Source organism: Desulfobulbus oralis, from assembly GCF_002952055.1.
Classification (GTDB): Bacteria; Desulfobacterota; Desulfobulbia; order Desulfobulbales; family Desulfobulbaceae; genus Desulfobulbus; species Desulfobulbus oralis.
Genome location: NZ_CP021255.1, coordinates 1,489,779 through 1,546,563 on the forward strand (window position 1 = coordinate 1,489,779; position 56,785 = coordinate 1,546,563).

52 protein-coding genes, 3 tRNA genes, 1 other RNA gene and 5 pseudogenes (3 of these 61 cut by a window edge) are annotated in these 56,785 nt (G+C 56.9%); 16 read left to right on the forward strand and 45 right to left on the reverse strand.

Annotated features, from left to right (window positions below; genetic code table 11):
* The 7 genes from pheT to CAY53_RS06580 form a co-directional block, all read right to left on the reverse strand.
* Positions 1–1,186, reverse strand: the beginning of a protein-coding gene (pheT, locus tag CAY53_RS06550) for a phenylalanine--tRNA ligase subunit beta (protein WP_104936453.1). 1,271 nt of this gene lie to the left of the window's left edge; only the first 1,186 of its 2,457 coding nucleotides appear in the window; the start codon lies at positions 1,184–1,186; its stop codon lies beyond the left edge, outside the window.
* 96 nt (positions 1,187–1,282) lie between these two features.
* Entirely contained in the window at positions 1,283–2,293 is a 1,011-nt protein-coding gene (pheS, locus tag CAY53_RS06555) for a phenylalanine--tRNA ligase subunit alpha (protein ID WP_104936454.1), read from the reverse strand.
* Positions 2,294–2,298: 5 nt separating this feature from the next.
* On the reverse strand, positions 2,299–2,652 hold the full coding sequence (gene rplT / locus CAY53_RS06560; protein ID WP_104936455.1) for a 50S ribosomal protein L20: 354 nt from the start codon (positions 2,650–2,652) through the stop codon (positions 2,299–2,301).
* A 66-nt stretch (positions 2,653–2,718) separates the two neighbouring features.
* Positions 2,719–2,916, reverse strand: coding sequence for a 50S ribosomal protein L35 (gene rpmI, locus CAY53_RS06565; protein ID WP_104936456.1), 198 nt, complete (start codon positions 2,914–2,916; stop codon positions 2,719–2,721).
* A 55-nt stretch (positions 2,917–2,971) separates the two neighbouring features.
* Positions 2,972–3,472, reverse strand: coding sequence for a translation initiation factor IF-3 (gene infC, locus CAY53_RS06570; RefSeq protein WP_104936457.1), 501 nt, complete (start codon positions 3,470–3,472; stop codon positions 2,972–2,974).
* Between the two features lie 72 nt (positions 3,473–3,544).
* A complete protein-coding gene (gene thrS, locus CAY53_RS06575; protein WP_104936458.1) occupies positions 3,545–5,473 on the reverse strand; it encodes a threonine--tRNA ligase in 1,929 nt (642 codons plus the stop codon).
* 82 nt (positions 5,474–5,555) lie between these two features.
* Positions 5,556–5,630 (reverse strand) — tRNA-Val (locus CAY53_RS06580).
* A 226-nt stretch (positions 5,631–5,856) separates the two neighbouring features.
* Here CAY53_RS06580 and CAY53_RS06585 point away from each other — a divergent pair.
* From CAY53_RS06585 to CAY53_RS06595, 3 genes are all read left to right on the forward strand, one after another.
* A complete protein-coding gene (locus tag CAY53_RS06585) occupies positions 5,857–6,822 on the forward strand; it encodes a LysR substrate-binding domain-containing protein (RefSeq protein WP_104936459.1) in 966 nt (321 codons plus the stop codon).
* Between the two features lie 185 nt (positions 6,823–7,007).
* On the forward strand, positions 7,008–7,940 hold the full coding sequence (corA, locus tag CAY53_RS06590; protein WP_017866468.1) for a magnesium/cobalt transporter CorA: 933 nt from the start codon (positions 7,008–7,010) through the stop codon (positions 7,938–7,940).
* Positions 7,941–8,267: 327 nt separating this feature from the next.
* Entirely contained in the window at positions 8,268–9,236 is a 969-nt protein-coding gene (locus CAY53_RS06595; protein ID WP_104937473.1) for a DMT family transporter, read from the forward strand.
* Between the two features lie 45 nt (positions 9,237–9,281).
* On the opposite strand, the gene CAY53_RS12625 is transcribed toward CAY53_RS06595, so the two are convergent.
* Positions 9,282–9,566, reverse strand: a complete 285-nt coding sequence (locus tag CAY53_RS12625) for a hypothetical protein (protein WP_181040206.1) — start codon at positions 9,564–9,566, stop codon at positions 9,282–9,284.
* Here CAY53_RS12625 and cfa point away from each other — a divergent pair.
* A complete protein-coding gene (gene cfa, locus CAY53_RS06600; RefSeq protein ID WP_017866471.1) occupies positions 9,565–10,677 on the forward strand; it encodes a cyclopropane fatty acyl phospholipid synthase in 1,113 nt (370 codons plus the stop codon). The two genes, CAY53_RS12625 and cfa, sit on opposite strands and share 2 nt — an antisense overlap.
* A gap of 90 nt (positions 10,678–10,767) precedes the next feature.
* On the opposite strand, the gene CAY53_RS06605 is transcribed toward cfa, so the two are convergent.
* The 4 genes from CAY53_RS06605 to CAY53_RS06620 all read right to left on the reverse strand — a co-directional run bounded on the left by CAY53_RS06605 (position 10,768) and on the right by CAY53_RS06620 (position 14,475).
* Positions 10,768–10,853 (reverse strand) — tRNA-Ser (locus CAY53_RS06605).
* 82 nt (positions 10,854–10,935) lie between these two features.
* Entirely contained in the window at positions 10,936–11,385 is a 450-nt protein-coding gene (locus CAY53_RS06610; protein WP_017866472.1) for an FKBP-type peptidyl-prolyl cis-trans isomerase, read from the reverse strand.
* A gap of 294 nt (positions 11,386–11,679) precedes the next feature.
* A complete protein-coding gene (gene speA / locus CAY53_RS06615) occupies positions 11,680–13,581 on the reverse strand; it encodes a biosynthetic arginine decarboxylase (RefSeq protein WP_104936460.1) in 1,902 nt (633 codons plus the stop codon).
* 420 nt (positions 13,582–14,001) lie between these two features.
* Positions 14,002–14,475, reverse strand: coding sequence for a hypothetical protein (locus tag CAY53_RS06620; RefSeq protein ID WP_146106437.1), 474 nt, complete (start codon positions 14,473–14,475; stop codon positions 14,002–14,004).
* A 177-nt stretch (positions 14,476–14,652) separates the two neighbouring features.
* On the opposite strand from CAY53_RS06620, the pseudogene CAY53_RS06630 reads away from it, so the two are divergent.
* Positions 14,653–15,646 (forward strand): annotated as a pseudogene (locus tag CAY53_RS06630) (IS30 family transposase).
* Between the two features lie 121 nt (positions 15,647–15,767).
* Here CAY53_RS06630 and CAY53_RS06635 read toward each other — a convergent pair.
* Positions 15,768–16,034 (reverse strand): hypothetical protein, encoded by a 267-nt coding sequence (locus tag CAY53_RS06635; protein WP_104936464.1) that lies wholly within the window; start codon positions 16,032–16,034, stop codon positions 15,768–15,770.
* A 109-nt stretch (positions 16,035–16,143) separates the two neighbouring features.
* Between CAY53_RS06635 and CAY53_RS13165 the strand changes: the two genes are divergently transcribed.
* Genes CAY53_RS13165 through CAY53_RS13175 form a run of 3 tightly spaced genes read left to right on the forward strand, consistent with a single transcriptional unit; the run spans position 16,144 to position 17,428 of the window.
* Positions 16,144–16,362: a hypothetical protein gene (locus tag CAY53_RS13165; RefSeq protein ID WP_219842622.1), complete on the forward strand. Its 219-nt coding sequence runs from the start codon at positions 16,144–16,146 to the stop codon at positions 16,360–16,362.
* A complete protein-coding gene (locus CAY53_RS13170; protein ID WP_483863838.1) occupies positions 16,329–17,054 on the forward strand; it encodes a transposase in 726 nt (241 codons plus the stop codon). The genes CAY53_RS13165 and CAY53_RS13170 overlap by 34 nt, the downstream gene beginning before the upstream one ends.
* Positions 17,048–17,428: a transposase gene (locus CAY53_RS13175; protein WP_245874746.1), complete on the forward strand. Its 381-nt coding sequence runs from the start codon at positions 17,048–17,050 to the stop codon at positions 17,426–17,428. Before CAY53_RS13170 ends, CAY53_RS13175 begins: the two co-directional genes overlap by 7 nt.
* 16 nt (positions 17,429–17,444) lie before the next feature.
* On the opposite strand, the gene CAY53_RS06645 is transcribed toward CAY53_RS13175, so the two are convergent.
* From CAY53_RS06645 to CAY53_RS06675, 7 genes and pseudogenes are all read right to left on the reverse strand, one after another.
* Entirely contained in the window at positions 17,445–18,134 is a 690-nt protein-coding gene (locus CAY53_RS06645; protein ID WP_245874747.1) for an RNA ligase family protein, read from the reverse strand.
* Positions 18,131–18,661 (reverse strand): hypothetical protein, encoded by a 531-nt coding sequence (locus tag CAY53_RS06650; RefSeq protein ID WP_104936465.1) that lies wholly within the window; start codon positions 18,659–18,661, stop codon positions 18,131–18,133. Before CAY53_RS06650 ends, CAY53_RS06645 begins: the two co-directional genes overlap by 4 nt.
* A complete protein-coding gene (locus tag CAY53_RS06655) occupies positions 18,658–18,849 on the reverse strand; it encodes a DUF3696 domain-containing protein (RefSeq protein WP_245874748.1) in 192 nt (63 codons plus the stop codon). Before CAY53_RS06655 ends, CAY53_RS06650 begins: the two co-directional genes overlap by 4 nt.
* Positions 18,850–18,984: 135 nt before the next feature.
* Positions 18,985–19,251 (reverse strand): annotated as a pseudogene (tnpA, locus tag CAY53_RS06660) (IS200/IS605 family transposase); the annotation flags it as partial.
* A complete protein-coding gene (locus CAY53_RS06665; RefSeq protein ID WP_245874749.1) occupies positions 19,200–20,426 on the reverse strand; it encodes an AAA family ATPase in 1,227 nt (408 codons plus the stop codon). The pseudogene tnpA and the gene CAY53_RS06665, both read right to left, overlap by 52 nt.
* A gap of 2 nt (positions 20,427–20,428) precedes the next feature.
* Positions 20,429–21,268 (reverse strand): annotated as a pseudogene (locus tag CAY53_RS13915) (DNA methyltransferase); the annotation flags it as partial.
* Between the two features lie 65 nt (positions 21,269–21,333).
* Positions 21,334–22,695: a transposase gene (locus tag CAY53_RS06675; protein ID WP_104936466.1), complete on the reverse strand. Its 1,362-nt coding sequence runs from the start codon at positions 22,693–22,695 to the stop codon at positions 21,334–21,336.
* 29 nt (positions 22,696–22,724) lie between these two features.
* On the opposite strand from CAY53_RS06675, the gene CAY53_RS06680 reads away from it, so the two are divergent.
* On the forward strand, positions 22,725–23,768 hold the full coding sequence (locus tag CAY53_RS06680) for an ISL3 family transposase (RefSeq protein WP_104936467.1): 1,044 nt from the start codon (positions 22,725–22,727) through the stop codon (positions 23,766–23,768).
* 18 nt (positions 23,769–23,786) lie between these two features.
* Here CAY53_RS06680 and CAY53_RS06685 read toward each other — a convergent pair whose 3' ends face one another.
* The 7 genes and pseudogenes from CAY53_RS06685 to CAY53_RS06715 all read right to left on the reverse strand — a co-directional run.
* Entirely contained in the window at positions 23,787–24,602 is an 816-nt protein-coding gene (locus CAY53_RS06685) for a carbohydrate deacetylase (protein WP_104936468.1), read from the reverse strand.
* The gene (locus CAY53_RS06690; RefSeq protein WP_017865553.1) at positions 24,599–25,720 is read right to left on the reverse strand and encodes a GNAT family N-acetyltransferase; all 1,122 of its coding nucleotides are present in this window, start codon (positions 25,718–25,720) and stop codon (positions 24,599–24,601) included. The genes CAY53_RS06685 and CAY53_RS06690 overlap by 4 nt, the downstream gene beginning before the upstream one ends.
* Positions 25,717–26,388 carry a GNAT family N-acetyltransferase gene (locus tag CAY53_RS06695; RefSeq protein ID WP_104936469.1) on the reverse strand — a complete coding sequence of 224 codons (672 nt, stop codon included), beginning with the start codon at positions 26,386–26,388 and terminating at the stop codon, positions 25,717–25,719. The genes CAY53_RS06690 and CAY53_RS06695 overlap by 4 nt, the downstream gene beginning before the upstream one ends.
* Complete coding sequence (locus CAY53_RS06700) at positions 26,375–28,330, reverse strand: hypothetical protein (protein WP_104936470.1); 1,956 nt, start codon at positions 28,328–28,330, stop codon at positions 26,375–26,377. The genes CAY53_RS06695 and CAY53_RS06700 overlap by 14 nt, the downstream gene beginning before the upstream one ends.
* On the reverse strand, positions 28,323–29,621 hold the full coding sequence (locus CAY53_RS06705; RefSeq protein ID WP_104936471.1) for a lipopolysaccharide biosynthesis protein: 1,299 nt from the start codon (positions 29,619–29,621) through the stop codon (positions 28,323–28,325). The genes CAY53_RS06700 and CAY53_RS06705 overlap by 8 nt, the downstream gene beginning before the upstream one ends.
* Positions 29,618–30,604, reverse strand: coding sequence for a polysaccharide deacetylase family protein (locus tag CAY53_RS06710; protein ID WP_146106441.1), 987 nt, complete (start codon positions 30,602–30,604; stop codon positions 29,618–29,620). The genes CAY53_RS06705 and CAY53_RS06710 overlap by 4 nt, the downstream gene beginning before the upstream one ends.
* 40 nt (positions 30,605–30,644) lie before the next feature.
* A pseudogene (locus tag CAY53_RS06715) lies at positions 30,645–31,475 on the reverse strand (glycosyltransferase); the annotation flags it as partial.
* A 65-nt stretch (positions 31,476–31,540) separates the two neighbouring features.
* On the opposite strand from CAY53_RS06715, the gene CAY53_RS06720 reads away from it, so the two are divergent.
* Positions 31,541–32,301, forward strand: a protein-coding gene (locus CAY53_RS06720; protein WP_219842626.1) for an IS5 family transposase whose coding sequence is annotated in 2 segments (ribosomal slippage) — positions 31,541–31,898 and positions 31,898–32,301 — 762 coding nt in all. Because the reading frame shifts where the segments join, the coding sequence is not laid out codon by codon here.
* Here the strand turns inward: CAY53_RS06720 and CAY53_RS06725 are convergent.
* The 8 genes from CAY53_RS06725 to CAY53_RS06760 are packed head-to-tail and all read right to left on the reverse strand — an operon-like array spanning position 32,267 to position 39,976.
* Positions 32,267–32,614, reverse strand: a complete 348-nt coding sequence (locus CAY53_RS06725) for a glycosyltransferase (protein WP_245874751.1) — start codon at positions 32,612–32,614, stop codon at positions 32,267–32,269. The two genes, CAY53_RS06720 and CAY53_RS06725, sit on opposite strands and share 35 nt — an antisense overlap.
* 15 nt (positions 32,615–32,629) lie before the next feature.
* On the reverse strand, positions 32,630–33,562 hold the full coding sequence (locus CAY53_RS06730) for a glycosyltransferase family 2 protein (protein ID WP_104936473.1): 933 nt from the start codon (positions 33,560–33,562) through the stop codon (positions 32,630–32,632).
* Entirely contained in the window at positions 33,559–34,932 is a 1,374-nt protein-coding gene (locus CAY53_RS06735) for an O-antigen ligase family protein (protein ID WP_104936474.1), read from the reverse strand. The genes CAY53_RS06730 and CAY53_RS06735 overlap by 4 nt, the downstream gene beginning before the upstream one ends.
* Positions 34,923–35,987, reverse strand: a complete 1,065-nt coding sequence (locus tag CAY53_RS06740) for a glycosyltransferase family 4 protein (RefSeq protein WP_245874911.1) — start codon at positions 35,985–35,987, stop codon at positions 34,923–34,925. The genes CAY53_RS06735 and CAY53_RS06740 overlap by 10 nt, the downstream gene beginning before the upstream one ends.
* 5 nt (positions 35,988–35,992) lie before the next feature.
* Positions 35,993–37,576: a GumC family protein gene (locus CAY53_RS06745; protein WP_104936476.1), complete on the reverse strand. Its 1,584-nt coding sequence runs from the start codon at positions 37,574–37,576 to the stop codon at positions 35,993–35,995.
* 21 nt (positions 37,577–37,597) lie between these two features.
* Positions 37,598–38,623, reverse strand: coding sequence for a polysaccharide biosynthesis/export family protein (locus CAY53_RS06750; protein ID WP_425430778.1), 1,026 nt, complete (start codon positions 38,621–38,623; stop codon positions 37,598–37,600).
* A 15-nt stretch (positions 38,624–38,638) separates the two neighbouring features.
* Entirely contained in the window at positions 38,639–39,265 is a 627-nt protein-coding gene (locus CAY53_RS06755; protein WP_104936478.1) for a cellulose synthase operon protein YhjQ/BcsQ, read from the reverse strand.
* Positions 39,266–39,976 carry a sugar transferase gene (locus CAY53_RS06760; RefSeq protein WP_104936479.1) on the reverse strand — a complete coding sequence of 237 codons (711 nt, stop codon included), beginning with the start codon at positions 39,974–39,976 and terminating at the stop codon, positions 39,266–39,268. It abuts the gene before it with no gap.
* Positions 39,977–40,117: 141 nt separating this feature from the next.
* On the opposite strand from CAY53_RS06760, the gene CAY53_RS06765 reads away from it, so the two are divergent.
* A complete protein-coding gene (locus CAY53_RS06765; protein ID WP_104936480.1) occupies positions 40,118–41,176 on the forward strand; it encodes an ISL3 family transposase in 1,059 nt (352 codons plus the stop codon).
* A 35-nt stretch (positions 41,177–41,211) separates the two neighbouring features.
* Here the strand turns inward: CAY53_RS06765 and CAY53_RS13465 are convergent.
* Together CAY53_RS13465 and CAY53_RS06775 are read right to left on the reverse strand one after the other, a co-directional pair.
* A pseudogene (locus CAY53_RS13465) lies at positions 41,212–41,550 on the reverse strand (transposase); the annotation flags it as partial.
* A 145-nt stretch (positions 41,551–41,695) separates the two neighbouring features.
* Positions 41,696–43,906: an LPS-assembly protein LptD gene (locus CAY53_RS06775; RefSeq protein WP_181040209.1), complete on the reverse strand. Its 2,211-nt coding sequence runs from the start codon at positions 43,904–43,906 to the stop codon at positions 41,696–41,698.
* A 528-nt stretch (positions 43,907–44,434) separates the two neighbouring features.
* On the opposite strand from CAY53_RS06775, the gene CAY53_RS06780 reads away from it, so the two are divergent.
* Positions 44,435–46,546: an Rne/Rng family ribonuclease gene (locus tag CAY53_RS06780; RefSeq protein WP_104936483.1), complete on the forward strand. Its 2,112-nt coding sequence runs from the start codon at positions 44,435–44,437 to the stop codon at positions 46,544–46,546.
* Between the two features lie 167 nt (positions 46,547–46,713).
* On the opposite strand, the gene purU is transcribed toward CAY53_RS06780, so the two are convergent.
* From purU to CAY53_RS06820, 8 genes are all read right to left on the reverse strand, one after another.
* Positions 46,714–47,583, reverse strand: a complete 870-nt coding sequence (purU, locus tag CAY53_RS06785; protein ID WP_104936484.1) for a formyltetrahydrofolate deformylase — start codon at positions 47,581–47,583, stop codon at positions 46,714–46,716.
* Positions 47,584–47,610: 27 nt separating this feature from the next.
* Positions 47,611–48,756, reverse strand: coding sequence for a M20/M25/M40 family metallo-hydrolase (locus tag CAY53_RS06790; RefSeq protein WP_104936485.1), 1,146 nt, complete (start codon positions 48,754–48,756; stop codon positions 47,611–47,613).
* Complete coding sequence (ispD, locus tag CAY53_RS06795) at positions 48,746–49,957, reverse strand: 2-C-methyl-D-erythritol 4-phosphate cytidylyltransferase (protein ID WP_245874752.1); 1,212 nt, start codon at positions 49,955–49,957, stop codon at positions 48,746–48,748. Before ispD ends, CAY53_RS06790 begins: the two co-directional genes overlap by 11 nt.
* Before the next feature lies 1 nt (position 49,958).
* An RNA gene (gene rnpB, locus CAY53_RS06800) (RNase P RNA component class A) lies at positions 49,959–50,335 on the reverse strand.
* 54 nt (positions 50,336–50,389) lie between these two features.
* Positions 50,390–50,992, reverse strand: coding sequence for a ribonuclease HI family protein (locus tag CAY53_RS06805; protein WP_219842627.1), 603 nt, complete (start codon positions 50,990–50,992; stop codon positions 50,390–50,392).
* Positions 50,982–51,740, reverse strand: a complete 759-nt coding sequence (locus CAY53_RS06810) for a zinc ribbon domain-containing protein (RefSeq protein WP_104936486.1) — start codon at positions 51,738–51,740, stop codon at positions 50,982–50,984. The genes CAY53_RS06805 and CAY53_RS06810 overlap by 11 nt, the downstream gene beginning before the upstream one ends.
* A 39-nt stretch (positions 51,741–51,779) precedes the next feature.
* Positions 51,780–52,598 carry a Nif3-like dinuclear metal center hexameric protein gene (locus CAY53_RS06815; RefSeq protein ID WP_104936487.1) on the reverse strand — a complete coding sequence of 273 codons (819 nt, stop codon included), beginning with the start codon at positions 52,596–52,598 and terminating at the stop codon, positions 51,780–51,782.
* A 171-nt stretch (positions 52,599–52,769) separates the two neighbouring features.
* Positions 52,770–52,846, reverse strand: a tRNA-Ile gene (locus CAY53_RS06820).
* Between the two features lie 531 nt (positions 52,847–53,377).
* Here CAY53_RS06820 and nikA point away from each other — a divergent pair.
* Positions 53,378–54,943 (forward strand): nickel ABC transporter substrate-binding protein, encoded by a 1,566-nt coding sequence (gene nikA, locus CAY53_RS06825; protein WP_104936488.1) that lies wholly within the window; start codon positions 53,378–53,380, stop codon positions 54,941–54,943.
* A 59-nt stretch (positions 54,944–55,002) separates the two neighbouring features.
* Complete coding sequence (opp1B, locus tag CAY53_RS06830; RefSeq protein WP_104936489.1) at positions 55,003–55,944, forward strand: nickel/cobalt ABC transporter permease; 942 nt, start codon at positions 55,003–55,005, stop codon at positions 55,942–55,944.
* Positions 55,941–56,785, forward strand: partial view of a nickel/cobalt ABC transporter permease gene (gene opp1C / locus CAY53_RS06835; protein ID WP_219842628.1) — the 5' portion only. 1 nt of this gene lie beyond the right edge of the window; only the first 845 of its 846 coding nucleotides appear in the window; the start codon lies at positions 55,941–55,943; only part of the stop codon is in view: it crosses the right edge, with 2 bases visible at positions 56,784–56,785. The genes opp1B and opp1C overlap by 4 nt, the downstream gene beginning before the upstream one ends.
* Positions 56,783–56,785: the 5' portion of an ATP-binding cassette domain-containing protein gene (locus CAY53_RS06840; RefSeq protein ID WP_219842629.1), read on the forward strand. It continues 837 nt past the right edge of the window; only the first 3 of its 840 coding nucleotides appear in the window; it begins with the start codon at positions 56,783–56,785; its stop codon lies off the right edge, out of view. Before opp1C ends, CAY53_RS06840 begins: the two co-directional genes overlap by 4 nt.

Here is a 56,785-nt window from a genome sequence, read left to right on the forward strand (position 1 = left end):
CAATGCCATCTGGCTCGGGTGCAGCCCCGGCCACCTCGGCCATGAGGGCCACCGCCCGTTGCAGGGCCTTGTCCGCCAAATCGGGATCGACCCCGCGTTCGAAACGGAAGGACGCCTCGGAAGGCAGGCCCAGTCGTCTGGCCGTGCGGCGGATGGAGACCGGATCAAAGCAGGCGGATTCCAGCAGGAGCGTGGTGGTCTGATCCGTGATTTCGCTGTTCTGCCCGCCCATGACCCCTGCCAGGGCGACCGGCTTTTTCGCATCGCAGATCAACAGCGTATCTGCCGTGAGCTTCCGGGTCGTGCCGTCCAGGGTGACGAGTGTCTCTTCGCCCGGCCGCGGCTTGCGCACCACAATGGCCCCGCCCTCAAGGCGGGCAAAGTCGAAGGCGTGGAGCGGCTGGCCGGATTCCAGCATGACATAGTTGGTAATGTCAACGATGTTGTTGATGGGGCGGATGCCAACCGCAGTCAGGCGCTGCTGCAGCCAGGCCGGGGAGGGCGCAACGCGGCAGCCTGTGAGTTTGCGCGCGGCGTAGCGCCTGCAGAGCCGGGGCTCTTCGATGTTGACCGTGAAGCCGGCATCTTTGCCGGTGAGCGGCGTGACCGCGTCCACCAGCGGTTTGAGTTCCGAGCCGGTGAGGCCCGCAATTTCGCGTGCAATGCCCCGGACGCTGGCACAGTCTGCCCGGTTCGGGGTCAGGTCCACGTCAATGACCGCATCTTCCAGGTGCAGCGCTCTGCGGAGCGAGAGCCCCGCGGGCAGCGAGCTGTCCAGATCCATGATGCCGTCGTGGTCGGTTGAAAGGGCCAGTTCCCGGGCCGAGCACAGCATGCCGCAGGATTCGACGCCGCGGATTTTGCTCTTCTTCAGCCGGGTGCCGTCGGGCAGTACCGTGCCTGGCCGGGCCAGGGCCGCGATCATGCCGGCATGGACATTGGGAGCGCCGCAGACCACCTGAATGCTTGCTGCTCCGGTACTGACCTGACAGACGGAGAGATGGGTCGAATCCGGGTGCCTGACCACACTTTCAACCTTTGCGGTGATGATGGCATCCAGATGGGGATAAAGTTCCTCCACACTGTCCACTTCCAGCCCCAGCATGGTCAGATGGTCGGCGATTTGCGCCGGCGTGAGATCACCTGTGGAAGTAAATTGCCGGAGCCAGCTTAGGGTGCATTTCATGGCAAAAACCTGTTATGCGTCGGAGCGCGTCTCAAAAGGAAAGGCGTGTACAGGGCAGGAGGCGCGAAAAGGGTGCAGAATCCGCTGGCGCCGGCCTCAGAACTGGGAGAGAAAGCGCAGGTCGTTTTCGTAGTAGAGGCGGATGTCGTCGATGCCGTATTTCAGCATGGCAATGCGCTCCACGCCCATGCCAAAGGCAAAGCCGGAATAGATATCCGGATCATAACCCACCTGGGAGAGCACCGCCGGGTGGATCAGCCCGGAACCCAGGATCTCCAGCCAGCCCGTCTGTTTGCAGACCCGGCAGCCCTTGCCGCCGCACATGACGCAGGCGATGTCCACCTCGGCGCTGGGCTCGGTGAAGGGGAAAAAACTGGGCCGGAAACGGAGCGGCAGATCGCGGTGGAAGATGCGCCGGCTGAAGCTGGTGAGTACGCCTTTCAGATCGGCAAAGGACACGTTCCGATCCACCAGGAGCCCCTCCACCTGATGAAACATGGGCGTATGCGTGATGTCGGAATCGCAGCGGTAGACCTTGCCCGGCGCAATGTAACACAACGGCGGCTCCTGCTTTTCCATGATGCGCGCCTGCATGGGCGAAGTGTGCGTGCGCAGCAGCAGGGAATCCGTGACATAGAAGGTGTCGTGCATGTCACGGGCCGGGTGGTGTTTGGGGATGTTGAGCGCCTCGAAGTTGTAGTGGTCAGTCTCCACATCCGGGCCTTCGGCCACCGCAAAACCCATACCCGCAAAGATGGCGCAGATTTCCTCCATCACCTGGGTGATGGGATGCAGGGAGCCGAAGGGCAGGTAGCGGCCGGGCAGGCTGCAATCGATTCCTTGGAATTTCGGTCCGGCCAGGCTGCCCAATTCCTGCTTGCGTTCCTCGAAGCGGCGTTCGATTTCGGCCTTGATTTCGTTGGCCACCTGTCCAAGACGCGGCCGCTCTTCGGCAGGAACGCTGCCCAACTGGCGCAGGATGGCGGTCAACTGACCGCCTTTCCGACCCAGGTAGTTGACACGGAAGGCTTCCAGTGAGGCGCTGTCGCTGGTATGCTCCAGCGCATCCAGGGCTTCCTTTTGCAGCGCCCGGAGCTGTGTTTCCATGGCGATCAGGCGTTCTCCGCCGCGGCCTTGACCACGCTGCTGAAGGCATTCGGGTCGAGAATGGCCAGGTTGGAGAGGACCTTACGGTCCAGCTCGATGGCGTTCTTATGCAGCCCGCAGATAAGGCGGCTGTAGGTGGTGCCGTTTTGTTTGGCAGCGGCGCTCAGCCGGGCAATCCACAGTCTGCGGAAGTCGTGTTTTCTGTCGCGACGGTCGCGGTAGGCAAAACACAGGGAGCGGTCAACCGCTTCCGCGGCGGTCCGGTACAGACGATGCTTGCCACCGCGGTAGCCGCTGGCCATTGCGAGCACCTTGTTCCGTCTTCTCCGGGCCTTGAAGCCACGGGTCACTCGAGGCATGGTATTTCTCCGTAAACGAGATTGAAAAGATAAAACGCGCAGCTGCCCTGGGGCAGCGCGCTGCAATTACAGATAGGGCAGCATCCGCCGCACGGTCTTCATGTCCGTACCGGCCACCAGGGTACGTTTGCGCAGATTGCGCTTCCGCTTGGTCGATTTCTTCGTGAGGATGTGGGAGGAAAAGGCCTTGCTCCGGCGAATCTTGCCGCTGCCGGTTGCCGTAAAACGCTTGGCCGCTCCCCTGTTGCTCTTCATTTTAGGCATTGTCGTTCTCCTTATAGCGTCGCGATCGGGCGTGATTATGCCACCTGGGCCATGTTCAGGTTTTCGGGCCAACGAACATGACCAGCTGCCGGCCTTCCATTTTGGGCTCCTGCAGGATGCTGCAGTCGTCCCGGAGCATGTCGGCAATGTTTTGCAGGGCCTCGAGACCCAGGGTTTCCGCATAGACGATTTCACGGCCGCGAAAACGCATGGTCACCTTGACCTTGTTTTTCTCTTCCAGAAATTCCTTGATCTTGCGCAGCTTGAAGTTCAGATCGTGCTCCTCCGTCTTGGGCCGGAATTTGATCTCCCGGGTCTCGATGGTGGTTTGCTTTTTTCTGGCTTCCTGCTGCTTTTTTTTCAGCTCGTAGCGGAACTTGTCATAGTTCATGATCCGGCAAACCGGAGGATCCGCCTTGTCGGACACTTCAACCAGATCAAGATGCTGTTCATGGGCCATGGCCAGCGCCTCTCGCGCACTGACAATGCCAAGCTGCCCACCTTCGGGGCCAATGAGGCGCACTTCCCGGTAGGTAATTTCCTCGTTGACCCGGATCTTCAGATCCTGATCGTCCGCTGTTTTTTTCGGGCCACGCTTTTTAATTGCCGTTCCTCCTGAGATGTTTTTTCAGGCCTTGAGGTGCGCCGAACATTCTTCCTGCACCATCTTCGCAAAGGCCTCCGGGGACATGGCCGGCAGGTTTTCGCCGTCCCGCCTGCGCACGGTGATGGTGCCGCCCGCCTTTTCCCGTTCGCCGGCGATGAGCATGTAGGGCACCTTCATCAACTGGGCCTCACGGATCTTGTAGTTGAGCTTTTCGTTGCGCAGATCCTTTTCCACCCGCACGCCCATACTGCGGAGCTGCTCGTAGACACGGTGACACCAGTCGGCCTGCTCGTCGGTGATGTTCATGATGCGGGCCTGCTCCGGAGCCATCCAGACCGGAAATGCGCCGGCATAATGCTCGATCAAAACGCCGATGAAGCGCTCCAGAGAGCCCATCAGCGCCCGGTGAATCATGATGGGCTGATGTTCGGCTCCATCCTCGCCGGCATAGCTCATGGCGAAGCGCTCGGGCAGGTTGAAGTCCACCTGAATGGTGGAGCACTGCCAGGAGCGGTTGAGCTGGTCCTTGATTTTGATATCGATTTTCGGACCGTAGAACACCCCTTCGCCGGGATCGATGCTGTAGGCCATATGCATCCGCTCCAAGGCCTGCTTGAGGGCATCGGTGGCCAGGGCCCAGTTGGCGTCGGAGCCCACGTACTTTTCCGGCCGCGTGGACAGATAGACGTCATAGCGGTCGAAACCGAAGGTTTTCAGAATGTGCTGATTCAGGCGAATGATGTTGTAAATTTCGTCCTGCAACTGCTCCGGCAGGCAGAAAATGTGGGCGTCATCCTGGGTGAAGCCACGTACACGCATCAGGCCGTGCAGCGCACCGGTACGCTCATAGCGGTAGACCGTGCCCAGTTCGCACCAGCGGATGGGGAAGTCCCGGTAGCTGTGGGGCTCGGCCTTGTACACGCCGATATGGAAGGGGCAGTTCATCGGCTTGAGCTGGTAGGGCACCTCGTCGATGACCATGGGCGCATACATGTTTTCGCTGTAGAAGTCCGCGTGGCCGGAGGTCTTCCACAGGTCATGCCGCGCGATGTGCGGCGTGTACAGGAGCTGGTAAGCGTTCCTGTAATGCTCGTCCTTCCAGTAGTCCTCGATCAGCCGGCGAAGCAGTGCGCCCCGGGGCTGCCAGAGAATGAGGCCCGGCCCGATATCGTCCTGAATCGTGAAAAGGCCCAACTGCCTGCCCAGCTTGCGGTGGTCGCGTTTTTTGGCCTCCTCGAGCCGGTACAGATAGGCCTGCAGTTCCTTTTCGCTGGGAAAGGCGGTGCCATAGATGCGGGTCAGCATCTGGCGATGCTCGTCGCCGCGCCAGTAGGAACCGGCCACGCGCAGGAGCTTGAAGACCTTGATCCATGAGGTGTCGGGCACGTGGGGGCCACGGCAGAGATCTGCAAAATCGCCCTGGCTGTAGAGACTGACCGTCTCCGCCTCCATGTCCTGCAGGAGTTCCACCTTGTAGGGTTCGTCCTGGGCCCTGAAAAAATCCAGCGCCTCGGCCTTGCTGAGTTCCCGGCGGGTAATGGGCAGGGCGGCAGCGGCCAGCTCAGCCATTTTTGCTTCGATACGCTCAAAGTCTTCCGGGCTGAAGGGCACGGGACGGTCAAAATCATAGTAAAAACCATCCTCGATGGCGGGGCCAATGGCGACCTTGACTTCCTTGCCGAACAGAATCTTGACGGCCTGTGCCATAAGGTGGGCTGCGGAGTGCCTGAGAATTTCGAGGCCCGCTTCGGAGTCCGCAACGATGGGCTCGATCGTGGCGTCGGCATGCAGGGGCGTTGCCAAATCGACCAGGTGACCATTTACTGTGGCCGCAAGAATGGTCTTGCGTTTTTTGCCAGAAACCAGCTCGGCCAGCGCATCGGCAAGGCGTACGCCGTCCGGGAAGTTTTTGCCCGCTCCACTGGCGACGGAAACAGTAATCTCAGCCATAGCCTGCAATACAAAGATGGCAAAAAGAAAGGCTAACAGGCAGAAGGCCCTTGACGAACCTTCTGCATCCTAGCCTGTGTATTGGTAGGCGCGGACGGGGTCGAACCGACGACATCTACCACGTCAAGGTAGCGCTCTCCCACTGAGCTACGCGCCTGTACAAATCATCTAAGAATGAGTTTGTCTTTCTAAAGTACTGTTCGCCAAAAAGCAAGGCAAAACTGGAAGGCCGGTGGATTTTTGCCGGAACACCCCTGGCGCCTGCGGGCAGGGTTTGAAAAAAAATGTCCTGTTTTATAAAAAGTATTGAAAATATTGCCGGCTTTTTGGCAGTTCGGTTTATACTGGGACACACTGCTTCATGAAGTGCCGGAGGTGATGGCATGTCGATTACTTTCAGACAGTTGAAAATTTTTGCGGTTGTGGCTGAAACCAATCAGGTCACCCGTGCCAGCAAGCAACTGGAGCTGACACAGTCGGCTGTCAGCATGGCTTTGGCCGAGCTGGAAAACCAACTGGGCGGGCCGCTTTTTGATCGTCACGGCCGCAGTCTGCTGCTGAACGATCGCGGCCGCTATCTTTTACCCCATGCCAGGGACATGCTGCATCGCGCTTCCGTGGTGGAAGCCGTGCTGACCGGCCGGCAGGATGCGGTGGCCGGCGTGCTGCACATCGTAGCCAGCACCACGCTTGGCAACTACGTCTTGCCCTACCTGATGGGCGCCTTTATGCGGAAGTATCCCGAGGCCCATATCAACATGCTGGTGGTGAACACGCTCCAGACCGAGCGCCTGGTGGCCAAGGGACAGGCGGACCTGGGCTTTATCGAGGGCGATATCAATGTGGAGTGTCTGGTGGCCACGCCCTGGTTTGCCGACGAGATGTGCATCATCGTGGGCCCGCAGCATCCACTGGCCGGGCAGAAGTCCTTTCGCATTCCAGGCGATCTGAAAAAGACCAGTTGGGTCATGCGGGAAGAGGGATCCGGTACGGCGGAATTCTTCAGCAAACGTCTGGGCCGCCACGCCCGCAGCCTCAATGTCATTACCAGAACCGGCTATACCGAAGCCATCAAGAAAGAAGTCGAGGTCGGCGTGGGTGCGGCCTGCCTGTCCCGACTGACAGTGGCCCGCGAGGTGGAAGCCGGCTGGCTGCGGCTCTTGGACATCGAGGGCATCAACAAGAGCCGCCAGTTCTGGTTTATCCAGCACGAGGACAAGGTCGTGACCCGGCTTATGGCAGAATTCCTGCGCTTCTGCGAAAACGCGGTGCAGAAGCAACTGGACACGGCGACGCTGAGTTCGCCGTGGAAGCTGCAGGCCCTCCTGGATGCCCAGCCCCAGGGCTGAGACTGGCGGCAAATCCCATAGGCGGGGCGGGGAGAACAGGATTGACTTTTGCAGCCCCTATCGCCTATACAGTCCCCGTTTTGAGCGCTCCCGGCGCGCTGCGGGCTTGCCCGTGGCACATCGGAAGTGCGGCGGGGCGATGAGGTTCCGGGCAGATTGGGCCGAATTCACGCGGGAGCAGCACCATGGTCAACTACTATTACCTCGACCGCACCTTTGTGCGGATGGAAAGCGGGGAGAATCCGGATGTCCAGAATGTGTTCTGGGTGGATCTGGTCAGCCCGAGCATCGAAGAAATGCGGCAGGTGGAGCACGATTTCAATGTGGAGCTCTTTACCAAGCAGGAAAGCGAGGAGATCGAAAGCAGTTCCAAGTATGCTGAGACTGAGGATGAAATCGGCATCAACATGAACTTTCTGGTGCCCGAGGATGGCAATTTTGCCATTGACCCGGTTTCCTTCATTCTGAAGGACAAAATCCTGTTCACCCAAAGAAACCGGGATCTGCACACCTTTACCGAGACCAGCCGCCGCCTGCGCAGCATCAAGCCCGTTGACGGCGACGACATCTTTCTCTCTATTCTGGATATCCGCATCGATTACGATGCCGACCTGATCGAAAGCATCACCGACCAGATTACCTACATTACCCGGGCCATGGTGCGGGACAAGTCTCCAGACCGGCAGATCCTTCTGGACATCACCCAGTTGCAGGAAACCACCATTGCCATCCGTGAAAACATCGTGGAAAAACAACGCATTCTCTCCTCACTCCTCAAAAGCAAGATGTTTCCCAAGGAAGACTACGAGAAGATGCGTATCATGATGAAGGACGTGGGCTCGCTGCTGGATCACACCTCCTTCAATTTCGAGCGCCTGGAGTTTCTGCAGGCCAGCTTCCTGGGTCTGGTGGATATGGAGCAGAACCGGATCATCAAGATCTTTACCGTTGTCACCGTGATCTTTATGCCGCCGACCCTGATTGCCAGCGCCTATGGCATGAACTTCCGCAACATGCCCGAGCTGAACACCGAGTGGGGCTATCCCTTTGCCCTGCTGCTGATGTTCTGCTCCTCCATTTTCACCCTGTGGTTTTTCCGGCGTAAACAGTGGCTCTAGGCCGGAACTGGGCTCCTCGCCCAGGGCTGGACGGCCCGGAACGAGAACGGCTCCTCCGGAAGAAAGCAGGCGTCTGGTCCTGGATTGCTCTCGAATCGTCATGTCGGAGGGACGTACAGATGGGGAAAATCACGGAGCATTATGGAGAGGCGGACACCCTGTCCATGATGTTGCAGACGGGCGCCAATCCATTCCCAAAAGGTTAGCCGTCTCACGATTCGTTCAGGCCGACGCCGCCTTGTGGCGCGGCTTTTTCAGGCCTTCGCCGGCACTGCCCCTGTGTCCAGAAAACCGCAGCTTCCCGGATGCACTGTCCTTCATTTTGTCATGCCCTTTTGTAAACCGAACTCCCAAAGCGCCCTGGCCGCACATTTCGGCATCTTTTCGGCCTGCCTCATCTGGGGCCTGATGGCGCCCCTGGCCAAGGACGCCATGATCAGCGGCATTGACAGCGTGAGCATGGTGTTCTTTCGGGTTCTGGGCGGGGCTGCGCTTTTCTGGCTGAGTTCGCTCTTCCTGCCACGGGAGCCTGTCCCGCTTCGGGACAGGTTGCTCTTCATTCCGGCAGCCGTTTTCGGGCTGGTGTGCAACCAGTGCTGCTTCATCGTGGGGCTCAGTATTACCTCGCCCATCAATGCCAGTATTGTGACCACCTCGCTGCCCATCTTTGCCATGCTGTTTGCGTTCTTTATCCTGAAGGAACCCCTTACGGCCAAAAAGTGCGGTGGCGTGGCCCTGGGCTGTCTGGGCGCGGTGACGCTGATTGTGACCAGCGCCTCGGCTGCGGACGCCAGGGTGGGCCGGGTGCAGGGCGATCTGCTCGTGCTGGCGGCGCAGTGTTCCTATGCGCTGTTTCTCTCGCTGTTCAACCACCTTGTCCGCAAATACTCGGTGGTCACGGTCAACAAGTGGATGTTCCTCTGGGGCACGCTTTTGATCTGGCCCTTTACGGGCCAGCACGTAGTTGCCCTCGAGTGGCGCAGCGTGGCTTGGCAGACCTGGAGCGAAACCGCCTATGTCGTGCTTTTCGGCACCTATCTGGGCTATATTCTGCTGATCAGGGCGCAAAGGGTGCTCAGACCCACAGTGGTGTCCGTCTACAACTACGTGCAGCCGATGGTTTCGGTCATGGTATCGGCTCTGATGGGACTGAGCGTCTTCAAAGCGTCCCAGGCATTGGCCGTGCTGCTGGTTTTCTGCGGCGTCTGGCTTGTCATCACCTCCAAAAGCCGGGCAGAGCTGGAAAGGGAAAAACTGCTCAAACAGGAGCCCGCGCGTTCGCACCCGGCCATCTGATGCCGGCAGGGTGCCGCTTCGGCCACCTTGCCTGCATTGTGGTCGTTATTTTTTGACATTATTATGACTGGCCACATCACAGGCGGTTTGAGCTTTGCAGAGCCAATTTTCTGCAACAAACGGGTGTTCATCATTTTTGTCCTGCAAGGGGCAATGAGCGGGCACGCTGCCACACGCAGAAAGCGGACAGTGGCATTTGACCACCTGGCAAAACTGATTAAAGAAGGAAACAGCACTATTGCATTCACCCGAAACGGTCAGACCCTGTTTCATATACCACCACGCACGGTACAGGGGGAACATGCGGCAAGGATAGGGAGGAATCGCCATGCAACGGGCCACCATCGAAAATATGCTGAACTCGGTCGATATCCGGATAAACGGCACCAGAGCCTGGGATATGCAGGTTCACAGGGAGCAGCTTTTCCAGCGGATCGCCCGCCGGGGCAGTCTGGGGCTGGGCGAAGCGTATATGGACGGCTGGTGGGACTGCGAAGCCCTGGATGAAGCTATCTGCCGCATTCTGCGCGGCCGTCTCGACAGGCGCTTCCGCCTGACCCTGCCGGACATGCTGGCGGCCGTGGCATTTGCGGTGCGCAACCTGCAAAGCGTGGCCCGTTCGACCCTGGTGGCTGAAAGGCACTACGACTTCAGCAACGAGATGTTTGCAGCCATGCTCGGGCCGACCATGCAGTACAGTTGCGGCTACTGGGAAGGCGCGCGCAACCTGGACGAGGCCCAGGAGGCCAAGATGGACCTCATCTGCCGGAAGCTGCATCTTGAAGAGGGGATGCGCGTTTTGGACATCGGCTGCGGCTGGGGCGGGCTGGGCCGGTACATGGCCGAACGTTACAAGGTGCGGTTCTCTGGCGTGACCGTGTCGAAAGAACAGCTTCGCTACGCCGAAGAGCACAGCCGCGGGCTGAACCTGCGCTGGCGCCTGGAAGACTACCGCAGCCTGCGGGAAAAGTATGATCGCATCGTTTCCGTGGGCATGTTTGAGCATGTGGGCCACAAAAACTATGCTACCTTCATGCGGACCGTGCGCGGGCTGCTGGAAGCAGACGGCCTGTTTCTGCTGCATACCATCGGCACCAATCAGGAAAGCCGCTCCGGCGATCCATGGATCGAGAAGTACATCTTTCCCAACGGCATGCTGCCCAGCATCGCCGATATCGGCAGGGCCATTGCCCGACGTTTCGTCATGGAGGACTGGCACAACTTCGGCGCGTACTATGACCGAACGCTCATGGCCTGGGCCAGGAACTTTCGGCGCGGCCGCGAAGAGGGCCGCTTCCGCTGTGAGGAACGGATAGCCCGCATGTTCCGCTACTATCTTTTGAGCTGCGCCGGCCTCTTCCGGGCACGCAGCACCCAGCTCTGGCAACTTGTCCTCAGCCCCAAAGGCCTCATGGGCGGCTATTGTCGTCCAGTCCGCTGAATCTCCTGCCCCATACTCTGCCCGCTCCATGCATTGGCAAAAAAGAAAAATGCCTTGTAATTATTTAAAATTACAAGGCATTTCCATGAATGGCGGAGAAGGTGAGATTCGAACTCACGGTACTTGCGTACACACGCGTTCCAGGCGTGCACCTTAAACCACTCGGTCACCTCTCCGTTTGATTGCTTCAGCTTGGCCTTTTAAATGAATACCCCCTCTTTGACAAGGGAAAAATGTCGCCGCCGCCTCAAATCCCCATTAACTCCCGATCGCAAGCAGCTTCACCGTGTAGGTAATGGTCTTTCCGGCAAGCGGATGGTTGTAGTCCACGGTAACGCTTTGATGATCGGCAGCCAGAACGGTGGCCGGCACCTGCTGCTTCCGGCCGTTCCGCTCTACGGACAGGGCCAGCACCATGCCCGGTTGCGGGTCGATGCGATCGCCAAAGACCGCGCGCGGAACATCCTGTTTCAGCTTCGGATCATAGCGCCCAAAGGCATCCTCGGGCTGTATATTGAAGGTGCGGCTCTCGCCCACTTGCATGCCCATCATAGCGGCTTCCACCGCCATCAACACCCGACCGGAACCCAGGCTCAGGGTCACCGGTGCGCTTTCCGGCACCTGCTCGATCACCTCGCCGCCCGGCACGCTGGCCGTATAACTCATGGAAACCGTATCAAAAAACCGTGCCTGCCGTTGCTCTGCCATGGGGGTCTCACCCTTGAAGAATCTTGAGTATCATGTTGCCTGCGTTCAGGTCACTTTTCCCTGCCATTGGGGCAGATTTATGAGAAATGCTCCCGAAGCCATGCCCACAAAACAAGCGCCGCCGCGTCGGCGCAGTCAACAGTCATGCCAAACAGGGCAGCCGATCATGGACGACCACATTCTTGACCAAGATGACGCGACAGAGCATGCCATCCCGGAGGAAGATGAAAGGCGTCAGGAGCCAAAGGGTGGCTGCCCTGGGGCCGGCTGTTGGGCCAAGCCCCCCTTCTTTGCTTATCGTTCGAAGTATGTGTAGCCGCGCAGGCCAGCCTCATAGGCTGCCACAATTTTCCGGCGTTCCTGCGGCGCGATGCGACCTTCCCGCACCGCCCGTTCCGCGCTCTGGCGGAAGCTGTTGAAGAGTCTCTTGGGATCGTACTGGACGTAGGCCAGCACGTCCGAGACCGTGTCGCCCTCCTGCTCACTCACAAACTCATACGCGCCCTTGTCCAGAATGCGGATGCTGACCACGTTGGTATCGCCAAGCAAATTGTGCAAATCGCCCAGTGTTTCCTGATATGCGCCGACCAAAAACACGCCAATGAGGTACTCCTCATAGGGCTTCACCTCATGCAGGGGCAAAACCCGCCTCGTACCCCGCTTATCGATGAACTGGTCGATCTGGCCGTCACAGTCGCAGGTGATATCGGCCAGAATCCCCCGGCGTTTCGGTTCCTCGTTCAGCCGGTGAATGGGCATGACCGGGAAAAGCTGGTCAATGGCCCAGGCGTCCGGCAGAGACTGGAATACGCTGAAGTTGCAGTAATAAATATCGGCCAGTACACGCTCCAGCTCCCCCGACTCCGGTCCGGGATGCTTCAATTCCAGGGAGAGGTTCTGAATTTCGTTCAGCGTGGTCCAGAAGATCTGTTCACAGAGTGAGCGCTGCCGGAGCGTTACCTTGCCGTTATCAAAAAGCCGCCGCGTTTCGTCCCGGTAGAAGATAACGTCGTTGAGTACCTCCTGCATGTTGCGGATATTCAGTCCTTTCAGCGCCTGAAACATGTACTCCAGAGACGAGGGACTGCCTTCCGGCAGAGTGGCCGGCAGGGTTGCCGCCTGGAAGCGGGTAACGTCCAGCACGTTGAAGAGCAGAACCGATGAATAGGCCACCAGCGCCCGGCCGGATTCCGTGATGATGGTGGGGTGTGGAATGCCCTCTTCGTCCAGCGAGGTCATGACCGCCTCGAAGATGTCGGTACAGTATTCTTTGAGCGTATAGTTGCGGCTGGAAAGAAAGTTGGACTGGGTGCCATCGTAATCCACAGCCAGGCCGCCGCCCAGATCCAGATACTCCACCGCCGCCCCCTCGCGTGCCAGGCCCGCATACACCCGGCAGGCTTCGTTCACTGCGGTGCGGATTTCGCGGATATTCGAGATCTGCGAGCCCAGATGGTAGTGCACCATCTTCAGGCAGTCCAGCATGCCCGCCCCCTTCAGCAGATCCACCGCGTCAATGATCTGAGTCGTGTTCAGGCCAAAAAAGGAGCGTTCCCCACCCGAATCCGCCCAGTGCCCCCCTGCCTGGGTGGAGAGTTTGATGCGGATGCCCAGCACCGGCTTGGCGTCAAGCTGTTTGGAGCGCTCCAGAATCAGCGGCAGTTCATCCGGCAGCTCAACCACCAGAATGCAGGTGAAGCCCAGTTTGGTGGCATATAAGCCAAGGTCGATAAATTCTTCATCCTTGTAGCCGTTGCAGATGAGCACCGCATTCCGGTCACGCATGCTGCCCATAGCCGCGATGAGCTCGGCCTTGGAACCGGCCTCCAGGCCGTGATGATAGCGCGCACCAAATTCCGCAATCTTTTCCACCACCTGCTGCTGCTGGTTCACCTTGATGGGGTAGGCGCCCATGAAACGGCCCTTGTAGCCCAGCTCTTCCATGGCAGTACGACAGGTTTCGTTCAGGCTTTCGATCTGGGCATCCAGAATATTGTCGATGCGCAGCAGTACGGGCATGTCGAAGCCCCGGGCCCGGATTCCCTCGGCCACCTCGGCGATGCTCACCGCACGATCCGTTGCGCCAGGCCGGGGCAGCACCGTGGCATCGCCATTTTCGGCCACCTGAAAATAACCGCCGCTCCACTGGTTCACCCCGTAAAGATCGGCTGATTTGCTGGCACGCCAACGTTCCATGGTATAATTCAAGGCGGGAACCCCCTTGTCTCCAAAAGAAAAGGCCCGGCTGCTACAGGCTGCCGGGTTGCAGGCCGATTTTATACCGGGACAAGGGCCTGACGTCAAGGGCCAGGAAAGTGCCAGCGCCAAAGGTGCGGTGGGATCGGCTTCTGGGGGAAAAGGTCCGCCACAGGGGGCCTCGGCGGCCAGTCAGGCCGAGGACATGCCATTGTAAAAAGGCCGCGGCGTACCCCGCCAGGAGCCTGAAGTGCGGTACGCCTTTATGCAAAAGCATGCAGACAAATTCAGTGGATCACGACCATGAGTCCTGTGCCGGGCTTCTTCCGCGGTGGGTGCTAATGTCTTCGGCGGCGAGGGGTCAGCAACAACAGCGCATGGCTCCTGACCGTTGTCGTCGTATCAGCTATTTTATACAAACTATTCACCGAGCTGTAACTGCGGAAATGCTTCATATATAATATTTTTTGCAATTAAAGATCCATAAAATTCTAATTGATCATCTACTGGATCAATATAGCAATAAACTTCATTTGTCAATGCATTTTCAATAGAATCTAGAGTAATATGCTTGTATTTATAAAGGTTGATAATTTTTTCCTTAATATTTTCCTTACATATCATCATATGAAAAACTGGCTTATGCCACATTTTCATCTTTAACAAAAGATTAACTCCTTCATTAATATCAAGAATATTATCTATTATATAGATATTTCCCGATTTAAATTTAAATTTCATGCATAAATTTTTTCTAAATAAATCAATAAAAGAAATACGTGATTTTACAATCACCATAACAAACTTATTTCTTATCACAATTTCAAATAATCTTTCAGTAATTATTCTTTTATCTAAATAAGTACAATTTAATACTGCGAACGGTATATTCATAATAATATACAGTGGTCTACGGTAATATAGGCATACTACTTAGTCAAATCTTTATGGGGGGGGTAGATTCTCATTCCAAATGCACCACCTGGTAGGGGCATGAAAAGTTAAAAGGACAAGGCGGGATTCTGGTAGAGTTGGCAGCACCAACAACCACTCGGCCAGAAGGAGCCCGCCATGTCCCATAGCCATCTTACTCTGGAAGAACGCATCAGGATCGAACTCTTTGTGTCCATGGGCCTGAGCTGCCGGGAAATGGCCAGACGCCTGGGCAGGAGTCACAGCACGCTTTCCCGGGAACTGCGCCGCAACGTGGGCTCTGCAAAACGAGGCTATCGTGCGCAGAGCGCAGAGCGCGCGTGCCCGGAAACGACGAAAGAGAGCAAGGCATTACCGCTGTATGAATCGGCCCGAACGGCTTGCCTGGGTCGATGAAAAGTTGCGCGCAAACTGGTCTCCCGAACAGATCGCAGGGCGCATCCGTCTGGAGTATCCAGAGGATCAAAGCATGCGTATCAGTATAGAGACTGTTTACCGCTGGGTCTATGCAGCGGCACAATTCGGCGATACCAGCTACCGCCATCTGCGCCGCGCCCACAAAGGCCGGAGGCGGCAAGCCGGGTATGGCCAAGGCCGGCGCCTGTTTCCCGGGCGTATCGATATCAGCTGCCGCCCGGGGATTGTGGAACTCGGAACCCGCTTTGGGGACTGGGAAGCCGACCTCGTCTGTGCCTCCAGAGGAAAAGCGGCGCTGCTCGGCTGTACCGAACGCAGGAGCCGCTTTCTCCTGCTGGCCAGGGTACAAGACAGGACAGCCGCGTCCTTCAATGCGGCGCTCATTCTCTGCCTGCGTGCTGTGCCGTCAAAGCTGAGGCAGACCTTGACGCTTGATAATGGTTCGGAAATGGCAGGCTTCAGGGCGCTGGAGGCAGCCACTGGCCTGCGCACGTATTTTTGTAAACCACATGCCCCGTGGCAACGTGGGACGAACGAAAACGCGGGTGGGCTTTTGCAGCAGTATTTTCCCAGGGGCATCAGCTTTCACAAGATCACGGAAGCAATGGTCGTTAAGGCGGCAGAACAACTGAACAACCGGCCGCGCAAATGTTTACACTACCAGACTCCCGCCGAGGTTTTTAACCAGGCCCTCACCGGTGCATTTGCAATTTGAATTCACCGGGTAAAGGATTTGCGCAGGTGCCTGTGTTTGTTGATTCGGCACGGGCACCTGTTCGCGGCGGACTATGGCTACAGCTTTTTTCTGGAAGCGATGGACGAGTTGGCTACGTCGTTCAGGCAAACAACAGGTGCAGGATAGCGTTCAGGCAAACAACCAGGCCCAAAACCAACGCGCCAAATCCCAAGGCGGGATGTACGGCACTCAAGAGACCAATAAAGGTTATGGCAACAGGCAGGGCAAGCAACAAAACAAGCGCCTTTGGGCCGCCAACAAGCAATGCCGTGCCAGCGACAAAGGACAGAATAAGGACTGTTCCAAGAGGGTTCTCATCGTTGAACTCTTCAAATTTGTCCAGGGCATCCAGGGCTTTCATCAACATGGCGCACCTCCTGTTGGTGTGTTTTCCAATAGTATAACAGCCCGTTGAAAAAGTCTTCAGGCAAGGCATAATGCTGCACAGGCGATCAAATTGTGTTGAGGAGGCGTCCATGCGTCCTGGTCGGAGGCAGGCAGAGCAGAAGAGCATGTGGCTGATCTATGATCAGCTGCCCCAGAGTCAGGGGCATGTCTTTTACGAGCGGCTGCAGAAGCTCCTGCATGAGGAAGCATTTGACGCCTTCCTCGAAAAGCTCTGTGCGCTCCCTGCTACGCCGAAAAACTTGGCCGCAAATCCATCCCGCCGGGCCGTTATTTCCGCATGCTTTTGATCGGCTATTTCGAGGGCATCGACTCTGAACGCGGCATCTGCTGGCGCTGTGCCGATTCCCTTTCTCTGCGCGAATTCCTCGGGCTCGGCCCCACCGAATCCGTGCCCGACCATTCCTCCCTGTGCCGCATCCGGGGGCGCCTGCCGCTGGAAGTCCATCACGAAATGTTTGTCTTTGTGCTGCGGATTTTGGAGCAGGCCAATCTGCTTGACGGGAAATACCTGGGGATCGACGCTTCTGGCATGGAGGCGAACGCGGCCATGAAGAGCATTGTGCGTCGGGATACGGGCGAAACCTGTCAGGAAATGCTTGAACGCCTGGCCGAAGAGAGCGGCATCAGGACGCCGACCAGGGCGGAGTTGATCGCCTTTGACCGCAAGCGCCAGGGCAGAAAGACCTCCAACAAGGACTGGCGATCGAGCACCGATGAGGATGCGCGCATAGGCAAACTCAAGGATGGCCGCACCCACATGGCGTACAGACCTGAGCATGTGGTTGATCTGGAATCCGGGGCGATAGTTTCTGCGGTGATACACCCTGCGGATCGGGGCGACACCACACAACACTTGCCACCACACTCGGGGATGCCCAGGCCAAGCTGTGCGCGGTCAGGGACAAGGAAGGAGCGCCTGGCATTGACGAGCCCTTTGCTCTGGTGGCGGACAAGGGCTATCACAGCCGGAACGTGCTGAAGGATTTGCCGGATGCCTGCACAAGCCGGATCAGCGAGCCGGCGCACAAGGGGCGATTGCGCTGGAAAGGCGACATGGATGCCCGGGATGCGGTGTACGGGAACAGGAAGCGGCTCGGTTCCAGTACGGGCAAGGCGCTGATGCGGGCGCGGGGCGAGCGGGTGGAGCGCAGCTTTGCCCACTGCCTTGACCGGGGCGGCATGCGGCGGGTGCATCTTCGCGGGCTAGCCAATGTGGAGAAGCGCTCCATCATCCATGTTGCCGGGTTCAATTTGGGGATCCTGCTACGGGCCCTGTTTGGTTTTGGCAGCCCTTCGAAAAATCAACCTTTCTTCAACGGGCTGTTATGCACGGTGCTGTATTGCCACTCCTGACCAACGCTGGAAGATTTCATCCTTGAGTCTTCAGTTTCAACCGATTTGGCCTGATGGGGGAGCGTGACCAGTGCTGCTCCACAGTTTGGATAAATGCCGGACGAACCAATTTGGCCCGTTGCGCCAGCCAGTCGTCTTGGTCAAATCGGAGATAGATGCCTTCCGCAGGCTGATTGCTGAGTTTTGATGTCGATAGGAATTTTTGAACTTCCGGGTATGCAAAGTGCCCACGTGCAAGGACAGGAACTTGAGCAACACACATTTTCCTAAAGAGAGCATCACGACGCTTTGAAGATAGAAACCGGCCGAATCTTTTATCATAAACATCAAAACCGAGGAACCAGTCCGGCAAACGGTCATAAAAAACCGAGTGTTGGGCATAGCACCATTCCCCGAAGAGTACGAAATGGTCGGAAAGATGCTGAAACAGCGTATCGATCCGTGGTGCCAACCAGGCGCCAAGCTTTTTCCACTGACCTGATCCAGGCAGGTTCAGGTATGCGCCCCTGTTCTGTGCTTGAATATTTCCTTCCGAATCAAAAGAGATTCCCAAATTCGCGCCATCTACCTTTTCTTCTACAGTCACCTCATGCGTCAGGAATGCATCACGCTCCGAATCCGACAGCACCTTGTCACCCCGGATGTCAACACCAGGCATGGTTGCCAGATGTGGTGTTGAGGGAAATTTAAAAAAATCGTCTTTCACGACCTGATTTTCTCCGCATACTTGGTTTCGACATATTTTTTGCAGAGAAAATCAACGGTAATACCAACGTCCTTCAAAGCATCCTTCCATCCCCACCACTTGCTGTCAGTAGCCTGAAGTATTGGTGGTTTTTCGGGATGAGCATTTGCGACGGCAACAAACTTTCGATCTGATTTATCGAAATCTTTCAATCCGTCATGGGCTGGAAATTCATCGTAGGAGTCGTCATTTCTGGTGATGTTCACTCGCTGGGAATCATGCAGGCTCCAACGATTATCGTGAACCCATTTCATGAAACGGTTACCAACACCGGGCTGTCCCTTCATGGAGAGCTGCTGCCGGTATTCATCGAAAATTTCGTCTCCCGTATCGATGATCAATCCGCGCTCTTTGATGACATACTTAACTGCCTCAATGCATGCCTGCACGCACGCATCGGAAACATCAGAATCTGGGTCCGGCTGGATGGCGAGATTTGCCGTCTTGGGCACATTGGTATCCACGATGCATTTCTTCGGCAGGCTCATTCAGATGCCTCCGGCTTTTCGGTTTTCTGCATCCGTTTTTTCATGGCGGCCTCGGCTTGCTTGATGATGTCATCCATTTCATCGCCGAAGAAGTTTTCCGGCCAGTTCTGGATGTTGCCACCTATGTCAATTTGCAACGGCTCCAAGGTTGCGGGCGTCTTGACGATATTGGCGAAATAGGCCGACACGTTTTCCCGTGGAACAGAATCTTCGGCGATTCGTCGCTGCAAACGGCGCAGAAAGTGTTCCGAATGGGTCTCAATAAGTGAATTCTCTACCGCCTAAAGGCGGTAGCTTCGAACCATTGCCGCCTGCAAGGCGGCTTACGGAGCCAGGGTAAAATCGTCATCGTGGGCTCGCTCCTCCAAGTCCTGCTCTGCAATATATTGCATGATGACATCGTCTGTGACATTGCCTGAACTGGCGGCAAAATATCCGCGACCCCACAGATGACGGCCCCAAAATTGCCCGGACAAACGTCGGTTTTCTGCAAGCAGCTTGCGTGAGGTTTTCCCTTTTATGCGGCCAACCAATTTACTCACAGAAATCTGTGGAGGAAGCGAAACAAACAGATGTACTGAAGTCTTCGCCTCAAGGCGAGGGATTTTCTCCCATTCCCAGAAAGAGACATTAATTGAATATTTCGATTCGCCCCATTCTCTCTGGAGTTGATCACGTCAATCATCACATCGGCCAGTGCCGACTGTGCACTCGGGTGCAAGTGGATTTCCGGCTGTTCCATAAGAATGATTGATCCTGCTGGAGCGTAAAAACATTGCACCAGCACAGGAAGCACCTGTGATATGCCAAAACCGACGTCCGGGAGATCGACCCAGTCTTTTGATCCCTTGGTGCGAACCTTAACCTCGTACTCCTGCCGCTGCTCCGATATCGGGTTGACCTTGAATTCCTCGATCAGTCCCATTTCCTTGAGTTTGAGGGCAATAATTTCCTCAAATGGTTTGGTTGGCCGTTTGTAACCCAGACTGATTTTTCGGTTTCGTGCCGCAAGAATCGCTGCGACGGTATTTTCCCCCGCATAGCCGACATTTCCAGGCTCAATACCTGTCCATGAATACAAGCGCTCCGCCTTTGTACGAAGCGGTCCAAGATAACAGAGTGACCTAAACAGCTTCTCATGACGTAGATTCAATGCATGAGCAAAATCGGCATTTTGATGATACGCAACCACCTCATCAGGAAAACCGTAAAAACGAACCGGGCCGCCAGGGGACCACGCGCGCCCCTGTTTGCGTTTCAATACATAGTCAGTGGCTTCAACTTTGTAGTCGGATTTTGTATCAGACTTTCTTTCCATTCCCAGCGAAAGCACGACTTTCGTATCTCCACACAATCTATACTGAAGATTATCAAGAACCAGTGTGTGTTGATTTTTGTCGTCCAGCCCAACTGTTGCCTTGAAAACCAATTCATCCCCAGAGAACGACTTGTCCGAGATAGGGTCTTTGAACTTCAGTGTATCCGGCAGTGACCAGCGATACTCAAAATCAATCTTATTTTTCGTATCATGTTGGAAAACCATCTCCTGATAGGAGCCAAGTTGAACCGCTGAGTTCTTGCCGCCGGGATAAAAAATAGCCCTGCGATCCTGCGATTCAGCCGTCTGCTTCAGCATCATCAAAAACTGGCCGATGCTGGATTTACCCGAGCTATTGGCGCCAAAGAACAAGGTGATGGGGACCATGCGAATGGTGCCCGTGTCTTTCCAGCCCTTGAAATTTCGTATTCGCAGCTCTTTAAGCATAGCTATGCCCCTCCCATCCGCGTTACCGCCTGATCATACCACATGAGCAGCTTCGGATCTTCTTCCAGGACATTGCCCGGGATCTTGTCGGCCACGGCGACGATGACGGCGTAGTCACGCTCCTGCCAGGCTTTCTTGAATCCGGCGCGGACAGCCTCCAGGCGGAAGACCTTGAGTTTCTTCTTGGTCTCCTTGTACTCTTCGAACTCCTTGAGCAGCGCCTTCTCGCGCAGCTTTTCCAGGTCGCCCGCCTTGTTGGGATCGGGCACGTACCAGCGATCGGCCGCCTTGCGGCGGAGTTCCGAGTTTTGAGTTTCGAGTCCCGAGTTGTTTGATTCGTCACTCATCGCTCGTGACTCGCGACTGATCTATTCCCGCAGAGTAGAGCTTTTCATCATCCACGAAACGATCTGCGTGGGGATCGGGCCCTTGCCGTCGTAGCAGAGGAAGTTCTGATTCAGCAGTTCACGCAGGTCGAGCTGGGACTCATTCTTGTTCCAGCCGCCGAGCTGCTGCATCAACTGCGGATTGATGTCAGAAAAGACTTGCGGCTTTTCCTTGATGAGCTGATGCAGCCACTGAATGGCGGATGCCTCGTCACAGGCAAACAAGGTCATCTTCTTGCGGTCGTATTCGGCTGCCTGATCCGGCAGGAAATATATGCCGTTACACTCAATGAAACGTTGCGAAAGCCCCGCCTGAAAATCTTGGCTGGACATCGGCACGTAATAGCCCTTGCGCACGTAATAAGCCACCATTTGGTCAAATAAAATACGCGGATCGCGCTCGGTAACCACCTGCAATGTATTTCCCTGCTGCTTGATTACCGGCAGATATTTTAACAGCCCGTTGAAGAAAGGTTAATTTTTCGAAGGGGACACAAAGTTGGCGATTGTGCCCCTGCGTGTCAGTTGTGCCATCTCGAAATGACCATCATGGCACAATCCGGAGTATCAGCCACATTCGGCAGCCAAATGACCAATATGAGCAGGTTCAGGTTGCCGATTCGGGCAAAAAGCAGTGCCGCAGGGGCATCGGCCCAGCCTTTGGGCGTGCCAAAGCCAAACAAGGCCCGCAGCAGTATGCCCAGATTGAACCCGGCAAGATGAATAATGTAGCGCTTTTCCACATTGGCCAGACCCCGAAGATGCACCCGCCGCATGCCGCCCCGGTCAAGGCAGTGGGCAAAGCTGCGCTCCACCCGCTCGCCCCGCGCCCGCAAAAGCGCCTTGCCCGTACTGGAACCGATCCGCTTCCTGTTCCCGTACACCGCATCCCGGGCATCCATGTCGCCTTTCCAGCGCAATCGCCCCTTGTGCGCCGGTTCACTGATCCGGCTTGTGCAAGAATCCGGCAAATCCTTCAGCACCTTCCGGCTGTGATAGCCCTTGTCCGCCACCAGAGCAAAGGGCTCATCAATGCCGGGCGCTCCTTCCTTGTCCCTGACCGCGCACAACTTGGCCTGGGCGTCGTCAAGTGTGGTGGCAAGTGTTGTAGTGTCGCCCCGATCCGCAGGGTGTATCACCGCAGAAACTACCGCCCCGGATTCCAGATCAACCACATGCTCAGGTCTGTACGCCATGTGGGTGCGGCCATCCTTGAGTTTGGCTATGCGCGCATCCTTATCGGTACTCCATTGCCAGTCCTTGTTGGCAGTCGTTTTCCCCTGGCGCTTGCGGTCAAAGGCGATCAACTCCGCCCTGGTCGGCGTCCTGATGCCGCTCTCTTCGGCCAGGCGCAAAAGCATCTTTTGATACCCCTCACCCGTGTCCCGACGGACAATACTCTTCATGGCGGCATTGGCCTCCATGGTCGAAGCGTCAATGCCCAGATATTTCCCGTTCAGCAGCTTGGCTTGCTCCAAAATCCGCAGCACAAAGACAAACATTTCGTGGTGCACCTCCAGCGGCAGGCGCTGGCGGATGTGGCACAGGGAGGAATGGTCGGGCACGGATTCGGTGGGGCCGAGCCCGAGGAATTCGCGCAGAGATAGGGAATCGCTACAGCGCCAACAGATGCCGCGCTCGGAATCGATGCCCTCGAAGTAGCCGATCAAAAGCATGCGGAAATAACGGCCAGGCGGGATGGACCTGCGGCCGAGCTTTTCGGCGTAGAAGGGCGCACAGAGCTTTTCGAGGAAGGCGTCAAATGCTTTCTGGTGCAGGAGCTTCTGCAGCCGCTCGTAAAAGACATGCCCCCGACTTTGGGGCAGCTGATCATAGATCAGCCACATGCTCTTCTGCTCTGCCTGCCTCCGGCCAAGACTCATACTGCCTCCCCGACACAATTTGATCGCCTGTGCACCATTATGCCTTGCCTGAAGACTTTTTCAACGGGCTGATAAGGTCAGGCAGGTCCTGGTCCCGGGCGCGCCAAGGCAGCAGTTTCACCCTGCTCTTTGAGCAGGCCGCCATGCTCCTGGTCCGGGAAATGCCGGTCTTAACCACTGCCAGGCTTTTGGCAATGAATGACAAAAGACTCTGGCGCATCGTGCTGCATTATGTGCAGGCAGCCATGAACCGCCCGGATCTCAGCAGTCTGAAGGCATTCAGTCTCGATGAAACCAAATCCCGCAGGGGACATCGGTATGTCACCGTCTTTATTGACCTCGATCGGACCGACAGGCCGGTTGTTTTCGCGGTTGCCGGCAAAGGCAGACAGACCCTGGATGCATTCAAAAAACATCTGGCGGCACACGGTGGCAAGGCCGAACAGGTTATGGAGATCGTGTCCGATATGTCTGCCGCCTTCATTGCCGGGGTCAAAGCCCACTTTCCGGGCAGGAGACACACTGTTGACTGGTTTCATGTGGTGCAACTGTTCACCAGGGCGATGGATGAGGGCGGGCGTGCTGAAGCCAGGGAAACAAAGCTGCCCGGGGCCAGCCGATGGGCGACCCTGAAAAATGCCGACGGCCCATTAACGGAGCGGCAGCTCCAGGCCTTGGCGGAACTGATGAGCATGGATATGCAGACCTCGAAGGCATGGCGTATCAAGGAGATGCTCCGCTGGGTGCGCAAGGCGACTTCGATGCGAGGCGCAGGGTGGCGGTTGAGCAGTTTCATGCATGTTGCCTTGAAGCTGGTTGGGGATATCGACCTGCTCAAACCAGTGCGCAAGGCGCTGAAAACCGTAGAGCAGCATCGGGAAGCCATCCTGGCGCGCTGGGTATCAGGCTACAACAATGCCAGGATCGAAGCACTTCATGGCGTCTTTCAGGCAGCCAAATGCAGAGCAAGAGGCTATAGAAACGATGATACGTTCATCTGCATGATCTACCTGCTGGCTGCTCCGATACATAATTTAATCAAATCCACTGGATTCGACGAAGAGCTCGAATAACTGCCGTCTATGGGTTTTTTATTTTCTCTCAACCCCTCCTGTTGCGTTTGGATTGTAAATCCAAGAACCGTAGCTGACCAGTTGTCTGTACGGATAGGCCACATCCAGCACCTGATGCAAGGTTTTCCCGGCAGGCAGATAGGCATCACCCGCTTGCCCGTCTGCACACAACTCAGGGTGGCAAATGATTTCCACCACCCCCTGCGGACGCAGGCCGTCCAGCAAATCTTTGGGGGTGCAAACATATCTGATCGCTGTTCGCGACCGTCGCCTGATAAGCCGGTTGAGCAAATACTTGAACACAGCTTTCCCCGGATGGATATTGTAACCCACATTGCGCGCCAGCCGCACCGGGACACCATGCCCGGCGGCAAAGCTGGCCACGATTGCGGCTATGGGCAGCACATTATGTACATGCTGGTGCGAATCTATATGTGTTGGCCGCAGGCCCTGCTCCACACAAGCCTGCCACTGCGCCTCAAGCTCCGTACGAATGGCTTGAGAGATTTGTCCAGACAGATACAGGCTGTAACGTGGCAGGCTGAAATCAAACTGTCCCCGCACGTTACATAGCGCACTCACCCCTCTAACCGACCAACTTAATGGCTCACCGTAGCTCAAGTTGAAGTGCAGGCCCAGCCTGTCTGCAAGCCCCCGCTGTCTGGCGGCCTGACAGGCCTGTTCAAAGGCGGGCATATTGGCCATCAGAGTGGCGGAGCTGATCACCCCTTCGGCAAAGCCAGCCAAAATGGCGGCATTTTCCCGTTCAGACAAGCCAAAATCGTCAGCATTGGTGATAACAAGGCAGGGCTTGTCCGTTGCTGCATCCGTCATCCGGCTCCATCTCCGCTGCCCGTTTTCTGTGTGTTCAGCCAGGGTTTCAGTCGCAGCCAGAGTTTGTACCCTATGCCCAACAAGAGTCCGCTTGGACGTCTGCTGTACAGGGTCCAGCGATAATGCGGGACATACATACTGCAACGTTCATGCAACTGGTGACTGGAATCCCGCAGGCTAACCCTTGATGCATCCACCCACTGCCAGCCGTCATCCAGTCCCCAGCGAATCCATTCATCCAGTAGCAGGCGGCCGCTGCCTAACCCGGCAAATTCCGGCAGAAAGGCCAAATTGTAATCATACAACCGCCCCTTGTCGAGGAAGCCCAACCGGTAACTGATGCAAGTGCCTTCGTGTTCCATGGACACTACCCTTAAACAGCCGTTTGCCGCCATGCCGGCCAGTGCCGTTTGCATCCAGCACCGGCGCTGCTCACCCGAAAAAATACCGACACACTGTCTACCTTTCCAACTTGCCTGTTCAACCTGGCTGAGGGCATGCAGCACCTGATGCACTGTTTGGGCATCCGGAATGATACGCCGGATTTCAGCGGGCAATTCGACGCTTCGCTTTCGCGCCCTGCGCAGCTTGTAGCGCAGACTGCCGGATGGTTCCTGCCGGTCTGCATCGGTAACTTCATGCACCGGCACCCTGCAGCTCAGGCGTACTTCGGAAAACCAGACCTGCCTGCGCCACTGCTTCAGTCCACCCGCCTCGCCAGCCAGGACACAGAGTTCACTGAACTGAATATGACTAAATGCAAGGCGCTTGCGTATTTCCTGAAAAGCCGCTCCCAGTACCTCTTCATGCTGCGGATGCACTACCAGGACGATGCGATCCGTCAGCGGATACCCCAGATGCCGGATAACCGTGACCTGCAGTCCGGCAATCCTCTCACGACAGCTAATTAGTGGCAAACAGACCACCAGCCTGTTTTCAACAAGAGCGGTCAGCACATGTAAACGCTGAGTATGGCATAGCGCCTGCTCCGCACCAGCCAGCCAGGCCAGACCGTTAAAGGGTGTAGCAGCAGGTACCTGCTCCAGCAGGTGCTCATAGTCGCGTGCGGGAAAATCCCCACCGGTCAGACTGGCATACCAGATAAAGCGGGCACTCAAGGGTGTTCTCCTGGTTCTGCTGAAGCCGACGGCTGCACATTCAGGTTATTCTCGCTGGAGATTTCATAACGAGCAAAGGAAAACACACCAAACAGCCGGTAAACATGGATCACAGTCCCCGTTTCAGCAAAACCCAGCTTCTGATGTATACGCAGTGCCCGCGGATTGTTGGCGTTCACCAACGACCTCGTACGCGTAAAGCCGCGTTCACAGTACTGGTTCCACACCTGCTGCAGCAGATAAATAACGTGACGGCTTGGTCGGTATTCTTTAGCTAGCTCGCCGGCAAACTGGTAAATGCAGTTCTCCGGCACGGGTATTCTGCATTTGTACAGCTGCCGGTCGTAGTAATCCCCTCCTTCGTGCACCCAGAACATCAGGTAAGCATCCTGATGTTCGTTCACGCAAACCTGAGGGTGCGAACCCTGCTGCAGAAAAACCCTGATTGAAGGAATGTAATGGCTGAGGTACTTCTCGAACAGCTTCAGATTATCCGGCTCAATGCGGGCCAGATGCAGCGGCTGGCGCACCTCCACCGACACCTGTGCCAGTGGACGTTCCAGCAAGTAGAGCTTCCAATGGGAAAACACGCAGATCTGAAATAACAGGCGGGCCGAATGCTTCAGCCCCTTGGATCGTGCTTTATTGATCAGCTCAGCGATACGCATGACTGCCCTCCCATTCCAGCTTGAAAATTCCCTGGGCCGGAATATTCAGCTCCAGTTGTGTATCAGTACAGACAAAGGGCAGAGTCTGAATACGACCATCGGCGTCCAGCACGCGCGCCGTCAATTTCTGAGGACAGTTCTGACGCATGTCCACGTGTAATTTGTATACACGCCGAGACTTGTTAACACCCAGCAGCTGTTGTTCATCGCCTTCCCGGGTATGCAGAGCATCCAGCTCAAAGGAGTTGTTGTCTATCCTGTTGACCTGCGACAGCCAGCGCTCCGTCAGAAAGGCCTGCGCCCTAGCAACCGGCTTGGCTTGTAATCGGTCGTTTCTCAGGAAAAAAAAACCCTTCTGGTGATCGGCTTCATCCGCAACATGAAACCAGTTCAGCATGCTCAGCAGACCATCGCTGGATGACTGGATAATTACGGAGGCCCACCACAGGGCGGCAAAGTGGGTGTTTTGTTCATAAGGAGAAACGCTGTTGCCGCTGGAAATATTGGTTTGGTCGATCAGCAGCACCTTGAGCGGACGCCCTTTATCGTCATAACCGACCAAGTCCGCAGCAGCACGGATCGTGTCACTATAAAGCCCCGTAGCATACAGATTGCGTACCATCCATTCGTGCCAGGCAATGGCGTCAATGTCTTCGCCATGTTGCTTCAGCAGTCGTGCCGCCCAGTCGATGCCGCGACGCCTGTATGCATCATCCCGCATCGGGCCGTGCAAGAACCTGGAACTAGCTGGAACAGCCACCTTGACGCCAGAGTGTGTAAAGTCTGGCTGCTGTTTCAGATATGACAGCATGGCGGAAAAATACTCGGCAAAACTCTCATAGCTGGGAAAATTCAGATTTGGCTCGTCGGCAAAGGCCAGATAGTGGATACCGCCTGGTGGCAGTTGCAGACTATCCTGCAGCCAGAGGTGCAAACCCTCGAAGCTTTTACGAGTTGCATGCAAGACCGCGCGCCGGTCTTTGCCCGCCATCAGGGTAAGGCTGCTGTGGATACCCATCTGCTTGGCATAAAAAGATCTAAAATCCAGTTCTCTGCCGTCTCCATTGTCGATGTAATCGACAAAACTATAATAACTGGCTGCCTGCAAATTGAGGCCCTTAAGTGGGGCATGACTGGTGTCCGGAGGAAGCAGATAGGGTAACGCAACACCAATGGCCGGCGTATGACCGCGCGGCTCATGCAGCAGGGTAACGTCTGCACGGCCCGGCAAGCTCACGGAGTTCGACAGATGTTCAGGATGGCGGGCAAAACGATTATCCACGCCATCCAGCCAGAAGGCTATTTTTCCACCTTTGTTGACCGTCATTGACCAGAATTCATCACCGGATGAGGTCGGCAAGGCCACAGAGTCAAAGGCGCTGTATGGTTGCTTTGTTTTCAGCTCCAGTATCTGGCGGTAGTGATCGCTCAGTCGGGTCAGGATGATGCGATCGGCGCCGGAGTGGTACTTTCCTGCAAATATTGCCTGCTGCCGGGCTGGAACCCGAAAATACAGTACCTGCCTCTCCGGGAAGCTCGCCGTCTGATGCACGCGCTCCGGTTCAAAGATGCTCGCTGTGTATTTCCCATGACTGATGCTGTAGTTTCTGAAACTGTAACCGGGAATGACCAGCAGGTAGGGGGCCTGCTCCGGATGCAACCGCATGCTGTGCCTGCCGTCGGTCTGAGTTGCCGGTATCTCAAGAATGTCGGCCAGCTCACCCTTGGCGTTAATCAGGAACAGCTTCTCCGGATTGGCCTCGCTCAACCAGGCATACCGCCATTGAATCTGCAGTTCGTCTTCCGTATCTGGCCGCAGTTCGAGCGTGCCACTGCGCAGGTCCGGCCAGTCCGAGGCAGAGCCGTAGGCCGACTGGAGCAACGCCAGTAGTATGACCAGCACAAACGAAGTCTTTTTTCCGGGAAAAAACAGCCTATGCATTTTTGGGATTCCCAATCAACTGACGCATATCGGTCGGCGTCATCAGCAGCAAGCGATAAAATGACATGGCACTGATTTTACAATACTGTAAAAACATCAGCAGGGCAACAGTCAAGTAAGCTGCGGAGGAGGACAGCGCCGCGCCGGTAATGCCCAGTTTCGGTATGAGCACCAGGTTCAGTCCCAAGTTTAGTACCACGCCGATTCCCGCCATCAAGGACAGGCGTCCTGGGTATCCCTTGCCCAGTAAATCCAGGCGTAGAATACTGGCGTAGCAGAGGGCAAACACTCCCGGCAGCAAAGCCATCAGTGCCGGATAAGCAGGTGCATAATCCACTCCAAACAGGGTGACGATCAGCCATTCGCCCATCAACCCCATGCCCAGGCAGGCGACGAGCATCACAGATGCGGTCACCCGCAAGGTCAGAGGGGTCAGTCGTTCGATACCGCCGCCCTGCTGCAGGAGGCGCTTCATTAAAGGGGTGGTTACTGCTTCAGGGATAATCAGCAACAGCTCGGCGGCAGCACTGGCCATGGCGTAATGTCCAAGCGCGCCAGCAGGCAACAGAAAACCAATCAGCAGGTAGTCGGCACGCAGCAGAATCTGCTGGAACAGCACGTCCCAGTGGCTTTTCGCACCATACAACAACAGATTCCGCTGCGCCTGCGGCTGCCACTTTAGCTGAAAAGCGTGATAACGCTTCAGTCTGTACCACCCCACGACAACGACGGCAACCAGTCCACCAATCCAGCTCACTACAGCAGCATTGAACAACTGCCGTGGCCACAGCCAGGCCAGCAGCAGAAACAGCAGCAACGGTATGCTCGATTCCAGAAGACGTAAAACATTGAAGCAATTCACCCGGCCATCGGCATTATGCAAGATTAGCAAGCCGCTTTTCAGTACAGTCAGCGGCACCAGCGGAATCAACAGCCACAACCAGACACCCAGTTGCCGCACCCTGTCGAGCTCCCGCCCCTGCCAGTTCAGCAACAGAACGGTACCCAGGGTCAGCAGGGTTGACAGCAGGCAGCCATAGATCAGCACCTGAACCAGCAGCACACCCATGTCTTTTTGCCGGGCAGCCTGATAGCCAACCGCCGTATTCAATCCGCCGCTGGTCACCGCGGCAATCAGCTCCGGCAATGCACTCAAAAGGGCGAATAATCCCCTGTCTGCCGGTCCCAGCAGGCGGGCCAGCAAGATGTTCCTGATCAGACGCAGGGCAATCATGCTCAGCCTGGTCCCCATGGTGACCAGCAGATGCCACCTGTAGCCATACTGCTTCATACCCGATCCACCTGCCGGAGACTATTGCGGTAGGCCTGCAAAATCCGCCAAGCCAGCAGTCCCGGCTGTTCGGCCGTTTTCTGGCTGACATCAATTCTGGGCAGGGCAAAACGATTGCATCCCTTACTCACCACACCCGGTTCTACCCCCAGCGCATGGGTATAACCGAAATCGCCGAGCAGTTCGTGCAGATCGGCATGATGGTCACCATTTGGGTAGCAGTACTGCTTCAATGGCCGGACGCAGTGTTGATTGATCAGGCGTTGTGAGGCAAAAATGTCTGCAGCACAGTCTCTGTGCTGCAGAAGTGTCAGGATATGGTGCTCATGTCCATGTGCGCCAAAGCGGATTAGTCCCGAACGCTCCATCTGCGCTACTTCCTGCCAGTTCATGGCGTGCGTGCTACCATCATAAAACAGTTCGTCCGCTAGCCCGTGCAGACGCAGTGGATCAAGCCACTTGAGTTGCCGCACAAAGTCGGCGATCAGCAGGCTTCTGGCCCGGCTTTGCGCCGGGCTGAACAGCTCCGGCATCAGCTGGATACGACTGCCCGTCAACGCCTGCCGCAAAGCATCCTGATCAACGGTCTCCGGATCATGCCACAGGCGTCTGGCAACGGACTCCCACCAGAACCCCCTTTTTTGGCCGATATAGGCAGTGGACAGAAAAATGCTGGCTGGCACCCCCTGCTCCTGCAGAACAGGGAAGGCATAGCGATAGTTGTCCTGCCAGCCGTCATCGAAAGTCAGGGCAAGCACGGGCCTCTCCCCGGCAGGTGCGCAGCTCAGGGCAACCTCCAGTTCCACCAGCTCAAAATGGCGCTGCAAAAAAGCCAACAGCGTGGAAAAACTCTGTCTGTCCACGCAAAGAGGGTTGTTGTGCGGCAGCCGGGCCTCCTCCCTGCTGCCGACTACACGATGCAGCATCAGCACCAGTCCGCACCGGTGCAGGGCCCTGCCTGCCGGCCCGTTAAGGAAAGCCATTCCGGTCAGCCACTTTATGGCATCCTTGATCGTCAACGGCCTACCTGTTCTGCTGAGGATTCCACTGTCCGTACTTTTTACCCAGCATAAATTCGAGACAGCCCACCAGCATACCAGCCAGGGTGATCAGGACAAAACCTGCCAGCCGGACAAGTTTCAGCTTCCGTCGGTGCCCTACCAGACCAAGTAACGCCACACCGTAGCCCGCCAGTTGCAGATATAAAAACAACTCATAACCGATACCTCGCTGCACAAGAAAAAAATTACTCAGCAGCAATGGCAGCAGAAACAGCGGAGACAGGCGGCGGATCAGCTTGTGACTGAACAGCGCCAGTGCATACACCCCGTACCGTATAGGATTGAACAGAGCCCTGCGCGCGGCTAGGCTGTTCAGGCCACCAACGGTAACCCGGATACGGCGACGATACTGTTTGCCGATTTCATCAACACCTGTGTCCAACACCCTGGCCTGTTCGACATAGATGATTTTTTTATCTTGCACCAGGGCACAGGTGCTGATGAAAAAGTCATCATTCACATGCGCCGGGATGGGTTGATAAAGTTCGCGGCGCAAGGCCAGCAGGGCGCCGTCTGCAGATACCATGCAGCCGCATTTGTTTTCTGTCGCTCGCAGCCATGACTCATAAACACGGTACAACCGATCCCCCAAGCCCAATGCTCTGCCGGCTTTGACGACCTGCATATTGCCAGCGGTACAGCCCACAGCGGGATCGGAAAAAGGGCGTAACAGATGTTCTAGGCAGCCGTCCAGCCATTGGTTATCAGCATCGGTAAAAACCAGGATGTCGTTTTGCGCATGGCGAACGGCCTCGTTCAGCACAGCTATTTTTCCGGCGCGGGGCAGGTCTAGATAGTGTCGTCAAACTATGAATAATGTGGTAACACCTCTTCATGTCATTCATAACGGGAGGGGCTATGTACGCACATCGACGACATGATATTTCTGACAGGGTTTGGGAAAACATACAGGCGCATCTCCCCGGCAAAAAGGGGAGCGTTGGTCGCCCGGCCGGAGACAACAGGCTGTTTATCAACGCGGTGTTCTGGATATTGCGGACAGGAGCGCCATGGCGCGATCTGCCTCCTGACCTTGGGGACTGGAAAAATACCCATCGCCGGTTTTGCCGTTGGCGTGACCGGGGTGTTTGGGAAAAACTCCTTGAAGTGCTCATGGTTGAGCCTGACTATGAGTGGCTGATGATTGATGCGAGCCATTGCAAAGTGCATCCCCATGCTGCCGGAGCGGTTGGCGGCAACCAGGCGATGAGCCGCACAAAAGGGGGCTCAACACCAAAATACATCTGGCCGTGGATGCGCATGGTATGCCGCTCAGAGTTGTTGTTACAGAAGGTACCAGAGCTGATTGCAAGGAAGCGTGCGCATTGATTGACGGTTTGAGTGCGGAGGCGCTTTTGGCTGACCGTGGATATGACAGCAATGAGCTTATAGACAAGGTTGTTGAGTCCGGCTGCCAGCCCGTCATCCCACCCAGAAAAAATCGCAAGGAACAGCGCGATTACGACAAAGAACTGTACCGTGTACGGCACCTGGTCGAGAACGCCTTTCTTCACCTCAAGAGATGGCGTGGCATCGCCACGCGTTATGCAAAACGAAGCCTCTCCTTCCTTGCCGCCGTGCAAATCAGATGTATCTCATTGTGGGCAGAAATAATTTGACGGCACCATCTAGTACCTGAATGCGTTCATCGAGACAGGCGCGTGCCCGCTGCACGGTCTGGTCGGTCGAACCATCACTGGCAAATATAATCTGCAGCCTGTCCGGTTGATTGCTCTGCCGTAAAATGGAATCGATTTTAGCCGCGACATGATCCTCTTCGTTGTGCAAAGCCACGATCACGCTGACAGCCAGACGCTCGGGCCGGGCGTAGACAGGTTGACGGTAAGACAGCGAAATCAGCCTCAGCAGCAGCGGATAGCCCAGCACGGCATACAACGGCAGCAAAATACTCAGCCAAAAAATGTAAAACACGTTATTCCTCTGCTTCTACCTGAACAGCGAGCGTATCAGCGCCAGACAACCTATATGCAGACGCAGCCAATGCAATACCAGCAGTTTCATAGTGTAAACCGGCTCCATGCGTCTGGCTGACTGACGCAAGGCCACGACCGCGGCAGGCAGCAGACTACAGGCAAACATCAGTAAAGCCTCCGGTAAACGGGCAGAAAGCAGCAGCAACAAAGCCCGCAGGCTTGTTAGAACGGTCAGCAGACACAGCAGCGGGAAACATAAAAGTCTTAAGCCAGGCGCCTGCCTGAGCAGTTGTATATAGCTGCCCTGACGCCACAACTCCTTGTTCATCCACTCCCGCCATGAGGTTTCATAGCCCCAGTGCAGCGCCGGCGGCTGTGCCAGACTGAGCTGCCGCATTCCTGCCGCATGCAGACGCAAACCAAAATCCTTGTCTTCCCCACTGGACAGTTCAGGATGAAATCCCCCTGAACGCGCAAAAGTTGTTCGCCGCATAAACAGATTTGCAGTTGCCAGCCAGTCGCGTTCACGCGGCCGGCCCGTCTGTGACATGCTTCTTTTCTGCCAGGTCTGTGCATACCAAGGGGCCTGCTTTGGCGTATCGCAGTCAAGGGCAACCACATCAAAGCCGTTCTGCAGACTGTCCAGACAGCGGGATATCCAGTTTTCGGGGACTTCGATGTCTGCATCCAGAAAGGCTAGGTAATCTGCCCGCACCTGGGACGCGCCCAGATTTCGCAGTGCGCCGACAGCCAGTCCGGGGGCTGAAATCACTCTAGCACCCAGTGCCTGAGCCAGTGCATAACCGGCATCAGTTGAACCGTTGTCGATTACGATCAGTTCGCAACTCATACCAGCGGCAGCTGCCGAGTGCAGCGCACTGCACAGGGTTCGCTGGATATGCGGCGCTTCATTGCGCATGGGCACCACAATGCCGAGACTGTTCATCTCCCGTGTTTGCCGTGTGTTTGCACTGCTTCGGCCTGCTGCCGCACGACGCTGGACAGAGCGAGAAACATCCACAGATATTTATGGTTGGGGGTGCTTAAAAACAGCATGAACAGGGCAATACTCAACAGGCCCAGCCCTAGATGAACGGCCAGCTCGGCAGCGGGCCGGTTTTGCTGCTGCAAAAATCCCTGCCGGGCCCGCCGGAAGTTGCCCAATCCGGCAATTATCAGCAGCATGAAGACCATTCCCGCGGGGATACCCATTTCAGCAAAGATTTCCAGATAGGTGTTATGCGCCCGCCGGTAGAGTTCAGGATTGACTAATTCGGCGGAAAAGGCCTTGGCATAACCTGACTGGGCATAGTGCAGCGGGAAGGTGCCCGGCCCCGCCCCTAGAAGCGGATTTTCACCGATCATTTCTCGTCCCACCAACAGGTAGGAAGCCCGCCGGCCGATCGAGGCATCCTGATATGCATTTACACCAGATTTCAGCACACTGAGGGACTTGACTCTATCGATATAATCCTCCGGTACGCTGTACCTGAGCACGGGCACTACCAAGACCAGTCCCAGCATCAGAAAACCAAAATGCTTGGGACTGATTCGCCTGCATCTCCACCAGTGATGCCGGATACCAATGGCTAGGCAGATCACCATAACCAGCAGACCGGAACGAGAGTCGGTTTTTGTCATGCCTGCCAGCAGCAGGAATGTGATGGCCAACCAGAACAGCCGTGCCAGAACAGAGCTGCCCTTCACTGCCATCAACACGGCGGCAGGAACGGCAATGGCTATCAATAGGGCAAAGTAGTTTGCATCCTGCAAGAGGCCGATGGCCCGGCCGCCTGCCTGATACTTGATGGAAAGCAGCGCAATCAGGCAGGTTGCCGCCACGCTCAGGGCAATTCCGGCGTACAGGCGGGACAGATTCAGCGCACGCCCGGCCAGCAGAGTTATAACAAAAAAGGTCATACCGATGGCAAGTTCCCTGAGATTGGCGAGCGAAACCGACAGGTTTTCCGTATACAGCAGGCTTAGAACAATCAAGAGTACAAACGGGATAACAAATCTCCACAACGAGCTGCGTAGATGCTGTGGCGGCGTTTGTTGCAGCAGAAATCGGACGGCCAAAACAGCGATCAGTGCCAGTCCCAGCAGTTTGGCGGCCGAAAAACCCGAGCCCTTGAACAACCCTTCAAAGGGTACTAACAGCGTCAGACCGAACAATCCCCAAGCCGGGTGGCGGTACAAGGCAGCAGCCACAAAGATACCCAACACGACGAAAGGCGCCAGAAACGGCCAAGGGCTGGCCAAGGCAGCAAAGGCCGCCATGCCCAGTATCACACCCACTCCCAGAGTCATCCGCATGAGGCCTGTGCTCCCAAAAGTCTCGTATAGAGCGCTTGCCAGAGACGTATATTATTGTGCAGACTGAATCTTTCCTTCTGGCGTAAGTATGCCTGCCGGCATAGACTGTCAGCCAGCCGTGGTTCATCCAGCAGACATCCGATATTCTGCTCTAGGGCGGAACAATCCTCCGCAGCGGCCAGCAGGCCTTCCTGGTCGTGCCTCACGACATCGGGAATTCCACCCACGGCAAAGGCAGCAACCGGCACACCGGCATGCATACCTTCCAGTAAAATCATGGGAGTGCCCTCAGTGCGTGAGCTGATCACCAGTACGGACAATCGGCTCAGCCATTCATCAATGTCGTTCTGATAACCCGCCAGAGTGACACGTCCGGCCAAACCCTGCCTGTTGATTTCCACCTGCAAGCCCCCACGCATGGGGCCGTCACCCAGCATGACGGCCTGTACCTCCGGCCGCTGCTGCAGTAAGGGAATGACGGCACGCAAAAACAGGTCCGGTCCTTTTTCCCGGCTCAGACGCCCGATAAAGCCAATTAGCGGCTGAAACACTTGCCGTGGTCGTACCTGCCTGACAGGCAAACCATTGGCTATCAGGCTGAGTTTACGTTCCGGCACATGCAGCGTTTCGTGCTGGCGCACAATACTGCCGGCAACACAAACGACATGGCTGACTACAGGTGTCTTGCACAGCAGTATGCTGCTGTACATATACAGCCGCTGTTTCAGGTTGCGCGGCGTAAATCCGTGCTGCGTAAAGACCAACGGACGCTTGCAGCGTCGCGCTGCCTGCCAGGCATACAGCTGTGCCTTGAAGTTGTGAGCGTTCACGACCTGCGAAGAATGTCGTTCCACAATCCGCACCAGTTCTGCCAGAGTACCAATCGTTTCGCAGGCAATACCCATGGCAGAAAAACGCTCCTGCAATTCCTGCGACGGAGCAATAAAAGCCACCCGGCTGTCCAGAGTTGTATCCAGGGCTAGGCAATGGTCGGCCAGCATGCGCTCCGCACCATAAAATCCACCGCTGTGGATAACATGCAATACCCGGTCCATGGTGCTCACTTTTTGATCCAGTGCCAGAACCAGGCCAATGTTCGCGGCTTGTTTGGCTTATGCGTCTCCTCCTGGCCGCAGTCTATCACCAGCAGTATCGGCACTCCCAACTGCTCCATTACCTGTGCCGGTATTTTGAAGGTATGGTCAAAAAACTCTTTAATATAACCCAGTGCAATCGCCAGCAACAGACCAGTCAGCAGTCCCAGTGGAATCATGACAAGCGGCCTGGGGAAAGCCTCTTCGGTTGGCTCATAGGGATAACTCAGAATGCGTGCATTGGACAGCACAGCATCCAGCTGGTTTTGCCCCAGGCTTTCCTCATATCTTTGGGTATAGGCAGAAAATGCCTTGTGCAAGGCATCAATTTCGGTATCCAGCTGGCGTAACCGGCTCTGGATGGCCTGCAACACCTTGATTTGCGATTTCAGCTCGTTTATCCGCCGAATTTTCTGCTGGATGGTTGATTCCAGGATATCCTTTTCCTGGCTGCGCTCAGCAATACGGTTTTCCACGAGACGCAAAAACTGATGGTGGGTATTGGCAAGCCGCTTACGGTGCTCGATCACTGGCTGGCTGGCAGCGGTAAAGGAGATCAGCGCGTTGTCAAGTCCCATGATCTGTTCAACCAGACGCTCACCAACATCCTTGAGTTCCCGGTCTTCATATGCTATGCCACCGATCAGCTGTTTAAAGGTAAAGGGAAAGGCATACTCTTTCTGGCCGATCTTGCGTGCCTCCACCAGACTTTTATTCAGATAATCCAACCAAGCACGGCTTTCCAGCAGACGGTCACGGTATTGGTTCAACGACTGTTCTTCGGTGTTGACGGCGTTCAGGCGAAAGGTGATTTCCTCGGCAGGATGCGAGGCGTTGGCACCTTCCAGAATCTGCTGACGCGTGTGTTCCAGTGCATCAATACGATTCCTGTAGTGCTGTTTCTTCTGTTCGTAAAATTCTTCTGGCAAATTATTGGATTGTAGATTCTGTCGGCTTTGCAGGTAATTGTGCAGCAAACGCTCGACAAAGACCGTGCCTTGGGCAGGGTCACTGGTCGACAGCACGACTGAGATAATATTTGATCCAGGTAGGGTTTCTACTTGCAGTTTTTTCTGGATAGCCTGCAGCGCTTCATCAATGTGAGTATCGCGCACCGAATCGGTTTCCAATCCCAATAGACCGCGCAGCGGATTGGTGACATGTTCACGCAGCGGTGTGGTTACATAGTTTTTGAACGGTTTGAGCACAAATTTTTTTAACAGGGATTCAGGCATGCTGAAGCGCCCTTCTTCGCTCAGTCCCAGTATGGTTTGCCGTACTAGGGTAGTAGAGCGCAGGATGTTGGCCTCGGTTTCCATATCTGCCAGCGAGGTAGGGACGAACTTGTCCGTTTCTGCAGTCAACGAGCTTGCTGAATCACTTTGTGACAGTTTTTTCGACTGCACTATCACTTCTGCCGTAATATCAAAACTTTGCTTCAATAATAGGGGCAGCAGCAGAACAACTGCAGAAAAAATCAGAAAAAATCGCTTAATCAAGCGCCTGTTGGCAAAGAAGATGCGCATGAACTCATGCAGGTAGTTTTCCATCGTTCATTCTCCGACTCTACATCAGTCGCTGTTTTTGTTGTCTACACGATATGAAAAGTTGAAGCCAAATCCCTGAAACAGGATGATGTCAGCCAGTTGTCGGCTGATCTGTCCGGCTTTTGACAGGCGTGTCTGCGGGATATACAACAGGTCGTCCGCCTGCAGATAGGCCATGTACCGGCCTTTGCCGTCGATGGCTTTTTGCACGTCATACAGATAGGCAACCGCCTCATTCCCCTTGCGCCGCATGACCACCACCGAATCCAGGCGCGCCTTGGCATTGGCTCCGTGGGCCAGAGTCAGGGCCTCCAGTACGGAAACCGGACGGTTAATGGTGTAAGCTCCTGGCTGCCCGACCTCGCCCAGCACATAAACCTGATTGGGTATGGTCGATTTGAGCAGCACATCCACACGCATTTGTCCCAGCAGGCTGGCATAGCGCCTGTTGAGTTCATCCCTGAGTTCATCAAGGCTCATGCCTTGCAGTAAGAGGCTGCCGATCAGGGGAAAGCTGGCCCGTCCGTCCGCGCCGACAAGTATTTCCCGGCTCATACCGAAGGCCGGATGATTCAATGTCATACGCAGGTTCTCCAACTGCGCCATAGGTTTGGGTACAGCCACTGCTACAACCGGATTTTTCAGAATCCCTTTATAGTTTTTCAGCAGCAGCAGTCGGACTTCTGCCGTGGTCAGGCCCGCAACAGAGATCCGGCCGACATAGGGCATTTCCACTGTACCGTCCGGCAGGACAAGATGTGTGGCACTCAATTCGTTGGCAGTCAGAAAGCTCATCTCGACATGATCACCCGGCTGGATCCGGTAAGCCTCACTGCTAACGGTGCCTATGTGAAAAATCACATCCAGCACATCCATGGGACGCAGCACCTGGATAATGGGGATAATTTCCTGCACCCACTCATCCTGATCACCCTGCCTGCCTGTCTCAACCTTGTCCGCACTCGGCATGTGAACAGGTAAAACCATATCCTGCTTGCCGGCACAACCCACCAACAATACCAGTATTCCTGTCACCACTATCCGTGTCATCATAAAAACCAGTCATTAAAGTTTGTTGTAAAACCACCCCGGCGTGTAATATTTGCGGTCGTTAAAAATACAGCCGGCAACATTGGCACCGCTCTGCTCCAAGCGCTGCCGTGCCGCCTTGGCCACCTCCCAGCGAGTTTCCTCTGCCCGGATCACCAGTATCAGCGCATCCGCCAGGGAACAGTTTTCTACTGCACTGTTGTTGGCATATACGGGATCGGCATCAATAATGACAAAACGGAACTGTTCGACCAGACGGGCTAGAACCGCGACCAGTTCCCGACGGGTTATCTCTTTGCCCTGCCTGCTTGGTAACAGGTACAGTTCCTGCTCGTCCAGCCGCAATACATGTTTTCGCGCATCGGCAGAGTCCGCTATCAACTCCCATAAATCTTTATATTCCTGTTGTGCGAACGCTCGGGTTAGGCTGTTTTCAGCACTGCTGAGATCAACCAGCACTATCGGTTCACCTGTAGATTGCTGCAATTCACTGGCCAAAGTCAATACACTGGTAGTAACTCCCGCACCAATATTGGGTGCGGTCAGCAGTAGAATTTTATTTCCAACATCTTTAACCAGCCCCGCCAGATTGACCTGACTTGCTTTATATGCGGCGGCGATCTTACCTGCTGTCGTCTTCATTTAACTCGCTCCATGTCCAGCGAGAATGCTGAAAAAGGTTTTCAGCAGGATTTTTATGTCCTGCCATGGTCCCTGATTGGCGATATACTGTAAATCCAGCTCGACCCGTGCGGTAAATCCTATGTCGCTTCGTCCGGAAATCTGCCATAACCCAGTGACGCCCGGATAAATGCCGAGTCGAGCAAGATGTTCTTCATCATAGGTTCGAGCATGAAAGGAGGTTGGACGTGGTCCGACCAAGCGCATGTCCCCCAGCACGACATTGATTAAATTGGGCAGCTCATCCAGACTGCTGCGCCGCAGAAATGTCCCGATTTTCGTTACGCGTGGATCGTGGTCAATTTTGAAGTCAAGGGCATTGACCCCATGCTTGTTCAAATGACGAAGAGAATCTTTGAGCGCCTCGGCATCCTCGACCATGGTCCTGAATTTGTACATACCAAAACGTCGGCCGCAAAATCCGGTACGCTGCTGGATAAAAAACACAGGACCTTTGCTGGTAGTCTTGATCAGCACAGCAAGCAGCACAAAGAGTGGACTAAATAGCAGTAACAGCAGCAAAGCAGTAGTTGCTCCAAAAAAACGCTTGGTTTTTGACAGTGTCCAAGGCGTGCCCGGTTTGTTGCCGAAAATCCAATCCCGCTGCTCAATCCGGACAGCATGGGCTATTTTTTGTCTGAGTTCAGGGTTACGTCGCCGCTCTGTACACACTTAGAATATATCCGTAACTAGTTCTAATTTTTGGGTTCTTCTCAGGAAACGGTGCATAAAAGCAGCTTAACAAATTAAAAAACATGAGTTCTTTTAGATAGATAGCGGCGGCCAGCCAACAATCTATCCAGAGAGGAACTCATGCTTGTAGAGCAGATAATCAAACAGACGGTTGATTTGCAAGGTTTTCGAGTACATACGGTTACTAAAGACCCAGGCGGCCTGGTAGCCGAACTTCGCCCTGATACCCGGCATCGAATACGCTGTGGAACATGTGGTCGCCCGGCCGTTTACCGTGACATGCGTGATGTTCGCTTTTTCCGCCACCTGCCTCTGTGGAATATTCCGGTGTGGTTTCGCTATCAACCTCGCCGGGTGCACTGCTCCAGATGTGGCGGCGTCCGCACGGAGCAGCTTCCCTGGGTGACAGGCAAGCAGCGGTTGACCCGTGCCTATAGTTGCTTTCTGGCCAAATGGGCTGAGATGCTGCCTTGGCACTCGGTCGCCAGGCTGTTTGGCTGTGCCTGGGGCACGGTTGCCACAGCGGTCAAAAGCATGGTCAAGTATAGCATGGAACACCGTGACCTCAGCGGCATTACCCATATCGGTATTGACGGGATTTCGCGAAAAAAGGGGCAAGTCTACCTCACCAATGTGTACGATCTCCGCTCAAAGACATTGATCTGGAGCGGGGTTGAACGGACCAGGGATACCTTGCGCAGCTTTTTCAACTCTCTCGGGCCGGAGCGGGCAGGCAAGCTTCAGGGTATCTGCTGCGATATGTGGCAGCCCTGTGTCGAAGTGATCAGGGAATGCGCTCCGCAGGCAAGCCTTGTTTTCGATAAATTTCATATTGTTCGCCACCTGATGGCAGCGCTTGACCAGGTCCGTCGTGATGAGATCCGTGAGAAAGGCAAAGAACACAAGAACCTCATGAAAGACAGTCGGTACATCTGGCTCAAGACCCCCTGGAACCTGACGCCAAAACAGCGGGTCAGACTCAGCAGCCTTGAGCATATGAACTTGAAGATCAACAGAGCCTGCCTCCTCAAGGAACGCTTTCGTGATCTATGGTCCTACAAAACAAAGCTCTTCATGGCAGCGTTCACCTCCATGCTGGAGGCGTCGATGCCCAGATATTTCCCGTTAAGCAGATTGGCCTGCTCCAAAATCCGCAGCACAAAGACAAACATTTCGTGATGCACTTCCAGCGGCAGGAGCCCCCGGATGCGGCACAGGGAAGAGTGATCAGGCACGGATTCGGTGGGGCCGAGCTGGAGAAATTCGCGCAGAGAAAGGGAATCGGCACAGCGCCAGCAGATGCCGCGCTCAGAGTCGATGCCCTCGAAGCAGCCGATCAAAAGCATGCGGAAATACCGGCCCGGCGGGATGGACCTGCGGCCGGGTTTTTCGGCATAGAAGGGAGCGCACAGCTTTTCGAGGAAGGCGTCAAATGCTTCCTGGTGCAGGAGCTTCTGCAGCCGCTCGTAAAAGACATGCCCCTGACTCTGGGGCAGCTGATCATGGATCAGCCACATGCTCTTCTGCTCTGCCTGCCTCCGGCCAGGACTCATACTGCCTCCCCGACACAATTTGATCGCCTGTGCACCATTATGCCTTGCCTGAAGACTTTTTCAACGGGCTGCTATGGCGCTTGCATCAAAGCGGTCCCTCGCGGCTTCCACAAAGCAGGCGCAGCACAGGCTTTCTTGTTCTGCGTTACAATCCCGCCCCACCCACGTCAACCCCAAAGGGCATGCCGATATTGGCCAGTCTGAAGATCAGCATGATGGTCTGGTCGCCGGGACTGCGGTCGGAAGCCAGTTCAACCGACCAGCATGCCGGCTGGTAGACCAGATGGAATTTCTCCTCTATGGTGACCTTCTGTTCGATGGCCCGTTCTATGCTGTAGCCCAGAGCGAAATCGTAGGGCAGGAGATACCAGATGCTGCCGCTGACCGAGTTGATGTTCAGCTTCTCGTTATAGCGGTAGTCAACGCCAAAAACATCGCCCCTCCCGCTGCGGTAGTCGGCCTCGATGGCATGTTCGGTGCCATTGCCATAGACATCCAGTGCAGCGGTGTAGAACAGGCGCGTATTCGTGAGTGGATAGAAGCCAGTTTTGAGCTCCACCGGGGTCAGGGGCGTATCACTCATTTCGCTGCGCATGTCGTAGCCCTGGCGGGCTTTGAAAAAGACCAGATCCCGTTCATCGCTGTCATGGCCGAACAGGGAGAAAAAGTTGTTGACACCGTAGTAAATGGTGTTGGCCTCCTCAATCTCGTCCACGGTGTCGAACTGGGGCAGGATATCCGTATCCGGAATCTTCAGATACGTATATTCGACAAAGGGCCGGATGGTGTGGCCGAGACTGTCGCCGTGATTGTCTGTCGCCCCGTATTCGCGGTACAGGGTGGTGCTGATTTCGCCGCCCAGTCTGTACAGCCAGCGGTTGACTGTATCGTCGTTTTTCCAGTCCGTTGCCCCGCCGTCATCAATGGTGTAGAAGGTTTCGCGGATGCCGCCATGCACGGAACTTTCCAGGTATCTGCTGATCGGCAGATTCGTTGAAATTTCGGGGAAGAGGTCAAAGCGCTGGGCGCCGACGCCCTTGTCGCGCCAGAAATGGGTATAGCTGCTGTCCCAGGAAATATCGGCGGAGGATGAGGCGATGGGCCGCAGGCCGGAATAGCTCAGTGATGGCAGCTTCCAGAACTGGGAAGGCTCGTCGGCACTGTAAACCCGGTCGCTGACATCGTTGATGGCCATGAATTCGGCCTGAAAGATCGAGCCGTCTTCAAAGGAACGCAGCACTTTGGCGGTGTTTTCCCGGTACTGGTCCAGTTTCTGTTCAAAGCTGCGGCCAAAGGCATTGTAGTAGAGGCGGTTATTGGCGTTGAATGCGGTTGAACCGGAGTTGAATTCGCGCAGATAATCCTTGTCCGAAACCACATCGATATCCAGACGTGTAATCCAGTCGCCAAAGTTCTGATCGGCCTTGCCCCTGATCCAGTACCGTTCCACGTTGCTGTGGGAAAAGCTGCCGTCCCGATAATAGGCTTCTTCCGACGGATCGCTCAGATCATCGTCCAGATAGTGCCCTCTGAACATGCCCTTGCTGCTTTCATCGGTGGCATAACGAAATTCACCGCCCATCATAACCCCGCGTTTGGAAAAGTAGCGGGGGTACAGGGTGATGTCGGCAGTGGGCGAGAGATTGACGAAAAATGGCGTTTCCAGTCCAAAGCCATCACGGTCGGACATGTACCAGGCGGGAAAGAGAAAACCGGTCTGGCGCTCATGCTTGGCAGGCAGGATCATGTAGGGCGAATAGAAGACGGGAATGCCCTTGACCCGGAATACGGCATGCTTCATCACCGCATAGCCGCCGTCGGTGATCTTGGTGTCGGCCGCGCCGAAACTCCAGGGCGGCTCCTGCCCATCCTGCAGCCTGCAGGTGATAACCCAGCCGTCCTCGATATGGTAGGTGAGGTCGCCCGTTTTTTCGATCGTGCGCCCTTCCAGGTGCAGATCCAGCTCCTGCCGTACAATTCTGGCGTTTTCAAAGGAACCGGTCGAGTTTTTCAGATTGATGCTGCCACTGTCGGCGGCCAGTTCATCTCCCTTGACGTTGATCAGGACGTTGCCCCGGATTTTGGCCTGACCCATGGCCACGTCGTAGGCAACCCAGTCCGCCTTGATGGAGGTGGTTGTGGTGACTGCCGATACTGGCTGGGCTGCTCTGTTTTCGTCGTCCAGGTCCCCGGAGTCAGCGCCAAGCAGATCGTCCCATTTGGAAGAGCTATCCTTTGGCGCGACAGCTTGTTTTTCCTTTTTTTCCAGAATGACATGACCCTCGGCAATCACACTGGCAGGGTTTTCATAGCGGACCATCCTGTCCGCCGTGATTTCCCACTCCTCTGCATTCATTTCGGCGGCGCAAAGTGGCGTATGCCATATCAGCGCGGGTATGAGCAGGAAGGCTGGGCAGTACCAAAATTGAAAAAACAGGCGGCGCGCGTTCAAGGCAATCATTCCTGGCAGTATGTCAAACGGTATTGTAAATGAGATGAAACTAAATGACAAAAATGTCGGACGATTGTATAAAACAACCTGAAAAAGCAAGCAATTATACCATTGCGGCAGTGTACGTGGGCCCCCATTAAGTGTCAAGCGAAAAGTCGCCTTCCCCGGCCTCTGCCGGCAGGCCCACGAAAGTGCTTGCGTGGCCGTTTAAAGTGCTTTATTGAACGCAATTCTTGATTTGTATGCGTTTTTCCCGTTGTCTTTATCGATCGACCGGAAAATTTCATCTTAAGAGAGACATATTCCACAGGCGCAGTCTTTGGGCGCCATTCACAGACATTGCCGTCACAGGAGAAGCCCTGTTGTCAGCCGGGAGCCGCTTTGGATGCAGGCCGACAGCATGGACTGCCTCTGGCGGTTGCAAGGAGCAGCATGGCAGAGAGGAAAACAAGGGCCCGCAGGAGTGGAGCGAAAACAGGCTCGCAGGCGAGTACGGGCGCGTGGTGGAAGAGCACGGAGCCCGAGGAAGAAATGCCGGCCTCAGAGGCTGGTCAAAAATCCTCGGATCAGACCGGGCCTGGACAGGGTGGCCAGGAGGAGGCCGGGAAAACGCCTCGCCGCCCCGCCGGACGCCGGAAAAAAAAGGCAGCCGCTGCCGACTCCGACTCAGGAGCATCAGTCGCGGCTGGGGGGGAGCCGGCGCAGGCCGTTCCGCCCGCCCCCCTGTCCGCAGAAGCGCCGGAAACTGTGGGCGGCAGTGGCGCCGGGCTCGAGGCGGAGAGCGCCGAAGTGGCGGATGTCGCTGCAGAGCCTCCTCCGCCCGAGCCCAAGGAGGCGGCGGTGCGGGCCTCCAGGAAGCCCCGCCATGGGCACAGGCGGGGCAAAAAGACCGAAACCCCTGCTCCCGAATCCGGGGCTGGCGGAGCAGTTCCGGACACTGTCCTGGTGGCCGAAGCCCCGGCGCCGGAAGTCCCCGCTTCAGAAGAGGCGTCTTCCGAGCCATCGGCCGTCAGCCATGACCCCGAGGCCGTGTACAAGCTTCTGGTCAACGCCGAGGAACCCGAGGAGTGCCGGGTGGCGCTGCTGGAAAACGGCCGTTTGGAATCCTTCCACGTTTCCAACGTCGAACGCGAAGCCACCAGAAACAACATTTACAAGGGCCGCATCGTTTCCATCGAGGCCAATCTGCAGGTCGCCTTTGTGGACATCGGCACTGGCCGCAACGCCTTTTTGCCTTTCAGCGAAATCCATCCGGAATACTACCGCGAGAATTTGAGCGACCGCGTGCGCGAGCTGGTGAACCAGCAGCAGTGGAAAAAGCTCAAGATCGAAGAGGTCATGCAAAAGGGCCAGGAAGTGCTGGTGCAGGTCGTGAAGGAGGTGACCGGCAACAAGGGGGCGAGCGTCACCACCTATCTGTCCCTGCCGGGTCGCTGCCTGGTGTTGTTGCCTGGCAGTGACAGTGCGGGCATTTCCCGCAAGATCACAGGCGAAGAGCGCCGCGGTGCATTGCGGGAAATGATGGGCGAGCTGGAGCTGCCCGAAGGCATCGGCTACATCGTGCGCACCGCCAGTGTGGACATCAACCAGAGCAATTTGAAAGAGGATCTGGACCGCCTGCTCAGCCTGTGGGAGCAGATTCGTGGCCGGGGCCAGACCGTCGAGTCGCCGGCCCTCATCTATCAGGAGCAGGACACGGTAGTGCGTTTTTTGCGGGACCATTTTTTTCCGGAGATTCAGGAAATTGTGGTGGACACCGAAGCAACGCTCCAGCAGGTGCGGGACTTCATCCAGCAACTGCCGGCAGAGCAGCGCAGAGTGCGGGTACGGCAGCACAAGGGCGTAAAGCCCATCTTCAACCAGCACAACATCGAAGAGCAGATCGAGTCCATTTACCGGCCCCAGGTTCCGCTGCCCTCCGGCGGCTCCATTGTCATCGATCCGACCGAGGCGCTGGTGGCCATTGACGTCAACTCGGGCCGCACCTCCAAGAACAGCGACTTTGAAGACAGCATCTTTCAGGCCAATATGGAGGCGGCGGAAGAACTGGCCCGCCAGCTCCGGCTGCGCGACCTGGGCGGACTCATTGTGGTGGATTTCATCGACATGCGCAACAAGAAGCACATCCAGGAAGTGGAGCGCCAGGTCAAGGCGAGCATGAAGCGCGACAAGGCCAAGGTGGATGTCAGCCGCATTTCCCGCTTTGGTCTGATGCAGATTTCCCGCCAGAAGATGGGCGCCCCCACGGCCAAGGGCAGCTATATCGTCTGCCCCCACTGTCAGGGCCGGGGCGTGGTGCGCTCGGTGGAAACGCTGGCGCTCTTCTATCTGCGTCGCATCCAGACCGGCATCATCAGGAAGAAGGTCGCCCGGGTGGAATGCCGCTTTCCGCTGGAGGTGGCGCAGTACCTGTTGAACCGGAAAAAGGAGGAGCTGGTGGCCCTGGAGCGGCAGCACAATGCGGCCATTGACATTATCGTGCGACCCGACATGCGACCCATGGAAAACGAGATGGAATTTTTGGGCGCGAAAAACGTGGTCTGATTGCACTGCCGGACAGGATAAAGGCCGATTCCGTTTTGGGAGTCGGCCTTTTTTTGTTCGGTTGCGCGGCAGATCGAGGTGTTTTGTTGCGCAGCTTCGGTGGTGCAATCGCAGCAACACTGTGTTCGTATGCCACATCCAGGGGGATGGCCCTCTTTGCTCATCGCTCAGGTGAAGATGCAGGTGCGGTTCTGGTAGACCAGCACCTGATGCCGCAGGTGGTGCCAGACGGCACGGGACAGCACCAGCTTTTCCAGGTCCCGGCCCTTGCGCACCAGATCGGCTACCGAATCCCGGTGGCTTACGCGGATGATGTCCTGGGCGATGATGGGCCCGCAGTCCAGTTCGGCGGTGACGTAGTGGCTGGTGGCGCCGATCACCTTGACCCCGCGTTCGTAGGCCTGGTGATAGGGCTTGGCGCCGGGAAAGGCGGGCAAGAAGGAGTGATGGATGTTGATGATGCGGTTCGGGTAGTGGCGCACGAAATCTTCTGAGAGGATCTGCATGTAACGGGCCAGCACGATGAAACCCACCTGGTGTTTCCGGAGCAGTTCGAGCTGGGCCGCTTCCTGCTCGGCCTTGTTTTCCCGTGTCATGTCGAAGTGGGCAAAGCCCACGCCAAACTGCCGGGCCACCGGCTCCAGGTCCTGGTGATTGCTGACGATGAGCGGGATCTCCGCCCGGATTTCCTGGGACTTCCAGCGGGCCAGGATGTCAAAGAGGCAGTGGGGCAGCCTGGACACAAAGAGCGCCATGCGCGGTATTTCCGAGGAAAAGTGCAGTTCCCATTCCATTTGATAACGCTGGCCGATGAGCACATCAAAATATTCGCCGATTTTTTCCCGGGGAATGACGAATTCCGCCAGGTCCCACTCGATCCGCATGAAGAAAGCGCCTGTGACCTCGTCCACGTGCTGATCGAGGAAGATGATATTGCCGTTGTTTTTGCAAATGAATTCGCTCACCACGGCGATAATGCCCCTTTTGTCCGGGCAGTGCATGAGCAGAATGGCGGATGCTTTCGAATCGGTACACATGGCAATGAAAGATTGGGGTTGCGGCCGTCAAAACGGCACTTCTGTGAGCAGGGCCAGCACCAGCCGGGTGAGGGCCTGCAGATCGGCAAGTGACAGTTGCTCGTCCGTGGCATGGACATTGGTCATGCCCGTGGCCACCACGGCTGTGGCCAGCCCTTTGCCATTAAAGATATTGGCGTCGCTGCCGCCGCCGGAGGCGGTATGGGCGAGCGGCATCTGAACCAGCCCGGCCGCCTGGTCGATGCGGCAGAGGAGCGGAGCATCGTCCGCAAGCCTCATGGCCGGGAATTCCTGTTCTATCTGCACCGCAATTCCGGGCCTGCCCCGGGCCTCGCCGCTGGGGTCGCACCACAGACCGCCGGTATCGACAAAGCGGTCCTTGATGGCGCGGCTCAGTTGCTCCAGCGTTTTCGGGTTGTGGCTGCGCACCTCGCCTTCGATCACAACCTGGTCGGGTACAATGTTGGTGGCCAGCCCGCCCCGAATGGTGCCGAAGTTGACAGTGCTCTCGTCGTCAATCCGGCCGCAGGGCATGTCGGCGAGCGCCTTTGCGGCGAGCATGATGGCGTTCACCCCCCATTCCGGATGCAGACCGGCGTGGGCCGCGAGGCCAGAAACCGTGGCGGTCAGCCGATTCATGGCCGGCGCCCTGGTGATGACTTCGCCAAAGCCGCTGCCATCCAGCGCATAGCCTTCCCGGGCCATAAGCGTTTTCGGGTCAAAGGCCTTGGCGCCCAGCAGGCCGATTTCCTCGCAGGTGGTGAAGACAAATTCCACCGGCCGGTGCGGCGCGCCCGTGTCCGCCAGGACGCGCATGGCCTCGATGCAGGCCGCAATGCCGGATTTGTCGTCGCCGCCCAGAATGGTGTCGCCGCTGCTGGTGAACAGATCGCCCCTGCGCTGCACCCTGATGCCCTGTGCGGGCGTGACCGTATCCATGTGGCAGGCAAAAAAGATGGCGGGCCTGGGCAGCGTGCCCTTGAAGCGTACGAGCAGGTTGCCGCAATCCGCGCCGGTCTCTTTGGCCGATCTGTCCTCGCCTATATAATCTGCATGCAGCTCCTTGAAGCGCTCCTGCAGACGGCGGCACAGCCCGGCCTCGCTGCGGGAAGGGCTTGCGATTTCGCACAGGGTGACGAATTCCTGCGCCAGCCTTTCGGCATCAGGCTCCATGATTTTCCTCCAACAAGACCACGGCATGGGCGGCAATGCCTTCGCCCCGGCCGGTATAGCCCAGTTGTTCCGTGGTGCTGGCCTTGACATTGAAGCGTGTACTTGCCGCGTGGCAGGCCTGGGCCAGGTTCGCCTGCATCCGGCCCAGATGCGGGGCCAGTTTCGGTTTTTGGCAGATGATGCTGATATCGGCGTTGGCCAGGCGCATGCCGCGGCTGGCGGCCATTTGCCACACTGTGGCCAGGAGTTTCAGACTGTCCGCGTCTCTGTAACGGGCATCGCTGTCCGGGAAATGGCGGCCAATGTCGCCAAGCGCCAGCGCGCCCAGAAGGGCATCCATAAGGGCGTGGCAGACTACGTCGGCGTCCGAGTGGCCCAAAAGGCCCAGGGGGTGGTCGATGGTCACCCCGCCCAAAATCAGTTTGCGGCCGGCAACAAGCCGGTGCACATCAAATCCGTGGCCGATTCTCATGCCTGTGCCTTTCGCCTGATTGCCTGCGTTCAGAAGGACCCGGGCCAGCAGCAGGTCTTCCGGTCTGGTGATTTTCAGATTCCTTCTCGAGCCTGCCACAGTATGCACGGCAATGCCCGCGTGTTCAAGAAGCGCGGCCTCGTCGGTGGCCTGAAAACCGTCTTTTTCGGCGAGCGCATAGGCCTGGATCAGGAGCTCCCGGCGCGCGGCCTGCGGGGTTTGCGCCTGCCAGAGACGGCTCCTGTCCAGCGTGGCCACAATGCGGCCATCCTGGACGGCCTTGATGGTATCAACCAGGGGCAGGGCCGCAATGGCGGCGCCAAAACGGTCGGCACATGCCAGACAGTTTTGCGCCAGCTCCGCATCCGCCAGGGGACGGGCCGCATCGTGCACCAGAACAAGGGGCAGGGCAGGGGAGAGCGCCATCAGCCCGGCCCGCACCGAATCCTGCCGGCTTGCGCCGCCTGCGGTAAAATGCAGGCAGGGCCGCCTTTCAGGTGGAAGCAAGTTGCGGCAGACGGCCTCGCAGTCGGCGAGCCAATCTCCAGGCGCCACCACCACGATTTCGGCGATCCCGGGCACCTGGAGCAAGACCTCGCAGCTCCGTACCAGTATGGGCACGCCATTCAAAGGCAGAAGCTGTTTGGGCCGGTCTGCGGCCATGCGACTGCCTGAACCGCCTGCGGCCAGAATCGCGCCGCAGGACAAAACCGTCTCTGGAGTCATCATGAAAAAGGGGTGGGCTGTAAGCCGAATTCTGTCCCGGCCCGCGCCTTGCGGCGGGGCCGGCCATGATCATTTAACTGGAATGCCGGTCACCCGGCATCTCGTGCAACCTACCCGGAGGCATCGGACGGGCCGCCCTCGATCGCCTCCCTATTTGGTCTTGCACCCGGTGGGGTTTACCATGCCCCGACTGTCGCCAGCCGGGCGGTGAGCTCTTGCCTCGCCATTTCACCCTTGCCTGTGAACCGCGGTTCCATCGGCGGTGTCATTTCTGTGGCACTTTCCCCTGGTTACCCAGCGTTCGCGTTACGAACCACCGTGCCCTGTGGTGTTCGGACTTTCCTCTCCAGCCCGAGCCGGAGCGATCATGCGCCCACCCACAAGCCTGAAAAGCGGAAAAAGACGGAGTGCCGGGGCACCGCGTCAAAATAAAGTTTATATGTTGGGCTGCCCGGCCTGATACTGGTCGATGCCCGCATTGGCCAGCGCATCTGCCGTCTGGTTCTGCGTGCGGGGCACATGGCGCACCTGCCAGGCGTCGAAGCGGGCCAGCAGGGTTTTGGCCTCCTGGTAGAGCGGCAGCAACTGTTCGTGTCTGACCTTGTACCTGCCCTCAAGCTGCCGCACGATCAGCTCGGAATCCATGCAGAGCGAAAGTCGCCCGCAGCCCTGGCGCAGGGCCTCTTTCAGGCCGGCGATGAGGGCTTTGTACTCTGCCGCGTTATTGGTGCAGAGACCCAGGTAGGTCGAGATGCGCTGTAGTTCGGCGCCATCTGCCGCCAAAAGCAGGGCGCCTGCTCCGGCAGGGCCCGGATTGCCCCTGGATGCGCCATCGGTAAAGAGCTGGCACCAGCCGGCCGGCGCCCCGGGGGCATCGGATGCGGCCAGCGTCTTCGAGCTTTTTCCCCTTGTCCCCCTCAGGACGCTTAGGATGGCTGCCGGCTCGTATTCCGGAAACATTTGAGCCAGCCAGGCCTCGTCCAGCTTTTCCGCCAGCCTCCGACAGATGCTTTCCCGGCCGGGCAGCTTATTCGGCAAGCGGGGCCTCCTCCAGTTCCGGCGTGGCCGCCTCGTCCTCCGCTGGAGTTTCATAGTACAGAATTCGCTGGCAGGTTGGGCAGATATTGAGCTTGTCTCCCTTTATCACCTCGTTGACCTGCTGGGGCGGCAGGGTCATGTGACAGCCCGTGCAGACGCTGTCCTTGACGGCTACCACGGCCAGACCCTCGCGCTTGAGCATCAGTTTGTCGTAGCGCTTCATCAGCTCCTGCGGCACGTCTTTGGCGTATGCGGCGCGCTCGCCGTCAATGCCCTTTTTTGCCGCATTCAGGCGTTTGATTTCCTTGGCATTCCGCTGCTGGGCCCCGGCAAGCTCGGCTGCTTCGTTTTCGCAGCGGCCTGCCAGTTCCTCGGCGTCCCTGCCCAGTTGCTCCAGTTGCTCGATGAACTGGAGCGCCCGTTCCTCCGTAGTCTTGGCCAGCTTCTTGCTGTCCTCGATTTCCTTGAGCAGGGCCTGATGCTCGCGGCTGGTCTGCACCAGCAGCATCCTGTTCTGGCTCTCCTTCATGCGGGCATTCGCCCCTTCGTGTTCAGTCTGATTTTCCTGCTGTTTTTGGGTGAGCAGCTCTATTTTCACCTTCAGGGCCGCCAGCTTTTCCTGCTCCGCCTGAATGGCCTGCTTCCGCTTGACCGTATCTGCCTCGCATCTGGCGATGGCCTGGTCAAATCCGGCAAGCTCGCTGTCAAGTTTTTGCAGGCTGATGAGTTTTTCCATGTCTTCGTTCAAGGGTCTCTCCTTTGGTAAAAAACAGTACAAAAAGCAGGTTCAGGCGGCTGGCGGCCAGAGCAGGCCCAGAGGCGTTTTTTGTTCCGCCAGCCCAATCGGAATCTCCCAGTGGCGTTCGGCAAACAGCTCACGCAGCTCTCTGGCGAAGAGCGGCATGGCCGGATTTTCCGTGGGAAAATGTCCGGCATCCAGGATCCAGATGCCGGCGTCTTCGGCCCAGCGGGCCACGTGGTGTTTGACTTCGGCGGTAATATAGACGTCTGCGCCCTGAGACAGCGCCAGTTCGGCAAGTTCCGAACCCGAACCAGCGCAGAGCGCCACACAGTGGACTGTTTCGGGTCTCCGGCCCGCGGCGAGGATCCAGGGCGGAGCGCAGTGGGCGCGCAGCCTGGCCACCAGCTCCTCTGCACTGATGGCTGTGGCATAGGCGCCGATGCTGCCCAACCCGCAAATCGGGGCAAAACCGCGGCCTGCCGGCACCAGCGGGCGGAGCTTTTCCAGACCAAGAGCGGCGGCCAGTGAATGGCTGACGCCTTCTGCCGTCGAATCCAGGCTGGTGTGGCAGGCGATGACGCTGATGTTTTGCCGCATGGCTGCGGCCAGAAAGGCGCCTGTCGGCGTGTCGGTCAGCAGATGGCGTATCGGCTTGAAAATGGCAGGATGGTGGGTGATGATCAGATCCGCGCCAGTGGCTGCAGCCTGACGGGCCACAGACACGGAGGGGTCAAGGGCCAGCAGGATGCGGTGCACCTCCTGCTGCCGGGACCCGGCCAGAAGGCCAACATTGTCCCAGGATTCGGCCAGATCATCCGGCACCAGCCGCTGTATGGCCTCGTGTATGTCGTTTACAGTGGGCATACTGCAGGGGGAAATGAAAAAAGGTACACCTTTTTGGGGTGTACCTTGGCAAAGCGGTCAGGCAGGGCAGGGTGTGAAAGGCGGAACAGCAGGATCCTGATGTTGGTGTAGCTGTTTCTTGCATCGAACATGAAGCAGTGGCATGCCGTCCGCAGGCATCCTCCCGGAAAATGGTGGGCCCACCTGGACTCGAACCAGGGACCGACCGGTTATGAGCCGGTGGCTCTAACCAACTGAGCTATAGGCCCGACCTGAACACGAAAAAAGCCTACTATACCGATCTGCTGCAGGATGTCAAGTCTTCCGCAGGACAGGGACGGCCGGAGCACTCTGCCAAGGGTTCTTCGCCCCTGCGAGGTGGACCGCATCCGCTGTGCGCATGGGCCGGCACTGCCATGGACAGGGCGCAGCATGGGACAGGTCGGCGGGTACGGGGATGGCAACAATGCTATCATACTGATATTTTGTATTTGATCCGCCGCAATGCAGGTGCGGCATGGCGCCTTGGCAAAAGAGCGCTTGACAGGGGAAGTGGAAGTTGGTAGACGGCAATATTACTTTGATATTAAAAATATTATCCAGGTGCGCGGCAGAGTCATTGCATCTTAACTCGCAGCCAGGGCGATCCAGTTGCGACGCCAGGTGCTGTACCACCGCTCGGTGTCGGCGTTTCCGGTGAACGGGCGTTTACGGGCCTTGAGGGCAGGGAAGCCGGGGAGCGCAACCGCTCCCGATTCTCTGTCGCTTTTCCATTTCAATACAACGGGGGGGAGAAACACATGAAGCGTCAACTCACGGGCCTGCTGGCCGGTGCCAGCATGCTGCTGCTGTCCACCGGAATCCTTCAGGCCGCAGTCAAAGACGAGCTGGTCTATGCCAGCACCAAGGACATCCGCAACATCAACCCGCACCTGTATCTTGGTGAAATGGCCGCCCAGGGCATGGTTTTCGAACCGCTGGTCATGAATACCAAGGAAGGCGTCAAACCCTGGCTGGCCGAGAGCTGGGAGGTGTCGCCGGATGGCAGGATCTACACCTTTCACCTGCGCAGGGACGTGACCTTTACCGACGGCACGCCGTTCAACGCGGAGGCGGTCAGGTTGAACATGGAGGCCATCATGGCCAACCGCATCCGCCATGCCTGGATGGATATGATGAACGAGATCGACAAGGTCGAGGCTGTGGATGAATACAGCTTCCGTCTGAGTCTGAAAAAGCCCTACTACCCCACCCTGGTCGAGCTGGGCCTGCTGCGGCCGTTCCGCTTCATCTCGCCCAAGTGCTTTGTGGACGGGCAGACCAAGGATGGGGTATCCTGTCTGGCCGGCACCGGCCCCTGGGTGCTTGCCGAACACAAGGACAATCAGTACGCCGTCTTTACCGCCAACACCCGCTACTGGGGTGAAAAACCCAGGATTCAGTCCGTGCGCTGGAAGGTCATGCCCGATCACCAGTCCATGCTGCTGGGCCTGCAGAAGGGAGAAATTGACCTGATCTTCGGTGCCGACGGCGACATGCTGAATCTGGATAGCTTCGAGGGGCTGCGCCGCCAGGGCAAATATGTGACCGAGATCAGCCAGCCTATTGCCTCCCGTGCCATTCTGCTGAACGCGCACCAGCCCTTCACCCGGGAACGGGACGCGCGCCTGGCCCTGCAGCACGCTGTGGACAAAAAGAGCATCGTCGAGGGTGTGCTCAACGGCTCCGAGGAGCTGGCCGACACCCTGCTTGCACCGTCGGTGCAGTACTGTAATGTAGCCCTGGAAAAGCGCGCCTACGATCCGAAAAAGGCAGCCGCCCTGCTTGATCGGGCCGGCTGGAAGACAGGCAAGGACGCTTGGCGCTACAAGGACGGCAACAAGGCGGAACTGCGGCTGTACTACAATTCGAACAATGCCCAGGAGCGAACCATCAGCGAGTACATACAGGGCGATCTGAAGAAAATCGGCGTGGACCTGAAGATCATCGGCGAGGAAAAGCAGGCCTTCCTGGATCGCCAGAAAACCGGAGACTTCGAGCTGCAGTATTCCCTGTCCTGGGGCACGCCCTATGACCCGCAGTCCTATCTGTCGTCATGGCGCATCCCTGCCCACGGCGACTATCAGGCCCAGGTCGGCATGGAGCGCAAGGAGTGGCTGGACAGGGAAATCACCAGTCTGATGACCGAAGCGGACGAGAACAGGCGTCAGAGCATGTACAGGGAAATCCTGACCTACGTGCACGACGAGGCTGTGTATCTCCCGCTCTCCTATTCCCGCACCAAGGCGGTGCACACCAAGGAGCTCCAGGGAGTGGAGTTCGGGCTTTCCCAGTACGAAATCCCCTTTGAAAAGATGCACTTCTGATTCGCTGCGCCCTGCCTTTGCCACCGGGTGATCCGGCCCGGTGGCTGCGGGAAAAGACCATGCAGTTACGCACCTATATTGTCCGCCGCCTCCTGGGCGTCCTGCCTCTGCTGTTGGCGGTCTCCTTTTTCGCCTTTGTGCTGATCCAACGCAGCCCGAGCGATCCGGCAGAGGTGGCGATCCGGGTGAACGCCATGAGACCCACGCCGGAGCTGATTGCGGAGACGCGCGCAGAGCTGGGTCTGGACAAACCCTTCCTCAGCCGCTACGTCACCTGGCTGGGCCGCGTGCTGCAGGGTGATTTCGGCAGGCGCTACGTGGACCGGAAACCCGTGGGCCAGGAGATGGCGAAGGCTCTGCCGCCCACTCTGCTTCTGGCCGCCACCACCGCCGTACTCATGCTGACGGTCAGCATTTGCGCTGCCCTGGTGGGTGCCGTTTTTGAGGGCCGCATCCCGGATATTCTGCTGCGCGGTTGCATCTTTCTCGGCACTTCGATGCCTGCCTTCTGGGCCGGGCTGCTCCTGATCTGGCTCTTTGCGGTCAAACTGGATCTGTTCCCCACCAGCGGCCTCTCCGGCCCGGCCTCACTGGTTCTGCCGGCTCTCACCCTGTCACTGCCCTATATTTCGGCCTATGCACGGCTGTTGCGCAACAGCATGGTACAGACCAAGCAGTGCAATTTCGTGCTCTACGCCCGGGCCTGCGGCCGCAAACGCTCGGCCATTCTGCGTCATATCTTCCGCAATTCCCTGCAGTCCAGCCTCACCGCCCTGGGCATGAGCCTGCCCAAGCTGGTAGCCGGCACCTTTGTGGTGGAATGCATCTTTGCCTGGCCCGGTCTGGGCCGGCTCTGCGTGACAGCCATCTTCAACCGCGACTTTCCGGTGATTCAGGCCTATGTCCTGCTCATGGCCGTACTCTTTGTCCTCTGCAATCTGGCCATGGACATATGCTCCGCCCTGGTCGATCCCCGCCTGCGGGAAGGGGGGCTCCGGTGAAGGCCTGGCAGCATCTGAAGCAGGACCGTTTGGGCCTGTGCTGTCTCATCTTTATCATGCTGGTGCTGGCGGCAGGGCTACTGTCTTCCTGGATCGCGCCCTGCGATCCTCTGGAAATGGACGTCAAAAACAAGTTTGCCCCTTGGGGCCGCGCACATTGGCTGGGCACCGACCACCTGGGCCGGGACATCCTTTCCCGCCTGCTTTTCGGGGTGCGCAGCACGCTGGGCTTTTCCCTGTTGGCCATGCTCGCAACCGTTGCCATCGGCACGCTTTTGGGTATGCTGGCCGGCTTGCTGCGGGGCTCTGTGGAGGCGCTGCTGATGCGCCTCTGCGACGTCATGATGTCTTTCCCGAGCGAGGTCATGATTCTTGCCATCGTGGGCATGCTGGGGCCGGGGCTGGGCAATGTGGTGCTGGCCGCTGTGGTGGCGAAATGGCCCTGGTACACCCGCATGATCCGCACCCTGACCCGGCAGTATGTGGACATGAACTACATCCGTTTCGCCAGGGTGGCCGGCTACGGCCCGGCCTACATCATCCGCCGCCACCTGGTGCCCTGTGCGGCCGGCGAAATCATCGTGCTGGCGACTCTGGACACCGGCGCCGTCATCCTCATGATTTCCGCGCTGTCCTTCCTGGGCCTGGGCGTGCAGCCGCCCACCCCGGAATGGGGCATGATGCTGGGCGAGGCCAAGGAGGTGATGATTCTCTACCCCTGGCAGATGCTGCCGCCTGGTTTCAGCATCCTTGCCGTGGTCGCGGCCTTCAACTTCCTGGGCGACAGTCTGCGGGACGCGCTGGATCCCCGGCATCATCCCAGCAGAGAGGTGGCGCTGTG

Coding starts and splice junctions, on each gene's coding strand:
- CAY53_RS12625 (WP_181040206.1), bottom strand. CDS start 9,566: ATGGCGATTCCTCCCTATCCTTGCCGCATGTTCCCCCTGTACCGTGCG.
- CAY53_RS06700 (WP_104936470.1), bottom strand. CDS start 28,330: ATGCATAGGCTGTTTTTTCCCGGAAAAAAGACTTCGTTTGTGCTGGTC.
- CAY53_RS06775 (WP_181040209.1), bottom strand. CDS start 43,906: ATGAATGCAGAGGAGTGGGAAATCACGGCGGACAGGATGGTCCGCTAT.
- CAY53_RS06765 (WP_104936480.1), top strand. CDS start 40,118: ATGCTTGTAGAGCAGATAATCAAACAGACGGTTGATTTGCAAGGTTTT.
- CAY53_RS06780 (WP_104936483.1), top strand. CDS start 44,435: ATGGCAGAGAGGAAAACAAGGGCCCGCAGGAGTGGAGCGAAAACAGGC.
- CAY53_RS06740 (WP_245874911.1), bottom strand. CDS start 35,987: ATGGACCGGGTATTGCATGTTATCCACAGCGGTGGATTTTATGGTGCG.
- purU (WP_104936484.1), bottom strand. CDS start 47,583: ATGTGTACCGATTCGAAAGCATCCGCCATTCTGCTCATGCACTGCCCG.
- nikA (WP_104936488.1), top strand. CDS start 53,378: ATGAAGCGTCAACTCACGGGCCTGCTGGCCGGTGCCAGCATGCTGCTG.
- CAY53_RS06705 (WP_104936471.1), bottom strand. CDS start 29,621: ATGAAGCAGTATGGCTACAGGTGGCATCTGCTGGTCACCATGGGGACC.
- pheS (WP_104936454.1), bottom strand. CDS start 2,293: ATGGAAACACAGCTCCGGGCGCTGCAAAAGGAAGCCCTGGATGCGCTG.
- cfa (WP_017866471.1), top strand. CDS start 9,565: ATGCAACGGGCCACCATCGAAAATATGCTGAACTCGGTCGATATCCGG.
- CAY53_RS13165 (WP_219842622.1), top strand. CDS start 16,144: ATGCGTCCTGGTCGGAGGCAGGCAGAGCAGAAGAGCATGTGGCTGATC.
- CAY53_RS06750 (WP_425430778.1), bottom strand. CDS start 38,623: ATGACACGGATAGTGGTGACAGGAATACTGGTATTGTTGGTGGGTTGT.
- CAY53_RS06585 (WP_104936459.1), top strand. CDS start 5,857: ATGTCGATTACTTTCAGACAGTTGAAAATTTTTGCGGTTGTGGCTGAA.
- CAY53_RS06650 (WP_104936465.1), bottom strand. CDS start 18,661: ATGAGCCTGCCGAAGAAATGCATCGTGGATACCAATGTGCCCAAGACG.
- CAY53_RS06745 (WP_104936476.1), bottom strand. CDS start 37,576: ATGGAAAACTACCTGCATGAGTTCATGCGCATCTTCTTTGCCAACAGG.
- speA (WP_104936460.1), bottom strand. CDS start 13,581: ATGGAACGTTGGCGTGCCAGCAAATCAGCCGATCTTTACGGGGTGAAC.
- CAY53_RS06755 (WP_104936478.1), bottom strand. CDS start 39,265: ATGAAGACGACAGCAGGTAAGATCGCCGCCGCATATAAAGCAAGTCAG.
- CAY53_RS06735 (WP_104936474.1), bottom strand. CDS start 34,932: ATGCGGATGACTCTGGGAGTGGGTGTGATACTGGGCATGGCGGCCTTT.
- CAY53_RS06675 (WP_104936466.1), bottom strand. CDS start 22,695: ATGAGTCTTGGCCGGAGGCAGGCAGAGCAGAAGAGCATGTGGCTGATC.
- CAY53_RS06635 (WP_104936464.1), bottom strand. CDS start 16,034: ATGTTGATGAAAGCCCTGGATGCCCTGGACAAATTTGAAGAGTTCAAC.
- thrS (WP_104936458.1), bottom strand. CDS start 5,473: ATGGCTGAGATTACTGTTTCCGTCGCCAGTGGAGCGGGCAAAAACTTC.
- CAY53_RS06665 (WP_245874749.1), bottom strand. CDS start 20,426: ATGCTTAAAGAGCTGCGAATACGAAATTTCAAGGGCTGGAAAGACACG.
- rplT (WP_104936455.1), bottom strand. CDS start 2,652: ATGCCTCGAGTGACCCGTGGCTTCAAGGCCCGGAGAAGACGGAACAAG.
- CAY53_RS06695 (WP_104936469.1), bottom strand. CDS start 26,388: ATGCGTATCGCTGAGCTGATCAATAAAGCACGATCCAAGGGGCTGAAG.
- CAY53_RS06790 (WP_104936485.1), bottom strand. CDS start 48,756: ATGGAGCCTGATGCCGAAAGGCTGGCGCAGGAATTCGTCACCCTGTGC.
- CAY53_RS06685 (WP_104936468.1), bottom strand. CDS start 24,602: ATGACGGATGCAGCAACGGACAAGCCCTGCCTTGTTATCACCAATGCT.
- CAY53_RS06710 (WP_146106441.1), bottom strand. CDS start 30,604: ATGGCTTTCCTTAACGGGCCGGCAGGCAGGGCCCTGCACCGGTGCGGA.
- CAY53_RS06730 (WP_104936473.1), bottom strand. CDS start 33,562: ATGAACAGTCTCGGCATTGTGGTGCCCATGCGCAATGAAGCGCCGCAT.
- opp1B (WP_104936489.1), top strand. CDS start 55,003: ATGCAGTTACGCACCTATATTGTCCGCCGCCTCCTGGGCGTCCTGCCT.
- CAY53_RS06610 (WP_017866472.1), bottom strand. CDS start 11,385: ATGGCAGAGCAACGGCAGGCACGGTTTTTTGATACGGTTTCCATGAGT.
- CAY53_RS06595 (WP_104937473.1), top strand. CDS start 8,268: ATGCCCTTTTGTAAACCGAACTCCCAAAGCGCCCTGGCCGCACATTTC.
- CAY53_RS06620 (WP_146106437.1), bottom strand. CDS start 14,475: ATGAATATACCGTTCGCAGTATTAAATTGTACTTATTTAGATAAAAGA.
- rpmI (WP_104936456.1), bottom strand. CDS start 2,916: ATGCCTAAAATGAAGAGCAACAGGGGAGCGGCCAAGCGTTTTACGGCA.
- corA (WP_017866468.1), top strand. CDS start 7,008: ATGGTCAACTACTATTACCTCGACCGCACCTTTGTGCGGATGGAAAGC.
- ispD (WP_245874752.1), bottom strand. CDS start 49,957: ATGATGACTCCAGAGACGGTTTTGTCCTGCGGCGCGATTCTGGCCGCA.
- CAY53_RS06815 (WP_104936487.1), bottom strand. CDS start 52,598: ATGCCCACTGTAAACGACATACACGAGGCCATACAGCGGCTGGTGCCG.